This is a genomic window from Candidatus Eisenbacteria bacterium, from assembly GCA_018831195.1.
Lineage (GTDB): Bacteria > Eisenbacteria > RBG-16-71-46 > CAIMUX01 > JAHJDP01 > JAHJDP01.
This window is the reverse complement of record JAHJDP010000109.1, coordinates 1-57,671: the sequence shown is the minus strand read 5'-3', so window position 1 is coordinate 57,671 and position 57,671 is coordinate 1. Positions and strand designations below refer to the sequence as shown.

The 57,671-nt window shown below is 55.6% G+C and carries 46 protein-coding genes and 2 tRNA genes; 20 read left to right on the top strand and 28 right to left on the bottom strand.

Going from position 1 to position 57,671, the window contains the following annotated elements:
• Nucleotides 1-2: 2 nt before the first annotated feature.
• From KJ970_19250 to KJ970_19235, 4 genes are all read right to left on the bottom strand, one after another.
• Nucleotides 3-551 carry a hypothetical protein gene (locus KJ970_19250; protein MBU2693058.1) on the bottom strand — a complete coding sequence of 183 codons (549 nt, stop codon included), beginning with the start codon at nucleotides 549-551 and terminating at the stop codon, nucleotides 3-5.
• A 110-nt stretch (nucleotides 552-661) separates the two neighbouring features.
• Nucleotides 662-1,198, bottom strand: coding sequence for a hypothetical protein (locus tag KJ970_19245; protein ID MBU2693057.1), 537 nt, complete (start codon nucleotides 1,196-1,198; stop codon nucleotides 662-664).
• A 373-nt stretch (nucleotides 1,199-1,571) separates the two neighbouring features.
• Nucleotides 1,572-1,859, bottom strand: a complete 288-nt coding sequence (locus tag KJ970_19240; GenBank protein MBU2693056.1) for a hypothetical protein — start codon at nucleotides 1,857-1,859, stop codon at nucleotides 1,572-1,574.
• A 209-nt stretch (nucleotides 1,860-2,068) separates the two neighbouring features.
• A complete protein-coding gene (locus KJ970_19235; GenBank protein ID MBU2693055.1) occupies nucleotides 2,069-2,251 on the bottom strand; it encodes a hypothetical protein in 183 nt (60 codons plus the stop codon).
• Here KJ970_19235 and KJ970_19230 point away from each other — a divergent pair.
• Complete coding sequence (locus tag KJ970_19230; GenBank protein ID MBU2693054.1) at nucleotides 2,238-4,289, top strand: TonB-dependent receptor; 2,052 nt, start codon at nucleotides 2,238-2,240, stop codon at nucleotides 4,287-4,289. The two genes, KJ970_19235 and KJ970_19230, sit on opposite strands and share 14 nt — an antisense overlap.
• 176 nt (nucleotides 4,290-4,465) lie before the next feature.
• Nucleotides 4,466-4,972: a hypothetical protein gene (locus KJ970_19225; GenBank protein MBU2693053.1), complete on the top strand. Its 507-nt coding sequence runs from the start codon at nucleotides 4,466-4,468 to the stop codon at nucleotides 4,970-4,972.
• A gap of 88 nt (nucleotides 4,973-5,060) precedes the next feature.
• Here the strand turns inward: KJ970_19225 and KJ970_19220 are convergent, their stop codons facing one another.
• Nucleotides 5,061-6,683: a PDZ domain-containing protein gene (locus KJ970_19220; GenBank protein MBU2693052.1), complete on the bottom strand. Its 1,623-nt coding sequence runs from the start codon at nucleotides 6,681-6,683 to the stop codon at nucleotides 5,061-5,063.
• Nucleotides 6,684-6,935: 252 nt separating this feature from the next.
• Here KJ970_19220 and KJ970_19215 point away from each other — a divergent pair, with 252 nt between their 5' ends.
• The gene (locus KJ970_19215; GenBank protein MBU2693051.1) at nucleotides 6,936-8,000 is read left to right on the top strand and encodes a formylglycine-generating enzyme family protein; all 1,065 of its coding nucleotides are present in this window, start codon (nucleotides 6,936-6,938) and stop codon (nucleotides 7,998-8,000) included.
• A gap of 49 nt (nucleotides 8,001-8,049) precedes the next feature.
• Here the strand turns inward: KJ970_19215 and KJ970_19210 are convergent, their stop codons facing one another.
• Nucleotides 8,050-8,487: a hypothetical protein gene (locus KJ970_19210; protein ID MBU2693050.1), complete on the bottom strand. Its 438-nt coding sequence runs from the start codon at nucleotides 8,485-8,487 to the stop codon at nucleotides 8,050-8,052.
• Between the two features lie 273 nt (nucleotides 8,488-8,760).
• On the opposite strand from KJ970_19210, the gene KJ970_19205 reads away from it, so the two are divergent.
• The 4 genes from KJ970_19205 (at nucleotide 8,761) to KJ970_19190 (ending at nucleotide 14,211) form a co-directional block, all read left to right on the top strand.
• A complete protein-coding gene (locus KJ970_19205) occupies nucleotides 8,761-9,237 on the top strand; it encodes a VCBS repeat-containing protein (protein ID MBU2693049.1) in 477 nt (158 codons plus the stop codon).
• Nucleotides 9,238-9,250: 13 nt separating this feature from the next.
• Nucleotides 9,251-12,271 (top strand): protein kinase, encoded by a 3,021-nt coding sequence (locus KJ970_19200; protein MBU2693048.1) that lies wholly within the window; start codon nucleotides 9,251-9,253, stop codon nucleotides 12,269-12,271.
• A gap of 73 nt (nucleotides 12,272-12,344) precedes the next feature.
• Entirely contained in the window at nucleotides 12,345-13,352 is a 1,008-nt protein-coding gene (locus tag KJ970_19195) for a hypothetical protein (GenBank protein ID MBU2693047.1), read from the top strand.
• 109 nt (nucleotides 13,353-13,461) lie between these two features.
• Nucleotides 13,462-14,211, top strand: a complete 750-nt coding sequence (locus tag KJ970_19190; GenBank protein MBU2693046.1) for an SH3 domain-containing protein — start codon at nucleotides 13,462-13,464, stop codon at nucleotides 14,209-14,211.
• Between the two features lie 104 nt (nucleotides 14,212-14,315).
• Here the strand turns inward: KJ970_19190 and KJ970_19185 are convergent, their stop codons facing one another.
• The 8 genes from KJ970_19185 to KJ970_19150 all read right to left on the bottom strand — a co-directional run bounded on the left by KJ970_19185 (nucleotide 14,316) and on the right by KJ970_19150 (nucleotide 23,140).
• On the bottom strand, nucleotides 14,316-16,565 hold the full coding sequence (locus KJ970_19185; GenBank protein MBU2693045.1) for a PAS domain S-box protein: 2,250 nt from the start codon (nucleotides 16,563-16,565) through the stop codon (nucleotides 14,316-14,318).
• Complete coding sequence (locus tag KJ970_19180; GenBank protein ID MBU2693044.1) at nucleotides 16,481-16,864, bottom strand: PAS domain-containing protein; 384 nt, start codon at nucleotides 16,862-16,864, stop codon at nucleotides 16,481-16,483. The genes KJ970_19185 and KJ970_19180 overlap by 85 nt, the downstream gene beginning before the upstream one ends.
• A 208-nt stretch (nucleotides 16,865-17,072) precedes the next feature.
• Nucleotides 17,073-17,399 carry a T9SS type A sorting domain-containing protein gene (locus KJ970_19175; GenBank protein ID MBU2693043.1) on the bottom strand — a complete coding sequence of 109 codons (327 nt, stop codon included), beginning with the start codon at nucleotides 17,397-17,399 and terminating at the stop codon, nucleotides 17,073-17,075.
• A 75-nt stretch (nucleotides 17,400-17,474) separates the two neighbouring features.
• A complete protein-coding gene (locus tag KJ970_19170) occupies nucleotides 17,475-18,437 on the bottom strand; it encodes a C39 family peptidase (GenBank protein MBU2693042.1) in 963 nt (320 codons plus the stop codon).
• The gene (locus tag KJ970_19165; GenBank protein MBU2693041.1) at nucleotides 18,434-19,147 is read right to left on the bottom strand and encodes a hypothetical protein; all 714 of its coding nucleotides are present in this window, start codon (nucleotides 19,145-19,147) and stop codon (nucleotides 18,434-18,436) included. The genes KJ970_19170 and KJ970_19165 overlap by 4 nt, the downstream gene beginning before the upstream one ends.
• A 118-nt stretch (nucleotides 19,148-19,265) precedes the next feature.
• On the bottom strand, nucleotides 19,266-19,913 hold the full coding sequence (locus tag KJ970_19160; protein MBU2693040.1) for a hypothetical protein: 648 nt from the start codon (nucleotides 19,911-19,913) through the stop codon (nucleotides 19,266-19,268).
• 10 nt (nucleotides 19,914-19,923) lie between these two features.
• The gene (locus tag KJ970_19155) at nucleotides 19,924-22,149 is read right to left on the bottom strand and encodes a carbohydrate binding family 9 domain-containing protein (GenBank protein ID MBU2693039.1); all 2,226 of its coding nucleotides are present in this window, start codon (nucleotides 22,147-22,149) and stop codon (nucleotides 19,924-19,926) included.
• A 235-nt stretch (nucleotides 22,150-22,384) separates the two neighbouring features.
• On the bottom strand, nucleotides 22,385-23,140 hold the full coding sequence (locus tag KJ970_19150; GenBank protein ID MBU2693038.1) for a phosphatase PAP2 family protein: 756 nt from the start codon (nucleotides 23,138-23,140) through the stop codon (nucleotides 22,385-22,387).
• Nucleotides 23,141-23,194: 54 nt separating this feature from the next.
• On the opposite strand from KJ970_19150, the gene KJ970_19145 reads away from it, so the two are divergent.
• On the top strand, nucleotides 23,195-24,067 hold the full coding sequence (locus tag KJ970_19145; protein MBU2693037.1) for a radical SAM protein: 873 nt from the start codon (nucleotides 23,195-23,197) through the stop codon (nucleotides 24,065-24,067).
• Nucleotides 24,068-24,073: 6 nt separating this feature from the next.
• Here KJ970_19145 and KJ970_19140 read toward each other — a convergent pair whose 3' ends face one another.
• Nucleotides 24,074-24,415: an STAS domain-containing protein gene (locus KJ970_19140; protein ID MBU2693036.1), complete on the bottom strand. Its 342-nt coding sequence runs from the start codon at nucleotides 24,413-24,415 to the stop codon at nucleotides 24,074-24,076.
• Nucleotides 24,416-24,621: 206 nt separating this feature from the next.
• Between KJ970_19140 and KJ970_19135 the strand changes: the two genes are divergently transcribed.
• Nucleotides 24,622-26,850 carry a T9SS type A sorting domain-containing protein gene (locus KJ970_19135; protein MBU2693035.1) on the top strand — a complete coding sequence of 743 codons (2,229 nt, stop codon included), beginning with the start codon at nucleotides 24,622-24,624 and terminating at the stop codon, nucleotides 26,848-26,850.
• On the opposite strand, the gene KJ970_19130 is transcribed toward KJ970_19135, so the two are convergent.
• Nucleotides 26,821-27,705: a lysophospholipase gene (locus KJ970_19130; protein ID MBU2693034.1), complete on the bottom strand. Its 885-nt coding sequence runs from the start codon at nucleotides 27,703-27,705 to the stop codon at nucleotides 26,821-26,823. The genes KJ970_19135 and KJ970_19130 overlap by 30 nt on opposite strands.
• Before the next feature lie 297 nt (nucleotides 27,706-28,002).
• Here KJ970_19130 and KJ970_19125 point away from each other — a divergent pair, with 297 nt between their 5' ends.
• Nucleotides 28,003-29,103 (top strand): HD domain-containing protein, encoded by a 1,101-nt coding sequence (locus KJ970_19125; GenBank protein MBU2693033.1) that lies wholly within the window; start codon nucleotides 28,003-28,005, stop codon nucleotides 29,101-29,103.
• Between the two features lie 68 nt (nucleotides 29,104-29,171).
• On the opposite strand, the gene KJ970_19120 is transcribed toward KJ970_19125, so the two are convergent.
• The gene (locus KJ970_19120; GenBank protein ID MBU2693032.1) at nucleotides 29,172-31,151 is read right to left on the bottom strand and encodes a HAMP domain-containing protein; all 1,980 of its coding nucleotides are present in this window, start codon (nucleotides 31,149-31,151) and stop codon (nucleotides 29,172-29,174) included.
• Nucleotides 31,148-32,935, bottom strand: a complete 1,788-nt coding sequence (locus KJ970_19115; GenBank protein ID MBU2693031.1) for an ABC transporter substrate-binding protein — start codon at nucleotides 32,933-32,935, stop codon at nucleotides 31,148-31,150. Before KJ970_19115 ends, KJ970_19120 begins: the two co-directional genes overlap by 4 nt.
• A gap of 192 nt (nucleotides 32,936-33,127) precedes the next feature.
• Here KJ970_19115 and KJ970_19110 point away from each other — a divergent pair, with 192 nt between their 5' ends.
• Genes KJ970_19110 through KJ970_19100 form a run of 3 tightly spaced genes read left to right on the top strand, consistent with a single transcriptional unit; the run spans nucleotide 33,128 to nucleotide 37,046 of the window.
• A complete protein-coding gene (locus KJ970_19110; GenBank protein ID MBU2693030.1) occupies nucleotides 33,128-34,906 on the top strand; it encodes an NAD+ synthase in 1,779 nt (592 codons plus the stop codon).
• 30 nt (nucleotides 34,907-34,936) lie between these two features.
• On the top strand, nucleotides 34,937-35,650 hold the full coding sequence (gene nfi, locus KJ970_19105) for a deoxyribonuclease V (GenBank protein ID MBU2693029.1): 714 nt from the start codon (nucleotides 34,937-34,939) through the stop codon (nucleotides 35,648-35,650).
• Nucleotides 35,643-37,046 (top strand): HD domain-containing protein, encoded by a 1,404-nt coding sequence (locus KJ970_19100; protein MBU2693028.1) that lies wholly within the window; start codon nucleotides 35,643-35,645, stop codon nucleotides 37,044-37,046. Before nfi ends, KJ970_19100 begins: the two co-directional genes overlap by 8 nt.
• Nucleotides 37,047-37,052: 6 nt before the next feature.
• On the opposite strand, the gene KJ970_19095 is transcribed toward KJ970_19100, so the two are convergent.
• Nucleotides 37,053-38,768, bottom strand: a complete 1,716-nt coding sequence (locus tag KJ970_19095) for a glycosyltransferase family 39 protein (GenBank protein ID MBU2693027.1) — start codon at nucleotides 38,766-38,768, stop codon at nucleotides 37,053-37,055.
• A gap of 86 nt (nucleotides 38,769-38,854) precedes the next feature.
• Nucleotides 38,855-39,565, bottom strand: coding sequence for a PIG-L family deacetylase (locus tag KJ970_19090; GenBank protein MBU2693026.1), 711 nt, complete (start codon nucleotides 39,563-39,565; stop codon nucleotides 38,855-38,857).
• 168 nt (nucleotides 39,566-39,733) lie between these two features.
• Here KJ970_19090 and KJ970_19085 point away from each other — a divergent pair, with 168 nt between their 5' ends.
• Nucleotides 39,734-40,180: a hypothetical protein gene (locus tag KJ970_19085; protein ID MBU2693025.1), complete on the top strand. Its 447-nt coding sequence runs from the start codon at nucleotides 39,734-39,736 to the stop codon at nucleotides 40,178-40,180.
• Here KJ970_19085 and KJ970_19080 read toward each other — a convergent pair.
• Both KJ970_19080 and KJ970_19075 read right to left on the bottom strand, forming a co-directional pair.
• Nucleotides 40,131-42,809 (bottom strand): DEAD/DEAH box helicase, encoded by a 2,679-nt coding sequence (locus KJ970_19080; protein ID MBU2693024.1) that lies wholly within the window; start codon nucleotides 42,807-42,809, stop codon nucleotides 40,131-40,133. The two genes, KJ970_19085 and KJ970_19080, sit on opposite strands and share 50 nt — an antisense overlap.
• A 139-nt stretch (nucleotides 42,810-42,948) precedes the next feature.
• Nucleotides 42,949-43,656: a ribonuclease H-like domain-containing protein gene (locus KJ970_19075; GenBank protein ID MBU2693023.1), complete on the bottom strand. Its 708-nt coding sequence runs from the start codon at nucleotides 43,654-43,656 to the stop codon at nucleotides 42,949-42,951.
• 113 nt (nucleotides 43,657-43,769) lie between these two features.
• Here KJ970_19075 and KJ970_19070 point away from each other — a divergent pair, with 113 nt between their 5' ends.
• The 5 genes from KJ970_19070 to KJ970_19050 all read left to right on the top strand — a co-directional run bounded on the left by KJ970_19070 (nucleotide 43,770) and on the right by KJ970_19050 (nucleotide 49,255).
• A complete protein-coding gene (locus tag KJ970_19070; protein ID MBU2693022.1) occupies nucleotides 43,770-44,042 on the top strand; it encodes an acylphosphatase in 273 nt (90 codons plus the stop codon).
• A gap of 11 nt (nucleotides 44,043-44,053) precedes the next feature.
• The gene (locus tag KJ970_19065) at nucleotides 44,054-44,965 is read left to right on the top strand and encodes an AEC family transporter (GenBank protein MBU2693021.1); all 912 of its coding nucleotides are present in this window, start codon (nucleotides 44,054-44,056) and stop codon (nucleotides 44,963-44,965) included.
• A gap of 87 nt (nucleotides 44,966-45,052) precedes the next feature.
• A complete protein-coding gene (locus KJ970_19060; protein ID MBU2693020.1) occupies nucleotides 45,053-45,931 on the top strand; it encodes an RNA methyltransferase in 879 nt (292 codons plus the stop codon).
• Nucleotides 45,928-47,922, top strand: a complete 1,995-nt coding sequence (locus KJ970_19055; protein MBU2693019.1) for a Na+/H+ antiporter NhaC family protein — start codon at nucleotides 45,928-45,930, stop codon at nucleotides 47,920-47,922. The genes KJ970_19060 and KJ970_19055 overlap by 4 nt, the downstream gene beginning before the upstream one ends.
• Before the next feature lie 28 nt (nucleotides 47,923-47,950).
• A complete protein-coding gene (locus KJ970_19050) occupies nucleotides 47,951-49,255 on the top strand; it encodes an MFS transporter (GenBank protein MBU2693018.1) in 1,305 nt (434 codons plus the stop codon).
• Nucleotides 49,256-49,301: 46 nt separating this feature from the next.
• Here the strand turns inward: KJ970_19050 and KJ970_19045 are convergent, their stop codons facing one another.
• The 6 genes from KJ970_19045 to KJ970_19020 form a co-directional block, all read right to left on the bottom strand.
• Entirely contained in the window at nucleotides 49,302-50,246 is a 945-nt protein-coding gene (locus tag KJ970_19045; GenBank protein ID MBU2693017.1) for a hypothetical protein, read from the bottom strand.
• Nucleotides 50,247-50,250: 4 nt separating this feature from the next.
• Nucleotides 50,251-50,925 carry a hypothetical protein gene (locus tag KJ970_19040; protein MBU2693016.1) on the bottom strand — a complete coding sequence of 225 codons (675 nt, stop codon included), beginning with the start codon at nucleotides 50,923-50,925 and terminating at the stop codon, nucleotides 50,251-50,253.
• A gap of 65 nt (nucleotides 50,926-50,990) precedes the next feature.
• Nucleotides 50,991-51,062 (bottom strand) — tRNA-Glu (locus KJ970_19035).
• A gap of 111 nt (nucleotides 51,063-51,173) precedes the next feature.
• Nucleotides 51,174-51,244 (bottom strand) — tRNA-Gln (locus KJ970_19030).
• A 90-nt stretch (nucleotides 51,245-51,334) separates the two neighbouring features.
• Nucleotides 51,335-55,168, bottom strand: a complete 3,834-nt coding sequence (locus KJ970_19025) for a hypothetical protein (GenBank protein ID MBU2693015.1) — start codon at nucleotides 55,166-55,168, stop codon at nucleotides 51,335-51,337.
• A gap of 243 nt (nucleotides 55,169-55,411) precedes the next feature.
• Complete coding sequence (locus KJ970_19020) at nucleotides 55,412-56,605, bottom strand: hypothetical protein (GenBank protein ID MBU2693014.1); 1,194 nt, start codon at nucleotides 56,603-56,605, stop codon at nucleotides 55,412-55,414.
• Between the two features lie 447 nt (nucleotides 56,606-57,052).
• Between KJ970_19020 and KJ970_19015 the strand changes: the two genes are divergently transcribed.
• Entirely contained in the window at nucleotides 57,053-57,340 is a 288-nt protein-coding gene (locus KJ970_19015; GenBank protein MBU2693013.1) for an HU family DNA-binding protein, read from the top strand.
• Nucleotides 57,341-57,671: the final 331 nt, after the last annotated feature.

Genomic DNA, 57,671 nt, shown 5'->3' with positions numbered 1-57,671 from the left:
CGCTATGGCAGATGGGTCGTTAACGTATAAGTCAATGAAATGCTATAGGACCCTGGTATATCATTTGTCCAATCGAGCAAAACCTTGGTTTGTATATCCACCTCGTTGCCCGTAACGGCGCTGTCATGCGACAGAATTTCGGTATCCGTCGCAGAAAGGGTGATATACGCGCCGGCCCCATTTTGGATCGTGCCCGTCGGTGTGTTGGTGATCTTTATTGTGAGATCGTCCTCGGGCTTGTCATAGGCCCCGGGACAGGACCACTCCCCGTTCAGCTTGGCATTAAGATCCCATGTATCATTCGTGCTGAGGGTCAGCATCGTCGCATCGGCGGCGGATTCAATAAAACCGGCGTCAAAGGCCGTTTCGCCGGTGGCATCCACGGAAAGCGTGAGAAGTCCCGACACATCCCCGCTGATGGTCAGCGCGCTAAGACGCGGAACAGCGACTGTCAGGGATGTTGTTTGGATCTCTTGGGCGGAGATTGGACATACGGAGAGAGCGAGAAAGATAGACAAAAATAGGCGGATTGATGGCTTGACGGACCACATCCGTGCCTCCTTGCACTCTACCGTGCCTTCCTTGGCGGGTCATTCCGCCGCGTTGGAGCGGCGGATCGTGCAGTGAGGGCTGGCCTCAAATCCGGTGATACCGGATCCCTCTAATATGTCTCCATTGTATAAACTAGAGTGATTGAATAGACGCCCGGAATATCCGTCGTCCAATCCAAATCCACTCTCGTTTGAATTTCGACGCTGTTGTCGGAAACGCCTGTCGCATGGCTCAGCATCTCTTCATTGGCCACCGGCGGTGATTGATAGCTGTCGTAGCTGTTCTGAATCGTCCCCGTGGGCGAATTTGTGATCTTAATCGTCAGGTCGGTTTCATCCTTGTCGTACGCTCCCGGGCACGTCCATTCAGCGTTATACTTAACGCTCAGCTTCCATTGCTTATTGGCATCCAGAGTAAGGGTCGTCGCATCCGCCGCTGATTCAATAAACCCGGCATCATAGGCTGATTCACCTGTCCCATCCTGGGTCAGAGTCAGAAGTCCCGTCAGATCACCGGCGATGAGAATCTGGCAGAGTTCAGGGATGGTGCCCCCTACAGTTGAGTTCTGAGTATCCACATCATCAGCCGCCCAAACGGGCGTCATGCTCAGAAGCGCTATCATCCCTATGAAGATAATCCTACGCATATGGAGAACCTCCAGGTCGAGTAGGTCCCTAGACCCGGTCATATCCAAGAACCCCAAAACCATTTCCCTGGCATGAGGGCTCCATTCTCTGAGCATCCTGCCCAAGCTGTCTAAAGTGTCAGAGCCCATCGAAAGCTCTGCGCTACCTTGTTCATCGGGAATTTCAAGAGGGATATTTAATTCCACGCGGGCAGAAGTAAAATCCTGAGCAGAAAATTGGCACATTTCAGGCCGTTTCCAGCAGCGCTCCCAAAAGATGCATTCGCTCAGAATCCAATCGGCGCCGAAAGAAAAGTATCTATACGTCTAGTCTGTATCATATTGAAATATAACGTATTAGCGCAATTTTCTCACGATTCGCTTTAAGTATATCTCACTTCCCCCCAAGCCGATCCAGAAGAAACTTGATCACGCCGTCCCCTGACGGATCCGCGATTTCCAGCGGCGGCATATAGGCCATGTACTCCAATTCGACCTCTTCGGCCCTCTCTGACAAAGCGACCGCGTGCAGAACGTGGTGGAACAACTCGCCGGTATCGACGGGGATCCCCGTGTTTTCCATGCTGTTTTTGACCCAGGCCTCAATCCCCAGCAGGTTAAAAGGCGGCTCCTCGAATGACAGATCGAGGGTGTCCACGGGCGCCCCTGTCCCGTCGTCCATTGATGTGGTCTTATCACTCGAGCAACCCAGAAAAATGATCAAAACCGCTAAGGCCAGCAGGCCGCTTCGTCATACCGCGCTTGTTATAGCCATCTAAGTCCCCTTTCACGTTAAAATTGGGCCAGGATATACTCTTTGGCCCGTAATGACTATGAAAAGATAACAACCGTGAGCCTGGAAATCGATCCGTGCGATCCGTGCGATCCACACTACCCTTTGTTGGACAGGCACTTCCCGCCTTGACCCTGCTGCAATAACGTTCCACCGTTTTGGAAAAGGTGATACGATACGGTAGGAATCCCACGCTCCGCCTCCACCTCCGCTTCATCGAGGGTTGTACAGGCTCGCTGGGATGATGAAAGGGGAGGATTTTCACCGATGTTGCGTCTCATTGTCTGCACGATTTGGATTTCCCTCATAGCCTGCGGCGCTGCTTGGGCACAGGAGCCGGAGTCGCCGGAGAGCCTGAAGGTCTACGCTGTAAGTGAAATCGCTGTTCATGCGTTACGACCCATAGCGACCGCTGGTGGATCGAGTGCCGTCGAGGCTCAAGTGGATTCCCTCCCCGTGCCGGCCGCCGCGACGGTCGAAGAAGTTCTGCGCGAGCTGCCGTTTCTGCATGTGCGCACCAACTCCCGGGGAGAGGCCGAGATCTCAGCGCGGGGATCGGAATCGCGCCAGGTCGCCGTCTTGGTGGACGGCGTGCCGATCACACTCGCTTGGGACGCCCGTGCGGATGTGTCGGTGATCCCCGCGACGGCGCTGCAGGATGTGATCTTCACCCGCGGGCTCTCCTCGATGCTTTTCGGCCCCAACGTGCTCGGCGGCATCGTCGAGGTCCGTGTCGGGCAGTTCCCAAATCAAATGACCGAGCGGAGATTGCAGATCACGATGGGGGCTGATGATGTCGGGAGCGTGGGGACGACGGTAACGACATCCGCCCCTGTGAAAATGGGATCAGGCACGGCGTCGGCAAGAGCCGGCGTCGGGTTTCGCAGGACGCCGGGTGATCCGCTGGCCGGGGGCGTCAACGAACCCTTGGATACAGATGACCATCTCCGGCTCAACACGGACGCCGAGAACATCAACGGATTCGTCGCGCTGCGCTACGGGGCGAAGGGCGGGACCTGGCTCTCCTTCTCAGGTTCATCCTTTCAGGAAGAGCGCGGCATCGCGGCCGAACTCGGCATTCCCGATGAGGATGCCCGGCTGTGGCGATACCCTCACACCTCCCGCACATTGGCCGTGCTCTCGGGCGGCACCGGTTTCCGGAAATCGCCCTTCGGAGGTCTTGGCGACGTCGAGGCGAGCATTGGGTACGATCGCGGAAGAACTGACATCGACGCTTACACATCCCGCGACTATAAAGAGATCGACACATTTGAGGATGGAAAAGACCGCACGGCGACCCTGCGCCTCCTCGCGGACCAATCGCTCGGACCGCGTGGCACGCTCCGCGGGGCTTTCACTTGGTCGGATATCCACCACGACGAATTGATTCCGGATGGGAAATTTGAATACCAGCAGAAGTTGATGAGCATCGGCATGGAAAGCGTTTGGCAGCTGCTGAAGTTCCGTGGGACGATCCGTTCCCTTTCCCTGAGCCTGGGCGGCGCTTACGACAGAGCCGAAACGCCGAAGGCCGGTGGGCGGCCGACGCAGGATCCACTCTCGGAGTTCGGAGGCCGTCTGGGTCTGTCGGCCATGGTGGGCGAGAACGGGCGCACCGTCCTCCACGCCGGCGTGAGTCGCCGGGGACGATTCCCCGCCCTGCGGGAACTCTATTCCGGGGCTCTGAATCGCTTCGTCCCGAACCCGGACCTCGAGTCCGAGAAGCTCCTGACCATGGAGGCCGGCGCGACAACCCGGCTTGGAAGCAGCGAGTTTCAAGCGATCCTCTTTCACAATTATTTGAAGGACGCCGTCGTCCGCATCACGCTGGACGATGGAACCCGCCGCTTTATGCGCGTCAATCGCGATGAGCTGAAGAGCACGGGTCTTGAATTCATGGGGAACTACGGCATCGGTCCGGTGAACGTTGCGGCCGACGTCACGATCCAAACGGTCGATCTCACCGATACGGAAGCGGACAAGACGAACCGCCCGGAGGATCTTCCGGAGCTCTTCGGAGGCCTTAACATTTCTTTCCTCATCTTCAAAGGATTATTGGGCAAGGCGGATGTGAGGTACACCGGAGAGCAGTATGCCATCGACGTTATCACGGGCGAGGACGCGCAACTGGCCGCGCAGGCGGTCATCGGCCTCTCGCTCTCCCGGCTCTGGCCGATGCGGATGTCGTGGGGCGCCGGGGCTTTCACAGACATTGAACTGCGCCTCGCCCTGGACAATGTGGGAGACGTCGCCCTCTACGATGCCTGGGGACTGCCTGATCCGGGACGACGTGTGCGTCTGGAGCTTCGCCTGCGGTGATCCGCCGGGGTTTCATCCCCACTAAGATGGAGGATAAGAGGAGTTGATTAGGTGTGGACAGAATCTCCCAGCGGGGATATACTTCTTCCGGTCGTGGGTGAGGTCGATTGTGGGTCGCGGAAAATCAATAACGTGCGTCACTTTCCGAGTGATGACTGAATCAGGAGGTGATTCCGATGCGCACTCTCTTACTGATTCTGGCTCTCTGTGTTGTGTCGTCTGTTGCGGCCGGGGCTCATGATGAGTTCTGGTGCTGGGACGCGGATGAAATTTTGGCGGAAATTGATGGCGGCCGGGTCACTATTCAGCATCTGTCCGATTTGATCAATTGCTGCCCGGATCCGATTACCTACGATGTTTCCGTGGGTGATGCCACCATCATGGTCGAAGAACACAGCCTGTCGATGTGTTATTGCCTTTGCTGTTTCAATCTGAGCGTGACACTGGAAGAGGTTCCCCCCGGTCCGTGGAATCTGCTCTACCGCTGGTTTGACATTGAAGCCGACGACTGGACAGAGCGTGTTCTACAAATCGATGTTCCCGATGTGGGACAGGGATACGAGCCGGTCGTCGCGCTGCAGAATACCGAAGGATGCCTTGAATCGGCGTCGGCGCCGGGAGAGGGACAGGAACCCGAGCCCATGAGCACACGCTGGGGAACAATAAAGGCGATGTATCGTTAGCGCTCCGTCGGGATCTTGGGCCCGCTAATGGAGAATTCCACCGCTTGAGGTTGCATCGCATTCTGCCCTTAGGCAAAAGAACCGATGCCTACAAGCGATTGACCAGTTTCAACCGCCCCCTAATGCGCGCCTCTCCCCGAAGCGCCTCCACCTCCACCCATCCGTCATTTTGGTAGGCTGCCAGGATGCTGCGATGGGCCTGTCCCTTGGCATTCTCCATTTCGAATCCGTTAAGGCTCACGATCCGATCGCCTGCCCGAAGACCAAGGGTATCCGCCGGACTCCCCACCGTCACCGAGTCGATGACGAAGGTATGGGAGTCGAACATCTCCTCCAACCGCGGATGAAAGCCAAGCGGTTCGATCCGCCGATTAAGCGATGACTCCAGCGAGGTGGGAACGGCCGCGGCGACCAAGCGCATCATCTCCGGGTCGCCTGTCGCTTCACCCAGCGTTCGCATGAAGCCCTCGATTTCAATGAGCCGCCGCACGCCATGCGCTGTCTCACGGTTCACCGTCGCGCTGATCACTTCCCGCCCGAACTCGCGATCGATGCGGCGCATCAGGCTGGCGTAGGTATCATCCGCCCCCTGATAAAGGTTCGCGAACCGCTCAGCGCCCCAAAGCGCATGGTAGTCGTTGGGAACGGGCCATCCCTCATCCCCCAGCCGGCGATAGACCTCGGGGACCAGGACCGTGTACTGGAAATAGTGGCTCCAATCATCGTTATAGTAACGATTCGGTCCCCTCTTTTCGGGATCGCTGTTGACCGGTTGAAAAACGATGCGAGCGACTTCATGCGCGAAGGCGACGGGCACCATCGGCTTTGCGAGAAACTCCTCCTTCGGCGTGCGCATCTTGACCCAGAATGTGTTCCACGCGTCGGTGAAGATGCTGATGCGCGTCTCCGGCGTCGGGGCATAGTAAATGTACAGGTCAAGCCGCGGCGGCATCGGAATCCCGTACTCCTCATCGGCGATGGTGCGCAGCGTGTTCACATAACGCGCGAGACTCCTCGCTTCAGCGGGACTGAGCGAATCGTAGTGAATGGCGACATGCCCCTCCGTGATGCGGCGCAGGGCACGCGGCGGCTTGCTCCAATAGTGTGTCTCCCCCAACTCGAGCCCCTTTGGCGTGCGGATGAAACTCCCCAGCGCCAGCCGGTCCTCTTGATAGTAGACGCCGTCCGATTTGCGGTAGGCCAGGAAATCGCCTTCGCCATGGCTCGCGCCGACACCGAAGAAGATCCCCGGGATGAGCGACTCATCCTGAGCTGTGTAGATGATGCACTCCCGTTCCGGATTCAGTGGATTAGGAAGCGCCGCGACGAGTCGGATATCGCTCCCGGCATACACGCTGTCTCCAATTGTGACAGCCTGGTCCGTCAGGCGGATGGGTAATCTCTCCAAACATTGTGCAATAAAGGTGTTCGTTTCCGGTGTCCCGAAGGCGAGGATGTCGTGGCCGGCGCGCTGTTCTTGGGATGCTTCGATGGCGGGGATGGTTGGGATATCGATTTGCTCCTCGAGTCTGTAACTGGCTTGGACGGCTTGGGCTTCTTGCCCGGTTTCCGCCGCACCGTAAAGGATCAGGGGCCGGCCGGCGATGATCTGCTCTTCACGCTCGGCGATGGTGGCGGCGGCTGTGCCATGCGCGATCAGGGTCAAGGCTAAGGCTATCAGTATCAGGATCTGAAGGATAAGGCGTGGCATGGAATCCTCCCATTGTACAAGGCGGATCAGGATGGACGGCCTCGATCACCCGCGGCCGCCGCGAGGAGACATCCGTCATTCATAACGCGGGATGCGCCGGGATCGTTCAAGGGTCATCGCGATTTCCGCCCCGGGACCGGATTTCGGGGATCGAACCAACCGCTTGCCCACACCGCGGGCGGATGCTATAATGCCAACGACGACAGTAGGATACACTCCTGATGGCAGCGAATCACAATAGGAGAGACAACAATGAAACGGCGTATCTGCGTGATACTGGGTTTGGGTTTGGCTCTGAGTGCGGCAGCCGGCCATGGTGAGTGGAAGATGCAGATCCACAGTGGCGCGACCGTTGATGAATACAATGTGGCGGATATCGACAGTATGACATTCACCGATTCGGATATTCCGATCCCCGGCATGGTCCTTGTACCGGCGGGGGTCTTTATCATGGGCGATGGTGTCTCCTACTGCGGTATAGATCAGCTGCAAGTGACACTGACACACGACTTCTTAATGGATCAAACCGAGGTGACCAACCAAGAATATATGGAAGCGCTGCAGTGGGCCTATAACAATGGGTATGTGACGACGACGGCCTCCGCGGTGCTGGACAATCTCGATGGAAGCAGCGTGGAGCTGTTGGATCTTGATCAGGCGGCCTGCGAAATACAGTTCAGTGCAGGAACCTTCTACTTGCGGGAATCCCCATCAAGCGAGGCTCAGAACGCCTACCCGGGCGGATATGACCCCTCAGTTCATCCGGTCATCATGGTGACCTGGTATGGCGCCGCGCGTTATTGCGATTGGTTGAGCTTGCAGGCGGGTTACCCGCGAGCCTACGAGCACAGCGGCAACTGGACCTGCAATGGTGGTTATCCGTACGGCGCCCAGGGATTTCGGCTGCCGACGAATGCCGAACAGGAATATGCGGAGCAATATGACGATGAGCGGATCTATCCGTGGGGAAATGAGGCGCCGGATTGCACCCGGGCCAACTACCGCACCGGCAGTCAATCTTTCTGCGTCGGATGGACCGCCCCCGTCGGCAATTATCCCGCCGCCCCGGCATCGCTGGAAATTTTTGACTTGGCGGGAAATGTCCTCGAGTGGTGCAACGATTGGTTCGTATGCGATCTCGGCACGACGCCGTTGATCAACCCGCCGGGACCGACCAGCGGCGACGGCCGGGTGCTGCGCGGCGGCTCGTGGAATACCATGAGTGGCTCCTTGGCATGTGCCCTCCGGCAGTATGGTCTGCCGACCTACCAGATTTTCCAAGCCGGATTTCGTACCGTAAAAACGGTGACTCCATAAAGACCGGATCCGGTCCGGCCTGTCCATAGTTGATGGTGACCCGGGTGGATTATACCCTTCCGGATAGGCTTCTCAGGTATTTCATGCTTGATAGAATAAGCGCCATTCCCATCCCGGAATAGAAGATAGCAAGATAGGGTTTTGGGATGGCGGAATGCCGCAGTGTTATCCCCATCCCGACCATGATCAAGATGATTGTATAGCTCTTCCAGGTCATGAAGGCGAAGAGACATCTTCTATCCTCCATCGGGAGGATCCGCTTTAGATTCTTCTCCGCGATCCGTGAAAGACCGAATCGTGCAACCGGGATGGCGATGAGGAGACCGATACCAAGAAATATGAGGGCGGTCTGCCGGCTGATCGCGGACAGCCATGTCAGGGCAAAAGCCATGAGCAAGAGCCCGACACCCATCCACGCCGTTCCAGCGAGAAAAATGAGGACGCCTTTTGATACCGCCGGTTTAAACCGTTCAATGCCATTCATAATTCTCATTTTCCGCCCGCCCCCGGCTCAAATCCAGCGAATTGTCGGTCAGAGAGATGAGAAGTTCAGGAAGAAGATGACAAGGGCAAGAATTTTGGGGCCGGATGAGGAGGATATTGGGGGCATATTAGGAGTACATAAGGGGCACACGAGGGATGCCTGAGGGGGCATGAGGGCCGAACATCATGTACTAGAGGCGATTCAAAGTTTATCCATTGGTGTTCAAATTGATCTTGAAAAGATGTGATTTGATTCTCTACACCAAGGAGGTTGGGCATGCCGCCGCTCAGGCCGCATCATTTGGTCGTCGCTGTAAGTCTCCTTCTTCTGACCCTGGCTGTTCCATCGCAGGCATCCATCACCTTCACCGACATCGGCGCAGGGCTTGAGGGTGTCTACCTCAGCTCGGTGGCGTGGGGTGATTACGATAACGACGGCGATCTGGACATTGCGCTGACCGGCCGGTCGAATCCGGTGGGTTTCACAAATGTTTATCGTAATGACGGAAGCACGGCAAATACCCCCAGCGGAAGCGAGATATGCTCCGCCATGGCGGATCTTGCCTGCGGCTACCGCCGTATTGTGCGACTGGGTAATACAAACCACAACACCTCATGGACGATCACCCTTCCCGACCCGCCGGCCGCCGCGGCCCCCGGCTTTTTTGGCAAGGTGGAGATATCCAAAGCGATCTCCCTACCCCCGCCCCCAATCACCTGTTATAGTGCCCTCGGTTCTACGCCAGCCATTTAAGGGAGACCTCGACGTGCCGGAAATGATATCTCACTACAAAGTGCTGAAAACTCTGGGCCAGGGGGGCATGGGTGTCGTCTATCTCTGCCGTGATGAACGCTTGAAGCGCGACGTGGCTGTCAAGGTCTTATCCGACAAGTACAGCCAGGATCCGATCTACCGGCAGCGTTTTCTCACCGAGGCCCAATCGGCATCCGCCCTGAATCATCCGAATATTATTACGATTTACGAGATCGGCACCGATCAGGGCCGCGACTTCATCGCCATGGAATATGTCGTAGGGCAGAGCTTGGATTCAATCCTGTCAGCGCGCGGCGCCTTGCCGGTGAGAGAGCTCCTGGATATCGGGATTCAGCTGGCGAAGGGATTGGCGGCGGCTCATCCCGCGGGAATTGTACATCGGGATCTCAAGCCGGGTAATGTCATCATCACCCCTGACGGACGGGTCAAGATCCTCGATTTCGGCCTCGCACGGCAGCAGGAATCCAGAGGCGCCGCACCGGCCGATACCGCGGATGAGGCCGCCACGATAGCGGCTTCATACACCCAACCCGGGATGATCCTCGGCACTCCCGGTTTTATGTCCCCCGAGCAGGCCCGCGGCGGCCTCGCCGATCATCGATCCGACCAATTCAGCCTCGGCTGCATTCTCCATGCGATGGCCTCCGGCAAAGCCCCTTTCTTGGGCGAGAGCATCGTGGATGTCCTGCATGGCGTCCTGCACAAGGAGCCCGAACCACTGGACGGCGCGCGCAGCGACCTCCCCTTCGGCTTCATAGAGGTTCTGCAGCGCTGCCTCCAAAAGCGGCCGGAAGATCGCTACCCCGGCGCCGCGGCAGTGGAATTCGCCCTCAGTAATGTGAAAGAGGCCCTCTCCTCACCGTCACAGGTGCAGACCGTGCCCGGTGTCCCATCATCACGATGGCATCCCCGCAGGAAATGGGCCTTGCCGCTCGGCATCGCCGGCGCCCTGGCGGCGGTCCTGATTATACTTTTTGCCTTCGGCCTTCTCTCGCGGGCGAAAACAATGACCGTCAGCGTTCAAGACGAAGAAGGTCATCAGATCCGGCGCGAAGTGCCGACCGCTGAAAATCGAAAACGTATCGGCATCTTTCCCTTTGAAGTCGACCATAGTGATTCGACTGATGTTTGGCTTTCCTTCGCCGTCTCGGATTTGCTCTGCTGGGATCTCATGCAGGATTATTATCTTCACATCGATCCCCTGATCGACCTTTTGGGATCATCCAAATACGCGGAGGAGGCCAAGAAGGCCGGATATCCGAAGGTGCTTGGGACGCCCCTTCACCTCAAGCGGCAGGTAGCGAAGGCCTCCAGCTGCTCCCACTTTGTGGCGGGGCGTGTCGGCGCGGCCGCGGATAGTTTTTGGATGGACGTTGAATTGTATAATATTAAAAGCGGGCGGCTTCAGACGGATTTTCATCTTGCCGGTACCGACTTTTTCGCTCTGATGGATCAGATGAGTCTGCGCCTGCGCAGAGATCTTGGGGTTCCGGAATCGCACCTTCAGGAATGGCCTGATTTGCCGCTTGTCGCTATCGCTACGAATTCCATGACCGCCCTTGAATGGATCAGCCGCGCCACAATGACCCGCGATATCGATGGGGATCTTGATAGAGCCGCTGAATACCTCGAAAAAGCCGTTGAAGCCGATCCGGCCTGTGCTTTGGCTTACTGGAGCCTCTTTTACATTTATCAATATTCCAATCAGGGAACTCCCGCGCGCACGGCCGGTGTTATCAATTCTCTTATGACTCATATCAGCCGCATTCCCGAAGGACTTCAATTCGCCGTAAAAGCCGTCTACTTCCAGAATCAAAACGAAATCGACAAGATGATGGCGGTCATTCAGATGTGGCGGGATCTCTATCCGTACGACATCCGGCCTCTTGAAATTCTCATCAATCTGCATCGGGCGCGCGGTGAGACGGATCAGGTTATTGCGACGATGCAGAAACTCCTCGAATTGGAGCCTGACAGTCCGCAGTATCTTCTCCAGACCGGCGAGGAATTGCAGCGCACGGGCAAATATGAATCCGCCCGTGGATATTTTGAAAAATACGTTGAACGGCATCCCGATGATTCCAAGGCCCTGTTGGCCCTTGGAGAGCTTCTGCAGGCGCTCGGCGAACATGCAGAGGCGAAGCGCACTATCGAACGCGCCCAGATCATGACACCCCAGGATCCCGATATCCGGGCCGCCCTGGCCAAATGCGAGTATGATCTCGGCAACCTGACGGCGTGGCCCACTATTGTACAGTCGATTCTCACCGAGCCGTTGAGCCCGGACGAACGATTGAGCGCAACGATGGAATTGGCCGACTATTACGAACTAAGAGGGCAAAACAACAAAGCCGCCGGTATCTGCATAGAGGGTCTCGACGCAGTGGGGACATCCGCCTCGACACTCTGGATTCTTCTGACTCAAATCGACCTTGCCCGGCAGTTGGCCAAGGCGGGCCGGCGGGAACAGTCCATCGAATGGCTGGATAAAATGAAAGCCAACGCGCCCCTACCCTACAGAACTCTCGTTCTTTTAGGTCCGCTGGAGGTCTATCCGGAGCTCGGCGATCTGACATCCGCTGAAGCAGCCGCGGACGAGCTGGAAACGATTATCAAAGCGATGAATTTAGAACTCCTCCGTTTCAAATGGATGGAAGCTATGGGGAGGATCCGGGAGAAACAGGGTAACTTCGATGAGGCCAGCGATTTCTTCCGGCGCCGCATTGAGATCTCGCCCGCGGGTGTGGCGCCCTATCGCGATTTGGGACGCTGCTATCGCAAAATGGGCAAATTCAAGGAGGCGGGCGCCGCGTTGGAGGTCGCTCTGAAAAGAGCTCCTTACCATCCCCTCACCCTCCTCGAGATGGCATTGACGAACGAGGCCATGGGCCGCCGGGTCCCAGCCCTTGAGAACCTGAACCGCGTTCTTGAAATCTGGGCTGATGCGGATTCATCATTTGCGCCGGCGCAGGAGGCCCGGGAACTGAAACGGGGTTGGAGTGAAACAAGCTAGATCTTAAACACGCGAGTTGCCGTGCCGGCTCCCTTTCCTGAATGCGCCGGCCTGTCCATCATAGAGGTGACCCATGCCCAATACGGTGAAGACAACCCTATTGACGGATTACTACAAAAAGCGCGGCTTCTCGGAGGAGCAGGCCGGCATGGCTGTTCAGGCGATGATGCATTATATGTCTTACCTCGATGGAATCGATTGCACATATGATGTTTCATCGGTCGCGGAAATGAAAACCTATTTATCCAAGCTGGTGGAGCAATCGCTGAATTCCGAAGAAACGCTCCTTGCCCTCGCCCGTTATAGCTATCTTACCGATAAAACCGATGTCTATATATACTTCACGGGAATCCTTGGAATCGCAGGCATTGTACATAATTTGGCGGAACATGCAGAAAGGGTCGCGGGACCGGAAATACGAAAGCGGGTTTTTGAAAATGCCGCGATCCCACCCGCTGGTTCTCCCCCGGAGGCGATTCTCGATGTCACGCGGCGAATCGTAAAACGCTTGCGCGAGGAACTTCCGGAAGATCAATGCAAAAGGGCACTCACGGCGAATGTCCACGATATTCCCGTTGAATCCTTCACAGAGGCGAGGAAACGGTTCATGGAAGCGCCTTCAATAGATGCCTATCTCGCCGACCATCATGCGCGTCTGGTGGCAACGCTGCAGGACCATGCCGATTCAGGACAAGTCTGGTATGAACAAATAATTACGCCGCAGGTCGTCGCCTTCGTCCGGGATAACCCCGAAATCCAAGCCGGTGTGCGCAAGGGGAACAAGATCACTCTCTCCAAAATCCCTTATAATCCCGATGCTTGGCTCGATGAGAAGGATCCGGATAAGAAACGGTATCTTGCCTGCCACTGTCCCATGGCGCGTTCATCCCTGCTTGAGCCGGGAAAAGAGATCCCGTCGGTCTGGTGCCATTGCTCCGCCGGATATGAAAAGCTTCGATTCGATGTCATTTTTGAGCAGGATGTCGAGGTGGAATTGTTGGAGTGCGTTCTCAGCGGCGCTGAACGTTGCCGGTTTGCGATTACAATCCCGCCGGAATTCATGGAGGAATACCGGCCTTGATTCCCCTACCCTTTATACCGATAATATTGTAGAGTATGCTGTGTCAGCGGCGGCTGGCTGCCGGCACCGCACCCATCCGCAAAATCAGGACAAGGGGGCTTGAAATATCATGCGTAGGAAGATATCCGTCATTTGTGTGCTACTCCTCCTAACAGAAGGCCTGTCTCCGCTCGCGGTCTTTGCTCAAGATGATACCGATCTCCTCGGCACCGCTGAGGTTACAGCCCGCAGCCTCAACATCCGCAGCGGTCCCAGCACCAGCGATGCGGTGATTCATTCGGCTCCCCAGGGAACGGTCGTCATCGTGCTTGCGGTGCGGGACGGATGGGCGCAAGTCCGTCTTGTGGATGGCGCCACCGGCTGGTGCGCTTCAAAGTATCTAAAGAGTCTCGCACCACCGCAACCTACGGAACCTCCTCCCCCGATCACGACCCCGCCGGTAACCCCGCCGATGATCGAAGTCGGCGTTGATAACTCATCCGGCGCATCCGGCGGATCGGCTTTGGGAAAGATCTTTAAGTGGGGATGTCTCCTCGGTGGCGTCGCATTGGGCGGTTTGGCCTATACCGAATGGTCGAAGGGTAACGATGCCTACGATGAGTATAAGGTTCTCTTTAACGATGGCGATCTTACGGCCGCCGATGAGAAATTTGCCGAGGCGGAGGATTTCGATAGCACCGCGCAGATGTATGCCATTGCCGGCGGAGCTTGTCTGGGCTTGTTCATCCTGCAGCAGTTCGTGCTGGGCCGCGGAGAAAAGAACGACGCCTCCGCCCGCCGAACCTTTGACAATCCGTCGTTGACGTACAATGCCACTCAGCGCTCTGTCCGGCTTGAGCTGATTCATGTGAATTTATGATACAGCGATCCCTCCGGGGGCCCGATGCTTTCCTGTCACGGAATTTGTCGCCAGAGGCGGATGGGAGTGTCTGTTGCGATCTGAAGCAAAATGCTGGGGTTGACTCAATCCTTCATTAAACCACGACTGTCATCGAGTTCGTTCCTGACAACGGCGGCCAATTTTCGCTTTGTCAGCGGTTTGCCGGCAAAAGCGCCGGCGCCCAGGCGCTGGGCTCTGCGGACTTTTTCCGATTCTGAAAATCCCGAAATAATAATCGTCCGCTGTTTCGGATTGATCTCTCGCAGCCGCTGAAATGTTTGGGCGCCATCCAACCCTCCGGGCATAATCATGTCTAGAATGACCAGGTCCTGCGGGTTATTTTTGAGAAATTCAACAGCTTCCTCACCGCTCGCAACAGCGCTGACCTGGTAGCCCAAATTCTGTAACAGTTTGCCGCACACTTTTCGTTGGATCTCGTCGTCATCGACGATCAGCATCGATTCCGTGCCTCCGATCAATTCCTCGTGAGAATCATCTTTTATATTCTCCCTCGTAATCGGCAAATAAATGGTGAAGGATGTTCCCTCATTGATCATGCTCTCGATATCAATATATCCGTCATGATCCTTAACCACGGCATCGACCACGCTGAGTCCCAATCCTGAACCCCGCCTTCTATCAGCCGATTTGGTTGTGAAGAAAGGGTCAAATATCTTCTGAAGAATCTCATTTGGAATCCCACATCCGCTGTCTCTGACTGTTAATTTGACGTACTCACCTTTCGGCAGACGTGAATATCCAACTCTTGCTACATCAGCATAGTAATTTTCCGTCTTGAGGTATATCTTGCCAGCACCCTCCATGGCATCGCAGGCATTATTTAGAAGATTGCCGAGCATGCGATTGATTTGTGCACTGCCACCCTTAATATACATCAATCCATCATAAAGTTCGGTTTCCACGGTTACTTTGTCGTAAGATGCTTCCATTTCAGCAGCCGCCTGCTTAACCAACAGATTTAGATCCAGCACTTCCTGGCTATAATGCCCCCGCCGGCTCATCGTCAGAAGATCTTGATTGATATTGGCGATTTTATGCGCGGCGGATTCAATGATCTCAAGATATGCGTGGGCGGGGTGATCCTTCGGCAATTCCTCATGGATGAGTTCCGGGTAACCCATTATTGGACCCAAGAGATTGTTGAAATCATGCGCGATCTGACCGGCGATCGTTCCCGCCAATTCGAGTTTCTCGGCCCGGGCTTCCAGATTCTGCAGCCGTTTCATTTCCGTGATGTCACTTATAAAACTAAGAAAACTATCATCGCTCAGCCTGACGGCGCTGATAATCGCCATACCCAGGCCGCCGTTCTTCCGGCGAAAAGTCACCTCGCCGTTCATTTTCCCCGTCACAAGCAGTTCATGGAAGAGGTTTTGGAATTCTTTCCTTTCGTCTTCCGCGTGAAAATCCATGATATTCATCTTCAGTAGATCGGATCGTGTATAGCCGGTGATCGTCACGGCAGCATCATTAATTTCGACAATATTGCCGATCCTATTCATTACCACAATCCCATCGGGAGCATGATTGACATAGTTCCTGAATTTTAGTTCGCTTGCCTGTAAGGCCTTTTCTGCAATCTTGCGTTCGGTAATTATAATCCCCGTCCCGATAAGCCGGTAAACATTTCCCTCGTCATTGATGAGCGGGGTCACCCTATTGAGCCACCAGTCGCCCTTGCCTTCTATGATGCCGAAAAACTCAGATTCGATGGCAATTTTGTTCCTTACACATTTATTATAAACGTTTTTGATATAGTCTGGGATTTCTTCTCCAAGGTGAAATTTTAGATCATCCGGTGACTTTCCGGCGACATCCTCATTTTTGAGCTGCATTAGCTTTTCATGGACAGGACTAATGCCGATATATCTGTACTCACCATCGCCGACAACATCGACAACAAAAACTCCGATATCCGATCCTTCATAGATGCTCTTGAGATAAGCATTCGAATCGCGAAGTTCCTTTTCGAATTTCAGGCGATCCGTGATATTTTCGGCCATAATTATGAGTCGGCTAATTTTCCCTTCCTGATCCCGCAACGGCGTGACATGGACAGAGAGGTACACATCATGCCCATGTTTGTGAATATTCTTTGTTTGGAACTGATACGACTCGCGTTTGCCTTCCATCAACTCCTGATGGAGCTTCATTTGCTGCCCGAGATAGTCAGGGTGGGTGAGATCCTTGAGGGTGCGCCGGCGAAACTCCGCCGCCGTGTATCCCATCATCGAAGAAAATGCCGGATTATGGTAAAGGATTCGTTCCCGTGCATCCGCAATCCCGATTCCCAGGGGTGACGCCTCAAACAATGCTTTGAATTCCTCATGGCATCGTCAATCGTTATCGGTTCCCCTGTCACTATCACCCGGTTGTAGGCTTCAATCCGTCCTTCTGGGGCGGCATTCGGCGCGATCTGTTGAAGCGATGTGCCGGTCAAGTCGGATAGACGGATTACCTTCAGATTCTCAAGAATCGTGGTATTGGCGTAGAGGATACGAAGCTCGGCATCGCAAAGCATGAAGCCGACAGGGGACGCATCGGCAAACGGTTGCCAAAGCAATTCCCCATCCTCCAGGCGCGGCCGGGATTCGGAAGCACTCCCATGCATATCAGGGTCTCCATCGGAACGGTGGTCTTCATGAGATATCGACAGTTAGTGACCCCAGCTTGGGGTAATAAAGGGGAGAGATCGAAGCCTCAACCGATGGCAGAAGATGCTATGCGACCATAACATGATCCGCTAACCGCTACCAATGCGGTCGGTTCGCGTGATAGCTTCACAAGACACACGAGAAGACTCTCAACACTAAATTCACCTACCGGACATAGACAAGCTTCCGGAATTGACTCGCGCCGGCTATTTTGACGCGGCAATAATAGTGGCCGGGGGCAACGCGATGCCCTGAGTCCTCCCGGCCATCCCAGATGAGCCTGTGAAGACCCACCGGCATTCTCCGATCTATTAGAACGGCCAGAACCCGTCCCTGGATATTGTAGATTTCAGCCTTAACAAGGGATTCCACCGGCACCTCGAAATGGATCTCGATGGTATCGGTGAAGGGTAGTGGATACCCCTCGCCCAGATAGAACGCCTCCCCCGGCGTGGGATCAGAGACCGCCGACGCCAGACTCGTATCGGGCACATGAACTCGGTAACCATATCCATCCGTCTCTCCTGCATGATCGTCTGACCAGTCCGCCAGACCCGGGTCAAACAGTCAGCCACCGGAGGTGCCGGTCACCCACATCCCCCAGCGGGCTCCATACGGATTGTCAAACTGGAGCCTGGTTGTTGTCGTGATCGGATGGGCGCATCCCGGATTCGACATGCAGATCCAATACTTTCCATCATAGTTGAAAATATAGTGGAACCAGCCATTGGGCAGCACCCAATTGGTATAATTATTCGAGTTGGGATCAAACGTCTCGAGATGCACATCGCAACGGCCGCCCGTCGTGGGTGTCACATCGTACCAGTAGGTCGTCGGATGGTTCGGGTTGGAGCCCCCCTGGGGTTCGCAGACGACGACATCCGGGCCCGGGCAATAATGGCCCGAGACCATCCTGAGGCTGAACTCCCAGGAATGATCGGAGCTATCGACAACCCAATTATAGCTCGCGATATGGTACCCACCCGATCCCACGGGCAAAGGGTTCATATAATAGATCATATTGTCGCTGGTCACGCCGCGCCCGACGATGTAATGCCCGCCCCCCGCCGTCCAGTACCAATTAATGATAATGGGACGGCAATTAACATTAATGTCATTTCTAATGGTCGACAGTGAAAGCACCCCGGCATATCCGGCGGATCCCAAACCCCAGGTTGCCAAGAGATCAGCCAGGCAGCCCGGAGCCCCATACATACAATTGCTCTTGTTACAGCAGGTCGCATGACCGGGGTTGTTGCAGCAATAGTCGGGATCAGAGACACAGGAGGAGCACCATGACGGGCTGTGATCACTGCAGGCCGCATTGGCGATGTCGCATTGCTCCGCTGAAATAGCATAGTAATCAAGAACCGCTTCCGTACAGGCGGCCCAGCACCAATTGGTTTGTTCTTGTCCCACAACAGGAACGGAAAGAAACTTCGCCGCTCCACGACCCGGGGCAAGAATTATAAAGACGAAGACCATCAGTGCAAGGGTCAGAAGCAGGGCTACCCTTTTGGAATCCTTCATTTTAGTCCCTCCTCTCCCTCATTCTGCCGCCGCACCAGCGCGAGCCGGACATAAGGGGCCAGAATGGCAACAGCCTCGGAAAGGGGCATCGGCCGATACTCGAACCGGCTGCCCTCATCGAGTAGTCCCAACGAACGGGCTGTCGCTTCCAAGGGGACCAGCTGAGATTCACCCTTCCCGGTGACCCACACGAACTGGCTCCCGGTCTGATAAATGAAGAGGTATCTCAATTGGTAGCCGTCTGAGGCGGGCCACCGGGCCACCAACACCTCCATCTCAGGCGCCGGGGACAAACCTCCCAGATCGACCGCTTCCCACCCATCCGGCATTTGATCCACGGTCAAGAGGGTCCGCGGGCTTCCGGCAGCGACGACGGGGAACTGCCAAACGCCGGTGGGATGGATGCCGGCCATCCGAGAAAGATCCTCCGCGTCCGCGAGAATCTCGTCGGCGGTCAGGGGATAGATCATGAAGGGCTCGCCCAAAGCGGCCAGGCTCAATTCTCCCCGGTCTTGAAACCCGAAGTGGCCCAGCTCGCCGGGTGGTATGAGATCCAGAAACCTCTGTAGCCCCTGCTGAGCGGCGTGAATCGCCGCTTTCGGAATGACTCCGGCGGCTTCGGGATCCGGTTGTGCGCCGGCGCCGGGGATGACCAGTGGGCTCAAGATGAGGAGGGAACAACATAGGAGAAATACGATACGATTGAACATTTCTCTGCCTCCTTTCGGGTGAAGGATGAGAGAAAACATCCATATTTATAAATATAGAGGAAGGTCTATTTCTTAGCGGAATGGTACCACAAAATTCGGGCGGGAGGGACAAGCAAATTTAAGCTTCCGGCAATATTATCGCGAAACGGCAGGTTTCGCCGCCGGCCATAACCGACTCAACCACTTCGGTCTTGACCTCGCCTTCAACAATCTCCTCCCAGATAAATTTATTGAAGGCCGCGCCACAGCTGCAGTAGACGGGGGCGATTTTCTCTTTTGTAGCCCTCACGAAGGGGCAGTAGCAATAGTTCAACTGCCTCTCGTATCGGCTGGCGGCGGCTTCATATTCCTTCGCTCGGCACGGTCTCTTTGTATTGAAGAGCGTGCTTCCTATTCTCTCATAGCGCGGAAACATCGAACCGCTATTGAATGAAGTATCCTTATTCATCAAATCGATAATCTCATCGATGTCTCTATTCTCTCTATAAACCGCTCGCAACTTTGCAAGCGCGCCGGCCGTATCGCCAAGAAATGTCTCCTCAATAAAGCGGCAGGCATTCTGGGTCATGATCTTCTTAGCGGTTTCTTCGTCGACCAGGGATGTCAGTCGATCCATGGCATCCTTCATCCAAACCGCGAGATCATCGATATCAGCCCGGCCCTCCAAATCCTCACTGCCCTTCATTACAAGATCCCGGACATAACCGCCCGCGTACTGCTCCAGGTTCTTAGAGAAAAGGGCCAGTTTATCACCTATCCATCCCATGACAGCCTCCCTACATCACCCAGGCATACCCGATCTTCGCAAATACCGTCCGCTCGGCCTGCGTCAACTTGACATCATGATCCCCATAATGCCCGTCGGAATAACCGAGGAAAAAGACAGTCTGTGGATTGATTTTGTACGATACCAGGAATTGTGTGGCAAGTGAACTCGATTCGGAGTTTTCGCCTGAATAGAGTCTGGTCTCATCGGAATTTTCATACTGCAAGATCGCCCTCACAAAAGCGCGGCGGCTAAGTTGGTAGATGGTCCTTAAATATGAAATATTCGCCGTGTAGAGCCGGCCCTCATCGATATCAAAGCGCTCAAATGTGTGCGCCAGAACGACAGAGAGTCCACGCCCCATTTTGAACTCGATCCGGGGCTCGAGGCTTAGGCGCCGGCCCGTTCGAGCATTCCGGTAGTCCATCGCCTCGCCATAGCCCGCATCTCCCCTGAGGTAAACCGATCCACTGGGCCAGGCGCCGGCATCGGCCGACAGGTTCCAGGTGTCGAATTCCGTCCCGAGGTAGGTCTGCCTCCCATACCATCCATTGAGGTCACCATATGATTGTTTCGGGCCAGCATAATTAAACCAGAAGTTGCCGCCACGACGCCGGGGGGATTTATCCTCATTTTCCTGATATACATAGCTGCTCCCGAAATTGAGCATGTTCCACCAGCCGCCCGCCCCCCGCCGCCAGGTATGTCCCCATCCGGCCTCTGTATGTGAGTAACCCACTCCCGGCATATAATCCAAATCAGAACGAAAATCCTCTCCGGATATTGAGTAGTTGGCATAGACATCCAACCCACTTGTGTAATTGCCGATGCTCGTGGCAAACATCGCATCGGAGAATTCGCCATCCGGCTGATCATAATCGGCGGCCAATTCATCCGGATACCGAGTATCGGATCTCTTTCCTTCAATTTCAATCTTGGTGTTCTCACTCAGCCAAATATCCGCTTCGACGCCCGCCACACGATTGTGATAGTGGTCGGCCTCGCGCCCATTATAAAAAGCATTCACCGTCGACTGCTCTCCGATATCCCGCTGGTAGCTGGCCACCATGGCAGTGCTTTCCAGATTGAGAGATGTGGACCTCGAAAATTGACTTCCCGCAAAGATGAGATTCGTGATCTCATCCCGTGCGACGAGAGCTCCAAAGGCATTCGCTCCAGCTTTGCCTGTCAGCTTAGCGCCCCAATGCGGAGAGGCGATCGATCGTGAATAAAAATTGTCAAAGACCCCCGCGCTCTCGAGGAAGAAGGGGCGTTTCTCTTCATAGTAAAGGGCGTACTGCTGATTCACATCGAGCTGAAAGGCATCCGCCTCAACCTGCGAGAAATCGGGATTTATAGCGGCGCCGGCGGTGATGTTCGGCGTTAGACCCCATCGTCCGGTTACACCGATATTGACGTCATCCTGCGCATCCCCAAAATCGCCGGTCGGGAAGTTTTCGCGCTCCTGCGTAGCGATACCGGAAATCGTCGGATCGATCTCGATATTCCTGCCCGGGGTCGCCCCCTCAAAGCCGATGATCTTCTCCATCTGGCAGTAATAACAATTATTGTCGCGATCCCGTGGATAAAGGCTGAGGTGATAGCGAACATCCCGTGGATACGACCGAACAGCGTCCACACCCCATATTTGCGTCGATTTCTCTGTCTGAAAACGAATGGCACAGAACGGGATCGCCATCTCGACACTGTAGCCCCAATCAAAGATCTGGCCGGCGGAGTCCCAGATGGCATCCCAGGAGTTGCCGTCACCGTGCACTCCGCTGGCCGTGTCCCCCTGAATCCCAAGGGGATTACAGGCGAACTCATAACCGCCCCGCTGGTCATTGTAGGTATCGATTCCAATGACGACCCACTCGTCATCCCACATATTGTCGTGGTCGCAGAGATGGGCGTAGATCTGGGAGGGGTCGGGATCAAAGGCCCTGAAGGCCACGTAGAAGTGGGTATCGCTGAAGGCGAGCAGCATATCGGTTCGAACCGGCGCCTCCGTATTGTCTCCGGGGCGCACCTGAGTATTCACCCCCATGACCAGGGCCTCAGCCCAGGCCGGCTCATCGAGGGCGCCGTCGATTGAGATCGTATTTTCGATCCGGGGTATGAGATGCGGCGTTTTCTCGACGCCATCGGTCGCGAGGACCGGCCCGGTTTGCAAGAGAATGGTTAGAACCAAAAAAGATAGCAGCAAGGACCCCAGAACCGCGGCCAATGACTTCACATCGACTCCTCCTCTACCCCGCAGCCACCTTTAGATAGACGGTAAAAAAGCCCGAATCGTTCAAACCTTTCTTATCGACTGCAGCTTTTTACGGGGTTCGGCGCCAAAGGGTTGCGGGGCTTCGCAGGGCGGATTATTTGTCCCTCCCAACCCACCCCCCGCGGGGACAAGCGTGACGCTGAAGCGAATACTCCATATTTGCACCCATTCGAAGCTCACATGGAATGAAGGGAATCTAGAAATGGAGGTTTATTCCAAATGAAGTCTCATCCTTAGCCTTGGTTGCGACAAAATTCACATTTTCCATCCCCGAGAATCCAAGCAAAACATCCGTCATTAAAACCCCGATAAAATGCCCCAGGGCAAAGCCGGTGAGAACATCCGAGGGATAATGATGGCGACCCTCAACCCTGGCCCATCCACAGGCGGCCGCCGTGCTGATACATCCGATCTGCAATCCCGCTTGCCATCGGTTCGATAGGCTCAGACTTTCGATATTTCGGGAGGCGAGAGTTGCATGCAGCGAAGAACTGGCGGCGTGCCCGGAGGGGAAGCTCAGGTCATCTGTGTCATCGGGGCGCGTCCTCCCCGTTCCTTCCTTTAACAATCCTACAGCGCCGGATGTCAGAATCTGCGCACCCACTCCCACGGCGCCCACCCTAAGCTTGCGCATAAGCCATTGATCGACCTTCGTTCCGCTGGGCGTCGCGAGCAAAGTGGAAACGTATAGGCCGACAGTGGCAAGGCGAAGATTGTCGCTTGCCCGGGACGCCGCGTGACGGGAACCAAAGATGGGTGTCGCATCAGCGCCCCACTCACTGATGCGCGTGTCCGTGCCGTCGATCTGGATGAGAAGAGCCGCGGTGGCTGGGATCCAGGTCTGGGGATCAAGCGCCGCATCCATAACCGCAGCATGGAACGGCTTTCTTCCGGGGGCTTTTGGAAGCGTGGCGCATCCTGATCCCACAAAAAGAAGGACTGCCGGCAGCACCACCCGTCTCCACATGGTTTGCTTCGAACACATATGAGTCAGTATACTGCCCCCATGGAGTACACGGGTAGCGTTTACAGGCCCCCCAGCGAGGCCCGCAGTTTAATTATCCAGGTCACACTGGGTTGCAGCTGGAACAAGTGCACCTTCTGCCGGATGTATCGAGAGAAGAATTTTCGCGTTACACCCGAAGCCGAGGTTTTTGCCTTTATTGACGAGGCCAGGTGCCAATTGGGACCGGGTGTCCGCCGGGTCTTTTTGGCCGACGGCGATGCTCTCTGCCTGAAGACTGAAAAGCTCTTGCGCATTCTCAAGAAGCTGCAGGTAACTTTCCCGGATCTCCACCGGGTCGGCATCTACACCTATGAACACAACTTTCGCGGCAAATCTGATGAAGAGCTGCGCCAACTCGTCGAGAACAAACTCACTCTTGGGTATCTCGGTCTTGAAAGCGGCGATGAAGAAGTCCTGGAGCGGATCAACAAAGGGTGCACAGCGGTGCAGATGGTGGAGGCTGTGCGGCGCATGCAGGCGGCCGGTATGAAAACAAGCGTAATGACGCTTCTCGGGCTCGGGGGCGCCAGGCTAAGCTACCGTCATGCGAAGAGGTCGGCGGAAATTCTCAATCAGATGAACCCCCGCTTCACCTCCTTCCTTACCGTGACTTTAATCGATAAAACCGAATTATACGACCAGGCCGGCGCCGGGGAGTTTGACCAACTGACCCCGATGGAATCGCTTCAGGAACTCCGTTGGATTGTAGAAGATCTGGAATTGGATGGCTCCATCCTCCGCGCCAATCACGCGTCGAACTACCTGCCGCTCGGCGGCACCCTGCCGAGAAACAAAGCAGAGATCCTCGCCGCGATCGACGCCGCGCTGCGCGGCGATGTGTCCCTCAGGCCGGAGTTTCTCCGGGGGTTATAGCACACATCAACCCGTCCCCAGCGCCTCTTCCACGGTATCGTACATTGAGAAGACAGCATTCATCCTTGTCACTTCGAAAACCCGCAACGCCTGTTTATTGACCCGCGCCAGCATAAGAGCAATATTACGCTGGTTGCACTCTCGTAGAGCAAATGCCAGCACGCCAAGATCAATGCTCGAGAACCAGGTCGTTTCCACCAAATCAATGACAATTCGTTTGCATTTCCCCTCACGCGCCAAAGCCATCAACACATCACTGAAACCACGCCGCCCCGCTTCATTGGGTCTTCCACTGGGAAAGGGAAGAATCACCGCATCGCCGGCGCGCTTTATCTTATTCAAATCCATTTAATCTCCCCCTCAAATCACCCGGTCACCCCCCTGCATCCTAGATTCACCGCGTCACAGGATCAAGTCTCTCCGGCATCGGCTTGTCGATTGCACCGCCCCGTCCGTGCAAGGATCCCTTGCCTAAGAGCATGATATGTAGTAGGATATTGTCGAAGTAATGTATGGAATCACCTCATCACCCGCGATAGAGACGGAGGTTTGGGATGGCGCAACGACAGAATCACAAAAGAAGCTTGAGGTGGGGTTTAGCGATCTTTTTCGCCATCCCCCTCCTTGTCACATCAGCCAATAGCGCCGATTTTTCGACAGGCCGGTTGGACCGGGATGCCCCGATCCTTACCTCAGACGACTTCTTTCAGGAAATCGGCGACTATTATCGCGTTCATTCCAACACCTCCAATGCTTCAGTTTCGGGGTTGTTGGGAACAATCGGCGGACCTCAGACGTGGGATTTCACCACCGGGCCCACCGGCGAGATCAAGCGCTTCGATTATGTCGCGACCGATGACGGCGATGACCCCGGCGCCGGATTTTTTGCGGGTGACCATTATGCTCTTGCCGACTTCTCCCAGAGGATGACCGAAGAGATCGGCGGCGGCCAGGCTTGGATGTACCTCGATCAGATCGCGGCGCAGGGTCGCACGAATTACGGGTACTTCTGGCCGGACGGCAATGCTTCGACAGATGACTGGTCCGTCTTCACGCCTCCCATTCTCGATTTTCCAGATCCCTTGGCCTATGGCGACAACTGGCTTCTATCGACGACCTACCAATTCCAGATGTGGGACACGATGGTCCTGGACATCAGAATCGACCTCACTATCAATGCCGAGGCTGATGCCTGGGGAACTGTCATTCTCCCCAATCTCGGTCCGATCGATGCCATCCGGATCAATACAGAGCAGACAAGCGCCGTTTATGTCTGGATTGATCAATGGTATCCGGTGAGCACGCAATACAACCGCATCTATGATTGGATCGGCGTCGATTCCGACCTCATTGTTGAAATCGTCTCGACGGTCTCAGAAACCGGAATGCCGCCGGACAACTTCACAATCGCCTCTTCTTTTGTCCGCCAATTTGAAAACAGCAATCCTACCGCGGCCCCGGTCATTGCACCTATTCCGGATCATGCCATCTTCGAAACATATACCGCATATACTTATGATGTTGAATCATCAGGTATCCCTGATCCCTCTTTTGCGCTTCTGGCGGCCCCAGAGGGCATGACGATTGATGAAGTCACCGGGATGATTAATTGGACGCCGACCAGCGTTCAGGTCGGAGAAAATACCGTGACGGTCGAGGCCGATAACGGCAATGGTACCGACACGGAAACCTTTGTGATTACACTCTACAACCTGAATGAGCCTCCACAGAATCTTTTCACCGATTTATTTGATAATGGGACGACGACGCTCTCTTGGGATCCGCCCGCAAGTACCTATTGGTTGAACGCCTACAATATTTATCATTCCACATCTATCGGCGGCCCCTATTCTCTGCAGGCCCAAGCCATGCCGGAAGATCTTTCAATCGAGTTCGCTTCGCCGGGATTCAGCCAGTCCAACTACTATGTCGTGACGGCCGAGTTGCAAAACGGATTTAATGTTTATCAATCAATCGACTCCAATGAAGTCCTCGCTTATTCTCTCGGGCCCGGGGAATCGGGTTGCTCCAATGACGACGGAACCGCGGAATCGGGCATCCAGGCCGGCGGCCTGAATGGAGAATTGTCGGCAAGCTTGGATTTGCCCAGTGCGGAGGAATTGACCTTAACAAAGGTGGCTGTCTACTTTTCCGGTTTCAGCGATGCCCCTGTCACCATGAAGGTCGCGGCCGATGACGCCGGTGGGTTCCCCGGGTCGACGCTTGCTCAGGCGCAATACCCGGCGAGCATGCTTCGAGCGGGCTGGAACATTCTTGAGATCCCCGAGTTCATGCAGCCCTCATTTACCGGCGGATCTTTCTTTATCGGTCTCGTTGAGGGTGTCGAAAATAATACGGTCGGCCATGATGAGAGTCAGTACGGCCACAGTTTCACCAAGGCCCCGGGCGGCGCATGGTCCTTTATGTTCTCGGGTGAGTTGATGTTCGGCGGGATTGTGGAAGGTGAAGTCTCCGGCATTGAAGAGCCTGCTTCGTCGATTCCCTCGGAACTCGCTCTCAGCAGCTACCCTGCCCCCTTCAAGGATCGAAGTCAGATCCGTTATGAACTGCCGGAGGCCGGCCCCCTTTCTCTGCGAATATATAGCGTATCGGGCAGGCTTGTGCGGGAACTCGTTCAATCCGAAAGACACAACGCGGGATCTTTCATGACGCAGTGGAACGGCCGTGATAATGCCGGCCGACATGTTGTCTCGGGTACATATTTTTACCAGCTGAAGACCAGGGATCTCTCCTTAACCGAGAGAGTTGTTCTGGCAAGATGAGGATTGGAGGCGCTTATTGATCCATCCGGATATCTCATCGAGGATTCGCTCTTTCCCGGGCTCATGTAGAAGTTCATGATATAGACCGTCATAGACTTTCAGGGATTTGTCCGGGGAACCGGCACAGGAAAATAATTCCCGGCTTCCCCGGATATCCGTTATTGAATCCTCATCACCGTGCAGGATCATCAGCGGACACTCGATTTTTTTCATTTCCAATCGAATCACCCGAATCGCCCGCGTCATTTCCGCCGCCGTTCGAGCCGGTGTCCGGCCATGGTAGACCATCGCATCGTTCCTGTATTGCTCCACCACACCGGGGTCATGGGACAGGGAGGCTGTTTTCAACCGTGCAGTTGGAAACTTTGGAAGGAATTTCCCCAAGGCGAAAATGATACGGTCGGGAACGCTGGGATAGTCACGCCCCAGCTGGATGAGGGGGGCGCTAAGGATGAGGCCGTCAAGTTTCGGGTCTTCACGGAGGAGATACAAGGGGGCTATAAGACCACCCATGCTATGCCCCAGCAAAAAGAGTGGCGCCCTCCCCCATCGCTTTCGTACCCGGCAAAAGACTATTTTCAAATCGTCAAGATATTCATCAAATGAATGGATGCAAGACCGGGCTCCTTGTGACCGGCCATGCCCCCGCAGGTCGAATGAGTAGACGGAGAGCCCACTATTGTTGAAGTGGGCGGCGGCGGCATGATAGCGGGAGCTGTGTTCTGCATACCCATGGACGATCAATACAAGACCTCTCTGATTCTCCGCCCGCCAAATCTGCTCAAAAAGCCGAAACCCGCCATGTGCCATGAAATAGCCTTCATCGTGATAGCATCGTTCCAGCACTTGAGTCATTTGAATATTCCCCATTGGTCAATCAATAGAGGTCCAGAACTATGATACGGGAAGATATTCAGTTCCTCATAGAGAAGAATTGAGCGGCTTTGGAATTCCGGTTCCTATCAAATCCAGGGTATAGTATTATTTTTAAGATTTACAATAGGCCACTAACCATACAGTAGTAAACATAATTCCTTCTAAATTATCCGCGTTATACTCAACATTTCAGGCACAAAATCCGATGAGTCTTCTGATATCGATTAGTATGTTTGTTACCAATGCGACCAGGAATTTAAAGAGCGAGATGGTGAGATGGGGCAAATCCGTTCAGAAAAGCCGACTCAAATGGGCCGCCAGCTCGGTCCTGACATCGTACCATCCCTCCCCAAAAACCATCAAAATACTGAAAGTAGTTACTTTGATATCCCCGTTCGTAATCTTCAGATTGATCAGACGCTTGAATTCGACCTTTACAACAAACACGCACTCGGCAGATACGTACAGGTACATTCAGCCGGAGAAAATTTCACGGAGGCGTCAAAAGCTTCATTCAAAAAAGCCAAAATCCCCACCGTTTTTATTCCGACAAGTCAGCGCCACCGCTATAATAGTTACATAGAAACCTATCTTGGACACATTCTTGATGATCCCAAAATACCGGAAATTAAAAAGTCAACAATTCTATACAAATCAGCGACAAAATTGGTGCAAGATATGTTCGAAGATCCCACTTCCTCAGAGAATGTGTTGCGAACAAAGAAAATGGTAAAGAATACTGTTACCCATATTTTAAGGGGGCGCGCTTGCCTGGCCAGCATTATAAGGATTATGGCCTACGATTATGCGACTTATACGCATTCAATGAATGTTTGTGTTTTTGGCATTGCTTTGGGGAAAAGATTCGGCTTCAGCACTCTGGAACTCAATTCCCTGGGCGCAAGTCTTCTGCTGCATGACATCGGGAAATCGGAAATCAACCCCGCCATACTTAAAAAACAGGGGCCGCTAACGGAGAGCGAGTGGAATATTATCAAAACGCACCCAGCCAAGGGGATGGAAATATTAAAGAGTACCGGGCAGTTTGATCGCACCGTCTTGACAACTGTCTTGCAACATCATGAGAAATGCTCAGGTCGTGGTTATCCCGGTGGCTTGAGAGAGCCGGAAATTCACTTGTATGCCAAAATCGCATCACTCGCTGACGTCTTCGATGCCCTGACAACCGTGAGACCTTACAAGAATGCGATCGAATCATTTCCAGCCTTCAGGATTATGCAAGAGGAGATGAGGGGAAGCTTTAATTGCCAGTTATTACGCGAATTGATTCTTTTAATGACGAGCAAAAACTCAATGGCACAAGAAGACTCCCAGGATGATTTTGGGGGTGATCAACTGAATGAATCAGCGGCCTGAGAGAGCAGAAACAGGTATAACAGGTATATCTTGATCCACTAGACATTGAAGGGCTCTGACGTGGGAGCTTAAGCGGCGTTTGATGAATCTGCGGCGGGTGGCTCGTTTGTCCGTCCGACCAGATTCTGATGCAGACGCGCGGCGGGAAGGGTAATCACGACAAGGGTGCCCTGATTGGGTTCGCTCTGCAATTCGAGGCGGCCTCGGTGACGCTGGACGACACCCATCGCCGCGGGCAAGCCAAGACCTCTCAAACGGGAGCCTTTGGTCGTAAAGAAGGGATCGAAGGCCCGCCGGAGGACCTCCGGCGGCATACCGGAACCGTTATCCTGTATCCTGATAATGACCTGATCGTTCACCGCACCGCTGTGGATTCGAATCTGCCCGCCTTCCGGCATCGCTTCGGCGGAGTTCAATAGAATACGTTTGAATGCGTCTTGAAGCAGCGGCTCGGCGCCCCAAACAAAAGGAGTCGGCTGCAGATCCAATTCAACCTGGATGGAATGCCAGCTCTCACCCCTCGAAACCTGCCAGTAATTTTCAACAAAAACGACAACATCACGCAGCGTCGTGTTGACACTAATTTCCGTGAATTTAAGATCGACCTCCTCGCCATAGAATTCCTGAATCCGGCGAACAATTTCGGCGCCTTTCTGTGCGGCTTGTTCAATGGCGATCAGGCTCTTCTGAAGCGATTCTTCCTTGATCCGCATCCGGAGAAACTGTGAGCGGGCAAGCATGATGGCGAGCACATTGTTAAAGTTGTGCGCGACCATGGTCGTCACCTCTCCCATCGCCCGCAATCTTTCCGACTGAACCAGTTGCCGCAACAACCGTCTTCGATTCGTGATGTCGACTAAGATAAATTCCAAAGCCGTTTCATTCTGATAAGAGACCTTCCTTCCACGAATCTCCAACTCGAGCGGCGCACCCGATGCGCTGACGCCCTGCGTCTCGCTCAGAAACGCCTCATCGCTTTGCAGGGCCTTTTTGAGAACGCCACTCATCTCACCCCGGCGGCTGGGATGGAAGACATCTGCTATGGGTTTTGCATGCACGGGCGTATCCCGCTCCCATGGCCCGAAGAGTTCTTCAAAAGCCTTGTTGGCAAAGATGATCTTTTCGTCCTGAACCAAGACAAACGAATCCGGCGCGTTCTCGACCAGGAGCTGGTAGAGCTTGCGGGAAGCCATCAACTCTTCGGTCCTCAGGCTGACCGTTTCCTCCAATCCGGCGTTGAGTTTTTGGAGTTCATCCTGCGCATCCAGAAGTTCTTTCTCTTTCTGCGTCAGTTTGCCGGCCGCCTCAGAGAAAGCAGTGGCCAGAATCCCGATCTCATCCCCGGTTTCGATTTTCAGCGTTGAATCCCAGCGTCCCTCGGCAAGATTCCGGCTCGCCTCAACAAGTTTCTTAATCGGTCTTGTGATACGCCTCGATAGAATGTGGCCGGCGAAAACACCGAGCAGGAGACCCAGAAGGGCTTGAGCGATCAACAACCGTCGGACAAAGGCGATCTCGCGGTGGAACGACTCCAAGCTGAGACCGACGCGGACCGTACCCCATCGCACCCCGGCCGGGCCGTCGGGACGAACGGGCAGATCAACCTCAAGAATGCTGGCGGAGCTCTCCTTGATCTCACCTTTCCCCTCCTGGATCAGGGGTTCGGTGGTGGCCCGCGCCCGGATCGATCGGGAATCCTGTAACAAACGGCCGACCGATTCCGGATGGGTGCTATGACCGGCGACCCGGCCTTCTTTGTCATGAATAATGACATAGAGAATGAGTGGATCCTGACGATGCGCGCCGTCGGCGATTTGTTGAAGAGCGATATAGTCGTACGCCACCAATGATGTCGCCGCCGATCCCGCAATCGATCGCGCGATGGCCATTGTTCGGGCCCGTGATTCACTTCGAATCGTGCTGCGGTGTTGGAATTCGATCAGCAGAGCCATCAAACCGACGAGGCCGAGAATGACCATGGCGAAAGCCATGGTGAAGCGCCGGTTCAACGGGACAAAAGACCGTGATGTTCCATTCAGCGCGCTCATGGCCGGTCCTTTTTACAAATAGCTTCCAAAGCCTGCTCCTTGGGGATCAGATGGATCCGTTCGAGCGGCATCATTTGAGGACCCATCGGACTGGGGCGCACACCCATGACATAAGGTTGCCAGGCGGTGAGCTGTGAGGTGTTTCGCAAAGGAATGATCGGCGCCTTGGCGAGGATAATCCCCTCCAAACGCCGGTAAATCTCCCAACGCTCGGCCCCCCGGCTCGTCCGGGCCTCCTCGATCAGCTCATCGACAACCGGGTCGGAGAAGGAGAAAAGATTGTTATCGCCCTGGGTGTGAAAGAGGAAATAGAAGAAAGAATCGGGATCAGGCAAATCCGCAACCCAGCCGAAGCTGAATAATCCCAGCTTCCCATCGACCGCCCCTTCATCCAGTTCCGTCCATTCTACATATTCGATCACCAGGGGAATACCGACGGCCGCCAAATCTTCTTGTATTGAAAGGTCAAACGGCTGTTCCGGGTCTGATGAAGGTGTTGTAAAGAGGGTGCAAGCGGGAACGGGATTCGCCGGGCTATATCCTAATTGTGCAAGGTTCGACCGCGCCGCTTCCGGATTAAAGGGGAGCCTTTGGATCTCCGGGCTATATCCGGGCATGCCCGGCGGAAGGATACCGCTGGCGGCCTGAGCAAATTCCGGATCGAGGGCGGCCAGTTTCTCGACATTGATGGCATGCGCCATCGCCCTTCTGAAAAGAACCTGGTCAAAAGGCGGCCGATCCATTCGGAATCCAATAAAAGAGAAACTCAACTCATGTCCCACATCAATCCGAGCCCCGTAATCTCTTCTCATCTCTTCCTCTTTGCCCCGCGGGACAAAGGTCATCTCGACTTCTCTATTCCGGAAAAGACGCAGAATCTCTTCCGCGCTCCAACTCTGCCGAATGATAAAGAGGAGGCTGTCAACGCCCGGTTCCCCTCCCCAATAATCCGGGTTCCGGATCAGCGTAACATGATCCAATGGGATCCATTCGACGGGGATGAAAGGACCGGTACCCGGCAAGAACATCCGTTCAGGATCCTTCCCCAGCTTATTTGTATAAGCGCTGTCCAATATCTCCTGGGAGACATAACCGGTCAACGACTTCAGTCCGTTCGGTATCAGATCGATCCGCTCTTTCCAGCGAACAATGCGGACTTGATCCATCGTCAGGGCGAGAAGAAATGTCGCCAGGGGTTCTTCAAGCCTGATATTGACCGTCAAGGAATCGGGGGCCAGAAGCCCGGAGGGCCACGGCGCCTCCCCGCGGCGGAACGCTTTGCTTCCCTCAATCATCTCTATATAAGTTTCCGCAAAGGGCTGGCAGCTCTTCAGGGGTGAAAGAATGGATGCGAGGGTCACCACAACATCGAGGGCACAGAACGGCGTTCCATCGGAGAAGCGCACATCCGGCCGCAATTCGAATTGATACTCCCTGCCGTTCGGCGAAACAATCCACGTCCCCGCCAGATGCGGCTGAAGCTGGCAGGACTCATTGAGCCTGACCAATCCATCGTAGATATTGTTTGTGATTCCCGACTCGTAGACATCATCCACTTCCATGGGATCGAGACTCCCCGGCTCATTGTGGATAATGCGAAGGGTCCCGCCGTGAAGAAAGTTCACAACCGACGCCGTCTCTTCCGTCTTTGTCTGTTCCGGGGAATCACACCCCAGCAGGCCAATGATGAGGAGGGCTGCAAAGAGATGCAGGCGCCCGGCTCGGACGGGATTACGGATGGCCGAAAATATAAGTTTGTGTGTTGCTTGCATTCTTTCCCGCATTGTCTATGCCGCCCGGAGCCAAACCGGGCCACCGCTGATTAGGAACTTTTTCGGTCCCGACGTCCTGCACCCGCTTGGCGGGTGAAACCCTACCCTATGGTCATCGGCGCATAGAAGACCGAGCTTGAAGTTTGCCTTCGACTTGTGGACTCTCAAGTGGGCAGGGAATAACGATTTCCAGTAGAGGGAGGGATGGGGATGCGGCTGGCGCTCGCACAGTTGAATCCGATCGTGGGCGACTTGGAGGGCAATGCCCGCAACATAATACATTATATGACGTTAGCCAATGACAATCAGGCCGATTTGATTATCTTCCCGGAACTGGTGCTCACCGGATACCCCCCGGAGGACCTGCTGCTCAGACCCTCCTTTCTCCGGGATGCGATGATAGAGTTTGAGTCGATCCGCCGGTCGGCGCCCCCTCTATTCACCTGCCTGGGGCTCCCCCGAACCACCCCTCAGGGGATCCACAATTCAGCCGCTCTCTTCTACGGCGCGGAGTTTCTCGACTTTTATGACAAATGCACGCTGCCCAATTACAGCGTTTTCGACGAGAAGAGATATTTTTCCACGTCGGTTCGCTGTCCGGTTTATCAATGGGAACGCTGGCGGATAGGAATCAACATCTGTGAAGATCTTTGGGTGCGGGGGGGCGTCCCCATGGTTCAAGCTGAGACCGGCGAGGCCCAGATGCTGATCAATATTTCCGCGTCCCCCTACCACATGGGAAAGAGCGAATTCCGGGAGCAGCTTCTTCGCCACCGCGCCAGTCAATACGGCGTCTACCTCATCTGCGCCAACCAGGTCGGCGGCCAGGACGAGTTGGTCTTTGACGGCAGCTCCCTCGTGATCTCACCACGGGGTGAAGTTCTCGCACGGGCGCGGATATTTGATGAGGATCTTCTCTATATTGATCTCCCCGCAGCGCCCATGGACCGGGAACGGCTCTCCCCACCGGATGATCATTTTGTTGAACCGGGTGGGAAAGGCCTGGAGTATCTTGAGGAACATCTTTACCTTGATCGCGTCGAACTACCGGCCGCCCTCATCACTTCCCTTCAACAAAAAGCTCAGAAGGCCGCTTTAAAACCCAGGATCGAGCCCTTCCCTGCGATCAACGCTTCCATCTATAAAGCCCTCCTGCTCGGTCTCAGAGATTACGTTCGGAAAAACGGCTTTGAGCGCGTCGTGATCGGTCTCAGCGGCGGCATCGATTCCGCGCTGACGGCGACATTGGCCGTCGACGCCCTGGGCGCCGGCGCCGTGACCGGTTTGGCCATGCCTTCACCCTACTCCTCGGCTGCCAGTCTCGAGGATGCGCGTGAACTCTGCCGCCGTCTGAAGATCCGCTTGGATGTCTTGTCGATCCACTCCCTATTTCAATCCTATCGTGAAACCCTGGAGATCCCCTTCAAAGGTCTTCCTGAAGATGTCACCGAGGAAAACATCCAGGCCCGCATCCGGGGTAATCTCCTGATGGCCTATTCGAACAAGTTTTCAGCGCTTGTCCTTGCCACCGGAAACAAAAGTGAATTCGCTGTCGGCTATTGTACATTGTATGGAGACATGGCCGGAGGTTTTGCGGTTCTTAAAGATGTTTTCAAAACGAGGGTTTTTGAGCTTTCAAGATGGCGCAACTCATTGGGCCCGGACGATGGGCCCATCCCCGAAAATACGATGGTCCGGCCGCCCAGCGCGGAACTCCGGAAGGATCAGATCGATCAGGATACCCTGCCGGCCTATAGTCAGCTTGATGCCATCCTGCAGTTGATGGTTGAAGAGGATCTCAGCCCCAAAGAGATCTCCGCCAAGGGATTTGATCCTGTGACGGTCTCCAAAGTCTTCAGATGGGTGGATGGCAATGAATACAAGCGCCGCCAGGCGCCGCCGGGCGTCAAACTGACACCCCGGGCCTTCGGGAAGGACCGCCGGTACCCGCTGACCAACCGGTACCGGCCGCAATTCAGGTAGTTGGAACACGATCGTCACGGGGATGGCCTCATGAAACCGCGATTCGCCCATCCATGGAATCTCAGCACGCCTGAAGCGGTGAAAATCCAGGAGCGATTAAGACAAGAGGTTTCATTAGAAGGATCTCTGAAGGGTGATTCGTTTCTTGTCGCCGGTTTGGATGTCGCCACGAACGGCCACCGGTTTCATAGCGCGGCGGGTGAAATCTTGTACGCCGCTGTTGTTCTGCTGGATTGGCCGTCGGGTGAGATGCTGGAAGAGGTGTATGCGTCACTGGGCGCTCGCTTCCCCTATATTCCGGGGCTGCTTTCGTTCCGCGAAATACCCGTTCTTCAGCAGGCCCTTGAACAACTCTCTAGGATACCCGACCTGATCGTTTGTGACGGCCAGGGCATCGCCCACCCGCGGCGATTCGGTCTGGCCTGCCATTTGGGAGTCCTCTATGACATTCCCTCCTTGGGAATCGCCAAAAGCCTCCTCTGCGGCGCCGTTAGAGAACCGGACCGCCGGAGAGGCGGCCACAGCCCGATACGACTGGGGACTGAGACCGTCGGTTATGCGGTGAGAACACGGGATAATGTCCGCCCCGTTTATGTATCACCGGGGCATCGTCTCAGCCTCCAGGAATCGCTTCGTTTGACCCTTGCCCTTCATGGCGGTTTTCGCATACCGCGACCAACCCGTCTTGCGGATCAGAAGGTCAAGCAGTTTAAAAATTCTCAGCCGAGGTCCGGAGATGGATGAGATCAGTAAAAAAATAGAAACCGGAAATCTCGGCCAGACCCTCCCCACCGGCGTGCATAAGATCGGCCGCTGGATCCAACATGCCGGCGGGCGGATGGTTATCGTCGGCGGTTGCCTCCGGGACCTCTTGCTGGACCGGGCGATTCATGACTGGGATCTCGCCACCGATCTGCCCCCTGATCAACTCCGGCGCGCGGTTCCCAAATCTTTTGATGTGGGCGCCCGCTTCGGAACCCTTCTCATCCCAGCTGATGGAGAGATCTTTGAGGTGACGACTTTCCGCCGTGAGAGCGATTACTCCGATTTCAGACACCCCGATTCTGTCGAGTTCACCATGGAGCTCTCTGAAGATCTCAATCGCCGCGATTTTACAATGAACGCCATGGCATGGGATCCCACCGCGCCTCAAAACCTGATCGATCCTCACGACGGCCGAACCGATCTGAGCCACCGGGTCATTCGCGCGGTCGGCGAGCCGAAAGATCGTATCCGCGAGGACGCCCTGCGCATCCTGCGCGCCGTCCGCTTCGCCGTGCAGTTGGATTTCTCTATTGAACCTTGTACATTAAACGCCATGTCGGAATCAGCGGCCCTCGTCGATCACCTCTCCTCAGAAAGAATCCGGGACGAGCTCAACAAGATTCTGCTGTCGCCCAAACCATCGACCGGTTTTCTTCTGCTGAAACAGATCGACGTTCTGAGGCGGATTCTCCCCGAGATCGCCGAGTGTGACGGCATCACGCAGAACCGCTTCCATGCCTACGATGTTTTTGAACACACCCTGGCGGCAACCGACGCCGCAGCCCAGGATCATCTTATCGTTCGCCTTGCGACCCTCTTTCATGATATCGGGAAACCGGCGACCCGCACTGTTGAAGAGGATGTCCATTTTTACGGGCATCAATTTGTCAGCGCCCAAAAGGCGGGCGCCATCATGAATCGCCTGCGTTACAGCAATGAAGAACGCCGGAAGGTCAAACACTTGATCCGGCACCATATGTTCTTCTTCCAAACGGAGTGGACCGACTCGGCGGTGCGAAGATTTGTGCGGGATGTGGGGATGGAGAACATTCCCGATCTTTTTGAACTGCGAAAGGCCGATACGGCCGGAAGCGGCAAGCGAAGGGCCAATGCGTCCCGAAAACTGCAAGAGCTCTGGGATCGCATTCAGGAAGTTCTCGAAAAGGACAATGCCTTCAGCGTGCGGGATCTCGCCATTGACGGAAATGATATCATGCGGGAACTCGGCGTCACTCCGGGCCGGGTCATAGGAGACGCTCTTCACCACCTCTTGGAACTTGTACTTGAGGATCCCGAATTAAATACTCCGGAATCACTGATCCGTGAGTTGAAGGAATGGTACGCGAGGAATAAACACCCGGAGGCTACCGGCTGAAACAACCTACCCTCCCCGGACGGCGAGGGTCATCTTTCTGCCGGGACCTTCGTCCCAAACACCGGCGACCACGAAATTCTTCTCGCGCCAGGCCCGGAAGGCCGGAAAGCTGTCCAGGAACACTCCCTCCATAAAGACAATCGCCTGCAGGGACTCTCTATCGATTCTCGATATGAACCTATCCATCGATTCCGCGCCCGAGCGGAAACGCTTCGTATTCGTATCCGCTTCATCATCGATAATCCGACGGCCGGCCGCCAAGGCGACAAGCGGCGCCAACATCGAATCGCCGATGAGGCATGCATCCTCGGGTATCCTGCGCCGGAGTTCGGTGGAAATCTCATCGAGATATTCCAACCCGCGGGCTTCATGCCATAAATAGAGCCGGGCGACCGAGGCTTTTTGTCCGACGATTCTCTGATCCGCCCATATATATTTATGAACGGCGTTGTCTAGAAAAGAGGGCAGCACCGAAGCACGCCACTTGTATTCAATCGTCCTCCCGTCGGCATGGTTTCCTTCCGCCGTCGGGCGGATGATTTTTATCAGCGTCAGGCCTCCAACCGTCACCAGGATTCCCATAAGAACCATCGGAAGCCGGTCCGCCGGGAGGTGGAATCTTATCTTCTTCCCCGGTTTGGAACCGTCCTTCCATGAGATGAGACCCTTCATCACCTCCCACCAGGCGGCGATCCCCAGTCCGAGGGCCGCGGCCAGGATCGCATAGGGTATGAGAAGGTAGTAAGCATAGACTTCCGGTAATCGCAGAAAGAAAAGCAGCTGCGCCAATGCTACGAGAAAGACGGCGGCCAGCGATTTTGAAACCCGGTGGCCGTTCAATCCTTCGGGATTCAGGATTCCATGATGCTTCGGTTTCTGTTGAGCACTCGAATGTTTGAGCTTCTTCTTTTCATTCCTGGATCGGCCGCGCCAACCGATTCCGCCGAGGGCGATAAACCCGCCCACCGCGATCGGGAGGGCCGATGCCGGTATCTCATGATTCGCGGCGGCGCGGTAGATTGTCTCTTCCGTCCTCCGGATATTCTTTTTTTTCATCTGGTGATAAAGATAAACTTGGTCGAGATAGTTGCCGGGCGCCGGAAGGGCGACAAGCAATTGAAGACCGAGAAAGAGGACGCCAAAGGCGATCCAACTGCGCCTCCAGCCCGGCTTCCGGAGATAGGCTGTGAGAAGCAGGAGTATACCGATAACAGGAATTGTATAAAGCGCGACAAGGGAAGCCAGACCGAGGAGAATGCCGGCCGTGATCCAGCGGGTGTTACGCAATGCCAAGGTCCCGCCCAGCAGAAAGACCAGGGAGAGGTTCGCCCCTGTCACATGACTGCTCGACCGGAGAACATCATAGGCGAACAAAAAGGACGCCATGCCGATCCACCCGGCCACTCGTCCGCCGTCCCGGCGGATCAATGCCCACAGGAAAAACCCCGAGGCCAGGCTCGCGAGCGCGGGAATGACCCTGACCGCCGTGATGCTAAAACCGAAGATTTTCATGATGGGGACGATGACGAGCAAATGAACGGGAGGATGCGCAAAGAAATAATCGCGGTACGGCCAGGCCCCCTCCCCCATCCGCCGCGCCAGATAAGCATAGATCCAATCGTCGGTCACGGTCGGATGAAGGGAGTAGCATTTAAGAATCAGATAGGCGAGGACTAAGCCGAGAAGGGGAATGGCCTCAAGCAGACCGATAGACCGTCTCATTCGTGAATCTCTCCTTCGTCTCGGCCGGTTCGCTTCTAATCTTCATTCCCCCGGCAAGAGGTTGAACAGAGGCTTCTCAGCGTTTCTTAAATGTGAAAGAAATCGTCAACCTCAAGTTTCAAAGCCTCTTCACTGAGGAAGGCCTCCGCCAGCGGACGGTCGATACGAAGCCCGTGAAAAGCGCGTATCGCATCCAGCATATCCAAAATCTTGATTTGCTCGCGGTGGATGCTCATTTGTGTCGCATAGGCCTTGATGGCGGCGTGAATCTCTTCCTTCAAGTCGCTGACATCGACGACAAATGTGGGGCGGTGATCCTTGGGGATCATGTAATAGAAGATCCTTTGCACGTTGTGGGGCGTCAACTCGGGAAGCAGCCGCCGGAAGCGGGCGAGTTTGAGCCCGTCGCGCACGAGCTCACCGGCGGGGGAATGATCCACATTGGCCGATCCGTCGAGATGCGTATAGGGATTGGTGTGGTACGGCGCAAAGACGACACGGGGTCTCTGTTTCCGGACGAAGGATGCGATCTTCAATCTCCCTTCCCTGTCGTTGACCACGCCCGTATCGGGGAAATCGAGCAGGACCCCTTCTGTCCCCATGAGGGCATTCGCCTTGAGGAACTCCTCCCGGCGGGTTTCCACATCCCCGTAGGTTCCCATCTCCCCGCGCGTGAGGCTCACATTGAGAACCCTGTAGCCGCACCGGACCATTCGGATCATCGTCCCGGCCATCACCATCTCGGCATCATCAGGATGCGGCCCGAAAACCACGACATCACAAGGCGTTTCTTTCATACCCTCACTCCCAATAGGTGACGACAGAATCGAATCCCACCCACCTGAAGCATAAGGATCTTCAGACCGGGGCTCAAGAAGACCGCTATCGGAAAGAGCCGCTTTCTGCGGAGGGTGAGGGAGCCGCCCCTTGCGATGATGCCGAAGTCATGGCAGGCTATGGAAGTGATGAAAACTATACTGAGCTACGAAAAGGGCCATCTGATCATGGCCGCGGTTCGCATCCTGAGCCACAAGAACCAGAAGGCCCCCACGGCGGGGGATCTGGTTGAGCTCACCGATATCCCGGTTGAGCTTGTGACGATGCTTCTCCATGAATTGTCGGAGAGGGAGATTCTCCAGCCGATTGAAAGCCCCTTCGATGTCCGGTATGAGATCGGCGATTATCTCAAATTGGAGGAGCTCCAGAAAGAAGACGAGAGCCCCAAGCTGAGGGAAGAAGTCGACAAATTTCAGGAAAAGTTCCGGGAGCGCCAAGAAGCCATGGAACAGCTGTTCGGCGACCCTGAGCGCGAGAAGACGCGGCAGAAGAAGTTATCCAAGCTCGAGGAAGAGCTCCGGAATTTCAAGAAAGAGGGTCGGGCTCCACACCCTTTTGCCGAGGATGACTATTAGACGCCGCTTCGAGCAACTCCCGCAGCCGCCGTTCCACCTCGCGCGGTAGCCGTTTCATCGGCTCCTGCGGGGCTTCACTGTCCGGGAGATCCCCTTTCCGAAGATTCCTCTCAAGATTCTCCTTTTCGACCCCAGGTAGACGCTCCCCAGGTTGACTCTCAATCGGCAATCTCTCAATCGGCAGACTCTCCACCGGCACCGGGTGAATCGTCCCTCCCTTCGGCTTGTAGGCCTTTAGACCCAGCAGGGCATGAATCAGGATGAGGGCGGCCTCTTTGTCGGGGATCTTTCCCTTCCCCTGCGTATCGGGGTCCTGCTGCGCAAAGGGTGGAATCGGCGATCCAACACAGGAGGGACACCCCCCCTCGCACTCGCATTCACTCACCAAGAGCCGGCAGGCCTCGAGGATCTCCGGGAGAAGCTTGTAGGCTTTGGACGCAAAACCCAATCCACCGGGATATTTATCGTAGATAAAGATCGCCTGCGCCCCGGTCGTCTTCGCGTCGACGGTTGTCCCCACATCCTGCCGGTCACACATGACAAAAAGCCCGACGACTTCTGAGAGAACATTGGAGAGGCCGAGCATTCCCTCGGACGGCGCCCGGCCCCATTTCAGGACTTCGTGTATCGCTTCTATTGAAGGCGTGAACCAACAGGATGATGTGTGCAGGACTTGCGCCGGCAAATCGACATCCCCGTATCCGATCGACTCGCGTGTCCCGAATTTGATCTTCTTGAACATCACCACCGTGTCGGTCACCGAAACATTGCCGAAGGAGACCGGCGTCTTGTTCCAGGTCTTCTCGCGTTCAATTTCGTTGATCATAATTTGGGTATCGCTGACGGCCTGTGTGTAATAGTCGGTATCCGCCCGATGAACATAGGCGACACGCTCTTCGAGGTTCAACTCGTCGACAAGAAATGTCTCGGCATCATGCAGGTAAACGGCTTGTGGATGCAGCTGTGGAAAAGCGCTCGCCTCATCCATCGTGCCGATGACACGATTGCCGCCCGCCGTTCCCTCAACAATTGTATAAGACTGGATAGAAGTTGTCCGGAGGCTGATGGCGCCGGCCGGATAATCGGTACTGCTGAAATAGGAACGTTTCTTTATCGTCCGCACCTGATGATATTCCTCGAGCAACTTCCGCAAGGCCGGCGCATATTCGCCGAAAAGTCTATTATCCTTCGCTTCGAGGGGAAGCTCATAAGCCGCACATTTGAGGTGTCCCAGCAGAATATGCGGATTCGTCGAATCGACGACGGCATACTCCGGGCTTTGCGCAAAGAAATAATCGGGGTGCCGCATCAGATATTGATCAATGGGCAGGTTGTGTCCGATGAGAACCGAAACCGATTCGGCTTCCCGCCGTCCGGCCCGTCCCGCCTGCTGCCAGGCGCTGGCGATCGTACCCGGATAACCGACGAGTATCGACGCGTCCAGACTCCCGACATCGATCCCCAATTCCAGGGCATTAGTGGAGATCACCCCCATCAGTTCACCCGAGAAGAGGGCCGCCTCGATCTCCCGCCTCTCCTTCGGTAAATATCCTCCGCGGTAGGCGCGGACCTTTTCGGCCAATCCCCCGCCCTTTTGTGAAAGATCCTCCTGGCAGTAGCGCAAAAGAACTTCGGTGAGCTGGCGCGCCCGGACGAAGGTAATGACCTGATATCCTTCTTCAATCAAACGCACCATCAGGTCCCGGGCCTCCATATTCGAACTCCGGCGTTCCATCCCTCCCGGCATCACCTGCGGTGGATTCCAAATCGCAAAATGGCGCTTGCCCCTGGGGGATCCGTCCTCATCGACCAATTCGAAGGGGCATCCGGTCAACTCCTCCGCCAGAGCTTTCGGATTGGCGATGGTCGCGGAGGCAACGACAATCCGGGGCCGCGCCCTGTAGTGATCCAGGATCCGCAGCAGCCGCCGGAAAACATTGCCGACGTTCGAACCAAAGACACCCCGATAGACATGGATCTCATCGAGAACGATCGTATCCAACCGGCTGAAGAAATCGGCCCAGCGCGCGTGATTCGGCAGGATTCCGGCATGCAGCATATCGGGATTTGTTAAAACGATGCGGGCTTCATCTCTGATTTTGCTTCGCAAATTCCCCGGTGTATCGCCGTCATAGGTCGCCGCGCGGAAGAGGGGTTCCTCCTCCCCCTTAACCTGTTTCAGCGCCCCAACACCCAATTGCCGCAGGACTTTCAGCTGATCCTGGGCCAGCGCCTTTGTTGGAAAGAGATAGAGGGCCCGGCGGCGGGGATCCTCCAATAGGGATTCCAGGACGGGAAGGTTATAACAGAGGGTCTTGCCGCTGGCCGTCCCCGTCACGACCACCACATTCCGGCGGTTTCGCAGAATATCGAGGGACCGCGCCTGATGAAGATAGAGGGTTTCGATTCCCGATCCGGCCAGCTGCCGGCGGAGGGGTTCGGGAAGGGGCCGTCCCGGTTCCGCCATCCTCGCTTCCCGCGCTGGAATGGTCTCAAGTCGCACAAGGCTCCCCGTTCCCTGAGCGAACCCCTCAAGAATATCGAGAAGTGAGAGGCCGGGACGTTTTTCTTTGACCTGGCGGCCTTGAGCCAGCAGCTGTTCGCGGATTTCCTGGGCGCGGTTCCCCATGGTGCAAACCTCCTCAATGCCAAGCCGGGGGCGGAATCATTCAAACCGGCCGGTCGGGCCTCCCCGAATAAATGGTGTCATGGGAATTTTAGAGAGCATCCGCCGGAAGTCAATCACGGGCCGGTCAACCATCGGCCGTTCACTCGCAGGCCGGTTTCAATATGCGGTACAGCTTTCCCAACGTCAGAAGATCATGCCGGTTGTGCTGCAGAACACGCACCACATCCGTGGGATCCCCCGTGCGCACAAAATCATGGTAAGCCTCGGGCACCTTGCCCCCGTCGAGATCCTCTCCCCTCCAGGTGCCGCAGACATGACTTTCTAATGTCTTCAACCGGCAATCGGGGAGAACATCCCGCCACTCCCGCCTGGCGGCGTGTAAAAGATCCAAATGATATCCGGGTGCGAGAGGATGAAGCCGATGATACTTGAACCTTTCCATAAGAAAGGGGGCGTCAAACGCCTTGCCGTTAAAGGTAATCCAGATCTTATGGGATTTGTGATGGTGCCTGAAGGCGCGCAGGATGGATTCTTCCTCGGCATAATCCCGGGCCAGATATTGAATAAGGCACGCCTTTTTCGAGCTCAGGGGACGAAGAACACCAATAAGAAAAAGGGGCCGGCCAATGAATCCCAGGGTCTCCAAATCAATAAAGAGGGTGCCGCCCCCGGCCTCATCCGGCCAGGGACCCGAGGATCCAGGTTCCGATCTGAGAATCATGTCATGGGTCAACAGACCATAGGCCCGGCCGGGCTCACTCCACTTCGCCCGGGGAAAGGCGCCCTTTATAGCTTTTCGCAGCCGCCCGGCCGCCGATGGGGACTCTTTGCGTCGTGCCTCAGTCATTCCTTTCAAAACCATCCTTTTATGATGCAGGTTCCGCTCCCTTCCTACCATGGTTTGGGGGAAGATGCCAAGGGGTGGTAGAGTTGGGCCCAGGTTTCTCAGAGGAGTTTTCTATGCGCCAGTTTCACGCCATTGTAACGGGAAGGGTCCAGGGTGTCTGTTTCCGGATGGAAACCCGCGACCGGGGTTTGGAACTCAACCTTGCCGGTTATGCGAAAAATCTTCCTGACGGATCGGTGGAGGTCGTCGCACGCGGGGAACAAAGCAGACTCCAGGAATTTATAACTTACCTGCAGGAAGGGCCCCGATTGGCGAACGTGGAAGCGGTCAAAGTAACTTGGGATACCTGCGATGAGGCGCCCAATCCCTTCACCATTCTCTATTGAGGTCTTGAAGGATGTGGGAATCGGTTCAGACCGTATGCTTATCCGTCGGACAGACATTCGGTGTCGTGGCCCTCGGTTTCATTTACGGGAAGTTTAAAGGATCACAGACAACGATTCTCACCGATGTCACGATGTCGGTCTTCTTGCCCGCGCTCGCCCTGACGGTCATCCTCGATGCCAAGCTCGAATTGGCGACGGCGTGGCAAATACCGGCCGGTGTCCTGACCATCATGGCCGTTTCCTTTCTGGGAGGAGCGGTCTGTTTACGATTTCTGAAAATCGGCTCTCAGAGGGGCCTCTTATTGGCGCTCGTCATTGTCAATTCCGCCAATATCCCCTTCCCCCTGCTGGAACCCAACTTCGGCCCGGCCGGCATGAGCCTGGGTATCCTCTGCTACATCACGACGAACATTATTGTCTTCACACTGGCAATCGCCTGGGTTTCCGGCCGTTTTCGACCCGATCTGCTCCTGCGCGAACCAGCCTTTGTCGCCACCCTCACCGCGCTTTGCATGAAGGCCCTCCACTTGACATTGCCGCCGGTTCTCAATGAAACCGCCCATATCACCGCGAAGGGCGCGATCCCCGTCCTGTTGATCATTCTAGGGCAGACCTTGTCGGGTGTGCGTCTCCAACACATCCGGCTCGCACTGATGGGTGTCTTCCTCCGTTTTATATTGGGATTGGCGGGCGGCGTTATTGCGGTGACTCTTTTTTCGCTGCAGGGCCTCTCAAGGGATATCATTCTCTTTTACGGCATGCTGCCTTCAGCCGCACTGACCGTTGTCCTTGCCCGCCGTTACAATCGCGACGCCGATTTGGTGGCGACCATGGTCTTCCTGACCACTCTCTTCGCCATTGTCATTCTTCCCCTCACACTCATCCTCATAAAGAGCGGTCTGCCAAGCCGGATTTGGAATTGACGGCGGCGCAAGGAAGAGCTCACGCTCCTGGACAGATCCTCCAACGTCCCTTATCTTTCCTCCATGCCAAGCTCAGGAAAGGACCCCATGACAAAAGATCTTCGACCGGATTTAAAGAGCGCCGATGCCGAGAAGCTCTCCTCCCTTCGGAACCCCAGAATCTTGAAGCTGCGGAAGTGGTTTTCCCGCCCCGATCGAGCGCGCAAAGAGGGTGTGATCCTCGTCGAGGGGCGCCACCCGACCGAAGAGGCCCGGGCCGCCGGATTGGAGCTGCGTCTCGTCGTCAGCAGCTCCCATATCGAGCATGTCAGTGGGGCGCCACAGCTCCTGGCCGCCCTGCGTCACGGGACGAAATCCCATCTACATGTCGCGGACAATGTTATGGAAACACTCTCAAGTGATCCTTCACCTCAAGGTTTGATCACCGTTTGGGATCGTCCCGCGCTTGCCCCCTTCCCACCCAAACCCTCCAGTGCCAGCAGTCTGATTCCCGCTCTGGCTCAAATTCAGGATCCGGCTAATGTCGGCAGCCTCATTCGCTCCGCCGCCGCTTTTGGTGCGGAGGGTGTCCTCATTCTGGAAGGTACGGCCGATCCCTTCCATCCGAAGGTGATTCGCGCCTCGGCCGGGACGGTGCTTCGGTTCCCTGTCTGGGAACTCCCCCCCGAAGAACCGCTGCACCGCGCCCTCAAGATTCTGTCGACCTCCGGCTGGCGGCTGACCGCCCTATCCCCGAGTGGCGACAAGGATCTGATTCCCTCCCGCATGGGGCCCTCTCATGCCCGCATTCTATTTCTCGGGAGTGAGGGACACGGCCTTCCGGAGATCCTTCTAGAGGCCTCCCGCGAGTCTTTCAAAATCCCCATCGCTCCGACGGTCGAATCGCTCGGTGTCGCGGCCGCGGGCGCCGTCGCGATCTATGCCTTCAAGAATGGTTCGTCTATAAAAAAAGGAGGAGGGCGTTGAGAGGGACTCCGCTTCCTTCCTGGAGATGGCTTTCCGCAGGTGGGATTCTTATTGTCCTCTTCCTTCTTCCGCAGCTGAGCCGTCTTCCGGCGGCGCAGGCCGAATTCCATAACGGATGGGATCGAATCGCACCCCGTCTCGTTCTGGGCCGCGTTCCCACTCAATTTGTCTTTTCTCCGCCACCCGACAAACAGAGAGCCGGCGCCGGCGGAGAATACCGTCTTCTGATTCAGAGAGGCGGTGAAACCGTAAAAGAGCTTCCCCTGGAAGCAAGCGATGAAGGTTATACAACACCGGAGTTTCAAATCGGAGGCTGGGGACACTGCGAAGCGGTGATCGTTGATGCCGCGGGATCGCCCCTTGCCGCCATCGGTTTTACATTGTGGCCCGGTCTCATCACCCTTCTACCCCCTTTCATCGCCATTGCAATGGCCCTCATCACGCGGCAGGTTCTGGTCAGCCTGCTTCTCGGCATCTGGGTCGGAGCCGTCTTTATCAATGGACCGGACATTTTTGCCGGCAGCCTGCGCGCCATCGATACCACCATCGTGGGGGCCATCGCGAACTCGGATCATGTGAAGGTCCTTCTCTTCACCCTTTTTCTCGGCGGTATGGTGGGAGTGATGAGCCGGAGCGGCGGCACCTTGGGAATTGTGCAACGTCTCGCCCGCCGGGCGACCACACCGCGGCGCGGCGCCCTCGCCGCTTGGTTTCTCGGTCTCCTGATCTTCTTCGACGATTATGCCAACACGATCATCATCGGGCCGACCCTCCGCCCCATCACCGACCGCCTGAAATTGAGCCGGGAAAAGTTGGCCTATCTCGTCGATGCGACCGCGGCGCCGGTCGCGAGCATTGCCCTGATCTCGACCTGGATCGGAACGGAAGTCGGACTCATCGGCGACGCCCTTCACGATGTGGGTTCGGAGATGGATGCCTATAAGGTCTTTCTTGAAACCCTGCCATATCGCTTCTATCCCATCCTGGCCCTTGTTTTGGGTTTTCTTGTCGCGGCCACGGGACGGGATTGGGGCCCCATGCTGAAGGCCGAGATCAGAGCCCGAACCGGTCAGGTGCTGCGGCCCGGCGCGCAACCCCTCGCCGACTTCGAGAGCGACGCCCTCCGTCCCAAAAAGGAGGTCGCCCCCCGGCCTATCAACGCCTTGCTTCCAATTCTCGCCGTCGTCGCCGCCACATTAATCGGTCTTTGGTACACAGGATCCCCCGCGGCTGGATCCCCAAGCCTCGCCGACTTCTTCCACCATCCCCAACCGCACCGTCTCGTGGGGGATATCTTTGGCGCGGCCGATTCCTATTCGGCCCTCCTTTGGGCCTCGGCGCTGGGCGGCATCTTGGCTTTGGTTCTCGCTTGGGGTCAGAGGATTCTCGATCTGGGTGAAGGAATTTCAGCTTGGGTCGGAGGCCTCCGTGGGATGCTGCTGGCGGCGATTATCCTGGTCCTGGCCTGGTCCCTCGGGGATATCTGCCGCGAGATTGGAACCTCTCCCTATCTTGTGGGCTTGCTTTCCGAACACTTGAATCCCCATTTCCTGCCCCTTCTCATCTTTATCGTGGCCAGCCTCGTGAGCTTCGCCACAGGCACCTCCTGGGGAACAATGGCGATTCTCATCCCGGTCACCATTCCTCTAGCTATCGAAACCTGTCGTTATCATGGGTTCGATCCGGGACCGGCCCACCGGATCCTTCTGGGATCTCTCTCTAGTATCCTTGCGGGAGCCGTTTTCGGCGATCATTGCTCACCCATATCCGACACCACCGTTCTTTCGTCACTAGCCACATCCTGCGACCATGTCGATCATGTCCGAACCCAACTCCCCTATGCCCTGCTGGCCGGGTTCACCGGAATCGTTCTGGGCGATCTCCCATCCGCCTTTGGGATGAGCCCCTGGTGGTCCCTCCTGCTGGGGGCCCTTGCGTTGACCGGATTCGTTTTTATCCTGGGGCGCCGGGTCCCCGCCGATTCCCCTTGATCCATCCACAGAGGGGAGAGCGGATGAGATGAACGCCGGGATGAGGGAAGTCAGGGCCTCATGGTGTCTCTATGATTTTGCGAACTCAGCCTTCGCGACGACCATTCTCGCTGTTCTTTTCAATGAATATTTCGCCCGCAGCCTGGCCGGAGGGATGGCAGGGACGGTCATTCTGGGAAACCGGATACCGGGCCCCACGCTTTATACCTTTCTGCTCTCCTTCACACTGTTCCTTGTCGCCCTCTTGGCGCCCACCATCGGCCTGCGATCTGATCGTTCTCACCGGCCCATCCTATGGCTTGCCGGCCTCGCCGGCGCCGGGATCGCGGCCACCGCCTTGCTGGGACTGATCAAGCCGGGAGATCTGCCCCTGGCCTTCGTCATATTTCCCGTGGCGGTCCTGGGATTCGCCCTCAGCAGCGTGGTCTACAACGCCCTGCTACCGCGTATCAGCTCACCCGGCGCGATGGGGCGGCTCTCGGGCTGGGGATGGGGTCTGGGTTACCTTGGAGGCGGTCTAGTCCTCGCCATCGATCTTTTGCTCTTGAAGGGTGTCACCCTGCCCAATGGTAAAATCCTTCAGATCACGGTAACGCAGGCTTTTCCACTAACCGCCGTCTGGTGGGCTTTCTTTAGCCTCCCCCTCCTTTTGACGGCCCATAAAATCCCTCTGCGGCCCGTGGAGGGGAAGTCTATCCGGGTGAGAGAATTGTTGGCAGGGGCCTGGCGTTCACCTCAACTCCGCCGCTTTCTCCTGGCCAACCTCTTGTATGGGGACGGCATTCAAACGGTGGTGGCCATGGCCTCCATTTTTGCCGCGACAATTTTAAAGTGGCCCCCTGAAAGATTGGTGCTCTACTTTCTGGTCATTCAGGGAGCGGCCCTCTTCGGCTCTCCCCTTTTAGGCGCCTGGGCGGATCGTTACAGTGACCGACGGATATTGCAGTTCTGCCTGTTGGTTTGGATCGCCATTGTTGTGTCAACCTGGCGGCTGGGATGGACAGGACAACCGGGCGCTGAATATTGGATCCTGGGTATTCTCGGCGGATTTGTTCTCGGTCCGACACAAAACCTTGGGCGCTCTCTCCTCGGGCGCGCCACGCCACCGCCGGTCGCGGGATCCGTCTTTTCACTCTTCGCGATCAGCAATCGCTTTGCCGCGATTTTCGGCCCCCTCACCTATGGGCTTGTTGTCTGGCTGACCGGCGACTTGCGTTTGGCCGTACTGAGTATGGTCTTCTTTTTTATGGCCGGCCTGTGGGGACTCACCGGTCTCAAAGAAGCGCGGCTCGAGGAAGAACTCCAGATCCTGGTAAAAGAAAACCGGCCCTGAGACCGGTTCCTTTAAACTCTGTGGCGGATGGCTCAGCGGCGGCGGCCTAGCGGCGGCCGAATCCCAGGCCCAGGCGGATCGCTGTGTTCGATCCCGTGTAATAAGGTCCGCCGAGCAGGAAGAATCGCTCACTGCGGATGGGCGCCAGTCGGAAGTTGGCCGAGGCGTAGGGATCGACATTGGTGTCCCCCGCCCCCTCTGTTGTTCCCTGGATTCCAGCTCCGAATTCAAGGGAGGCCCGCCTGAAGATCAGTGGAACATTGAGGTAGAGCCCACCCTCCTTCAAAGACCGGTTTTCCGATGAAGAAAGCCCGAGGACTCCCTGTATCCCCAGTTTGAGATTCTGAATATCCATCAGATCCTGGGAGAGTCCTGCGATAAAACGCTGATCCTTGTCGCCATACTCATAAGCCGCCAAAAATCCGGTTTGGATAGGGAAGATCGACCAGGGGTCATGCCGGCGGACGGCCCGGGCTTCGGCAATCTCATTTTCTAATGCGCTGACACGTTGCTGGCGGACAAGGGACTCAACCTTGAGAGAATCAAGTTCGCTGGTGCGTCTGCGGACACGGCCGTCTTCTTCCGCGACACCCGCGAGATTTCCTTTCAGCTCATCTCGAGCGATCCGGATATCGTCCCGAAGCTCCAGGAGTTCATCGGTATAGCGCCTGTCCTTTTCACGCCCCTCGGAGATCTGTGTCGTCTCCATCTCGATACGTTCTTGTAGAAATTGTACATACTGTGTCTTGGCCAGCTGCTCGTTGCGAATATTAACCAGTTCATCTTCCCGTTCGGCGATCATCTGGTTGATCGTCTTAATTTCATCGGTCTGCTGCCGCCGGGTCATATCGAGTTGTTCCTGGGCTTCGATGATTTGTTCCTGACCGCGGGTGTTGTACCAGATGTATCCGGCCCCGATCAACAAAGTAAGCCCCACGATCACATCAATGATCGGGAGTAGCAGAGATGGATTGTAACTCGATCTAGCCATGACCTCACCGTTTCGGAAGTTTGTCTCTATCGGGATAATCCGCTTCCCCGGGGAAGAGAGATGTTTCTTTTCTGAACTCACCCGGATGTAGTACCCGATAAACTAGATGTTCCTTGGCATCAATTGTATCGGCCAGCGCAACGAGAGAATCCGCAAATATCAAGACCTGCTGCCGCAGGCTGTCGCGGGTGACCTTTCGGCGAGCCCATACTCCCGCATTGTACTGGCTCTCCGCGACAAGATTTTGATTCACTCCTCTGAGTGAATCAATGAGGGCTTCGGTCACGGGCAGGGATTCATCAAAGGTGCGCCGGATTGTCACAAGACTATCCAGAATCATCTCGTAGAAAGCAGCTTGGGGAATCACCGTCGTGTCCATCTCGAATTGAACATTCGTGATTTCTGTTTCGAGATTCCCTTGATTCAGTTTCAATGCATCCCTGTTATCAAGGAACAATTTTCGTTCGCGATTGGTGACATCTTCGAAATGAACGAGATGAGGCCTCACATAGGATTCCTGCGAACACATGAGGCCGATGAAGGGAATCAGGAGATACCAGAACCTGGACAGGATTTTTTTGGGTGTTTCGCCGCGATTGATCTTCTTTCCCGGCCATACCCATTTCCCATCCCAGCGTCTCCAGGACTGGCGATCGTTTTTCCCATCGGAATTCGTCATAGATTACCTGCAAGCAGTGAGCCGGGTGTCGATTCGCTCAGACTGCCCGGCTCCCTCGCAATCTGTAGCGCTACGGGGAATCGAACCCCGGTTTCATGGCTGAGAACCATGTGTCCTAACCCCTAGACGATAGCGCCACATGCAGAAGATTTTCCCCTCAACCCCAAATCCACACTATCAAGAGTCCCATGCCTTTGGCAAGAGCCTTCAATATCCTGGCAGGCAACTCATTGATGGAAGCGCTACTGCTGGGGAGCAGGGAATCGAACCCCAATCCCATGATCCAGAGTCATGTGTCTTACCGTTAGACCACTCCCCAGTACCGCTCTCTATTATTCGGACGCTGAACTTCCTTTCAACCCCCTTTTTCTTCGGGCGCAGAATAAGTTCTTTCGGCGCGTCTCCCGACTTATTTGAGCAGCAACATCTTGCCCTGCTTCTCCTCCCCCATGGCCCGCAGGCGGACCAGGTAGAGTCCGGCCGCTACAGGCTGGTCATTATCGTTCCGCCCGTTCCATTGAACCTGATGCGTTCCGGGAGGCAGGTTTCCGGAAATGAGACGCCGGATGACCCGGCCCGTCGAATCATAGATCCAAAGTTCAACAGGGGTCGACTCCGTTCCCGGGATTTGGAAGCTCAGCATCGTTCCCGGACGGAAGGGATTCGGTCGATTCGGCTCAAGGGTCAGGGCCCGGATGGAGCCGGTCGCCTCAACTTGGAAGCGGGCGGCCTCAAAAGTAGTTCCTGAGTCGTCAACGATCTCAATCTTGTACTCAAAGGTGCCCGATGCTTCCGTCTCATCCAAAATATCGTAATGCCCCAGCTCGCCGTCGATGGCGGTCAGGCGGTGTCGAAGGGTCCACTCCCCCTGCGCCGCTTCCTGCCGCCAGATGAGAATCTCCGCGCCGGTCACCGCCGTCGTAAAGGTGATCCGGATCTTCCCCGGTGATTCTTCAATGGCGGAAAGCTGGCTGAGGAAGACCGGCGTCATGATATCCGCCTGATAAAAGCCGGAGTTCCGGGCATCGTGGTACTTCATTGGCCACGGGTTCTGCCGGATTCTCTCATCGGGATCCGAGGGGAAGAGCGACTGCGTCAGATCCAGAACGAGGAGATCCCGATTGTCCGAAGCTTGGATGACCAGATTGTTGTAACCATTCCCATCAACATCCCAAACGGCCAACCCCCCGTAACGGAGATCAGCGCCGGGAATGTTATAGGGGAATCCCAGAACGCCGTTTCCATCTTTGTCATAAACATGAACGCGGCCTTCGGTGTCGCCGATGAGGATCTCCGGAAAGATGTCATCATTGATATTGGCAATGATCGGCGAACCCGGCTCAAAATCATTGTTCTCGTCAATGATAAGCGGGAAGCCCGGCAATTCGTTCTCAGCCGACACCTCTGTCGCCGTTCCCTTCAGCGCATGAAGGACCATCCCATAAATCGTCCTGAGGGCAAAGACGACTTCGGGATGACCATCGAGATCGACATCACCGATCGCCGGCGTCTGAAGCCCGGCGCCGTCATTGCCAAAGGCCAGGGCGCCGTCGCTCGAGCTGACGAGCCGCAAGGATCCGTCATGCTCAAAGATCCAGAACCTCTTGGCTGTCATGAAGGCGATTTCCAAATCGAGATCGCCCGGCTCCGAGTTCTGATCAAGATCGGCCACGACGACAGAGCCGGTGTTGCCTATGAGATTGCTGTAACCAAGCGTCCCCAAATCGACCGGAAATCCAGCGACATCAGTGCCATCACCGTTGAGCGCAAAGAGCTTTTGCGCCTGGAGCCGGTCATTACCATTCCAAGCGAGGAGGAGGACCTCATCAGTGCCGTCATTATCGATGTCGGCCAGTGTCGGTGTCTGGAAGAGGTTTCTCGCATCGACGATATCCTTGAGGACACCGTTGTTGGTCCCACTCATGGCGGTTCCGTCATGATTATAGGCAAAGATCCTGGATGAGGTTGCCGTGACCACCTCATATTCATCATCGGAATCGATAAGCCCGATGGCTGGAGAGGCGACGCCGTACCGCCCGAGGCAGTGGTGCCAGATCATCTCTCCTTTATGATTGAACGACATGAGAACGGAGAGTCCGGTGTCGCTGCCGTCAGGGCATCCGCTGAAGGAGAGCGCCACGATTTCCGGGTCATTGTCTGCAGCCATATCCATATCCCATGCCGCAACCTTTCCCCAGATCGGGGCGTCTTCACTCCCCGGTCGCTGTGTTAGGATGCCGCTGGTCGATGCAATGCCATCACCATCGTAAAACTCGGACCCGTCTCCATGGAAACAATAGACCACCTCACCACCGGCCAGAATCTCCCGAAGCGCCCACCCGTCCAACTCGGTAATGGTCGGCGACGACCGCGTCGCTGTCCCAAGAAGTTGAGGCCAGTTGGCCAACGGACCGGGTGAGGTGTTCGTTTCGAGCATCTCGCTCAAGGCCCCTTCATTCCCCGATGAATCGATGACGGCGATTTTGTAATAGTAAGCGGTGAGGGCATTGAGGCCATCATCCCGAAAATAGGTCGTGTTCATCGCCATCCCCGGGAAGACCTCCTCAAAAGGTCCTGCTTCCTGTTCGGAGCGGTAGACGCGTGCCCCAATAATCGGATCGCGAGGCGCCAGCGGATTCTGCCAGATCAAGACGATGCTGGACCGCTGTCCGATGCTTTTCAGTGAGTCGGGCGCCGGCGGCCGAATCAGATGGAACCGGCGGTTCAGAACCTGAGGATGATCCGCCGGCGTCATATCCTTGATGAAAAGGCCGAGGGTCAGCTGGGTCACATTGTTCAGCGTCAGCTGGAAAGGCCCGATCGCACCGGCCTCTCCGGGCAACAACTCCTCCAAATCTGCGGAGTTATCGATCATCGTCGCCGCTGATGTGGGATACGCCACTAGACTGCCCGCCAGGGCGCTTGCGGTCCCCATTCCCTGATTCCATAAACCGACATAAAGATTAATCGTTTCACCATTGTCGGCGATCCCATCATCATTGCCGGCGGCATCATCAACGAGGTTGATGTATTTTTTTAAGATCGGGCGCGATGCTTCGAGGACCCATTTGTGAGACCGTGTCACCTCCAGCGAGGTCAGCTCGATCTCAAAGGCCATCTGCATCAGATCATCACCGACGAGGTTTGCCGCATCCGCGCTGTCGAGAACGCGTGGGATCCTGATGCGGAAAGCGGCCGGCTCGTTGGCCTCGGATCCGGCTGCGATGCCACCGAGCGAGGCGGAGGCCAGTTCGAGATCGACCAAAGATTCCCAGGTTGTCTCATCCCAACTGAGGTCGGCCTGCACAGAGGAAGCCGCCAATCCGCCGTTGTTGATCACGCTCAGATCGATAACCACCGTCTCGCCCAATTCGGCAAGACCATTTCCATTGCCCCTGCTGTTCGCGGTTCCGTCATCGATGATCACAATATCCCCGAGGGAGAGAACCGTCTCGGTGGTGGTGACGACCTGTCCGGACCCGGAAGCGGCCACGGATTGATAGGCCGTGGCGGAAACATCAAAAGTCCCCGTCGTGTTGGCCATAAGGGGAAGAGAGATCTCGCCATCCACATTGGTTATTCCGTAGGCGTACGATTCCCCGTCCTTGGAGAGGGTCACCAGCGCCCCAATGGCGGGATTGCCGTTTTTGGTCACGGCAATATCGATCGTATCATCACCGATTTCAACCGTTCCCGGGAAATCAAGCGCAAGCGTACCGGGATTGCCCAACCAGATCTGCATCTGGGGATCGCCAAGATAGGTTAAACAATAGAGAAGGAACCGGCGCGTTGTATCATCAGTGTCGCGCATTCCGGCACCGCGGGTTTCCATTGTCTCGTAGAAGGCGTCGCCGGCATATTGCGTTTCGTAACGGAGGAGATCTTCGTAGAATGGATTTTGAAAGGTCCGGGCGACATTGGGGAAGTCGAGGTTTGTTGATCCGATATAGACAATCGTCCCGCCGTTCGGATTGACAACCATCGCCTCCGCGAGGCAGTTAAAATCGATCGCCGCCGAATTGCAGTTGATGGCGTATGTCAATCCGGTGAAGTGATCATTGTTTCCGTTGCTCAAACCCTGGGCATCCGCAACGATAATCCGTTGCTCGATTTTGCTGGCAGGATCGCTTCCTATAGCCCAACGATCAATATCACCGTGACCAACATGATGAACGATGTTCGCACCCGCGTTGAGTTCGGCCATAATCTGCCAATGCCGCGTCGCGATGACATTGTCATACAACGGCCCCCAGAGCTCATACCTCTCATAGAAACGAAGGAAATCAGGTTGCCAGCTGGAATAGGTTGTTAGGTTGACAAGATCTTCACAATCCTCTGCACCATCCCTTGTGGCGCAGGGGATTCCGTCTTGTGGACAAGCCTCGTCATCATCATAGGTGCGATGATCGCCGTATCTCCATCCGGAATCGAATAGAACTTCACCGAAGAGGATGACACGATCGAGATACCCATCGGTGGCGGGCGCTCAGGAATATGTCAAATACTTATGGATATAACCTTGCGCCTCGGCACTTGTCACCGTGGTGACGCGGCCAACGAAGATATCGGGACCGAAATCCATATACCCGTTCAGATCATTACCGTCACCGATCGTATTATTCTGCTCGGGGTTCGGATCTGTGGGATCGGGGTGAATCGGCTCGCCAAAGAAACGGTCACCATCCGCATTCCAACTTCCGTCCAGGCAGGCGAAATAAAGATCGGTCAGGATATCCATTCCGCCGCCGTCCTGGTTGAAGGACCAGGTGCGGAAGTAGCGAATCGGAATACGGCCGGGCTCACCGGCGAGAAGAAGATATTTGAGTCCCCAATAGGTATAAGCATCCTTGAGGAAGAACCTGAGGCGCTCGGCATCGTCGGCGCCGGTATGATAATTTTCGAGAATATTTTCAATCGTGCGCACGGCCGCGGGAGTCCCGGTAGCGGTTTTCCAATCGGCGAGTTCCTGCCACGCAGCCGACTGATCCGCGGTGGTGATGATAAGATATTCAACCGGACTCCCCTCGAGCGTCGGCATGAATGCCGGAGCATATCCGTCCGACGCATAGACGAGGCCGCCTACCTTTTTGAGGAGTTTATCGCTCTCGATTGAAGGACGCAGACGTTTGACGGCACCCGCCGGCTCATCGGCCGGGACGACCTCAAGGATAACCCGGCCGCTCTCCAGCCAGAGCAACTGCCGGCTGAGAGGCTCATAACGGATCGCCGAAACCCTGACACCTATTAATGTCTGTTGATCGGCCAAGGTCGTCGCCATGAGTTCCACCGGTTCCCGAGGATAAAGACCGGGCGATTGATAAATATCGGGATTGGCTTCGACGGATAACGGGGCTTCCACTCCGCCCCGCTTTTCACCGGCAAAGGGTTGGACCGGCAACGGAAGGTCAAGTTCCCCCCACCGGCCTCCCTCGAGACGGACTGAAACGGGCCGGTAACCCCTGGGTAGCGAAAAAACAAGGTCGGATGAAGGCAGGGCCGGAGCGCCGAGAGGAACTTCAACCAAACCGTCCGCCGTCTCGACACAAACCCATTGGCCATCCTCCGTCGGATGAATCATCGGAGCGGCGAGTTCCAAGTCCTTGGACAGAAGACGCGCCCCTTCCTCATCAGCTATCGCCTCACCGCCCCATCCAATGCTAAAAGCAGCCCAACAGGTCATGATGAGGAGGGTTAATGGTAAAGATGACATCATGGTGGAACGACTCAAACCTTGCCGCCGAGACATGTGTTCTCTCCTTCCCAATCATTCAGTTCTCAAAATCGAAGGGTCCACGGTGAGAGTTCAAACCCCTCTCTCAAACTCTTCGGCCTAGATGAAGGCTATCATCGCTGGATTGCAAGTGTCAACGTGAGTGCCGGATTTTAAAGTCCGGAGTCCCCTTTCCCCAATCGGAGTTCCGGGCGATAACCTTGTACTCACATACACTCTTCGGGGCCATCCCTGTTGTCCTCTCAGCCTGCAATGATGATGGGTTTGATGAACACACTTCTCTTTAATAGTGAATTCTAGCGAGATTTTTATTGTCTTCTTTTTCCAGTTTCAGTTAGTATGTCCGGTGGAACCAAAATTGGATTCGCCATCAGCGGCAATAGGAGGAATTGAGAGATGACGAAGACGGAGCTCGTCGTAATGTTGGTTAAAGAGTCCGGACTCGAGAAGAAAGATGTCAAGTCGGCGTTGGAGGGTTTGACCAATGTCGTACAGAAAACCCTGAAGAAGGGCGGAGAGGTTCCCCTAACGGGGCTCGGCAAATTTAAAGTCCGCCGCACAAAGGCCCGCATGGGAATCAACCCGATGACCCGTGAGCCCATCAAGATCCCGGCCCGCAAGAAGGTTGCTTTCACCGTAGCCAAAGCACTCAAGGAACAAATCGCACCCGCGAAGAAGAAATAATAGCCGGTGAATCCGGCTGGATCCTCTGGTTCCATAAGCATCCCGGTCCATGATCGGGATGCTTTACTTTTAGGTTGTGCTTCTGAAATTGCATCTGTGGGGGTCAAGCGCCCGGCGGTCCATGCGGCCGCCGGGCGCTTTTCATGCTCGCCGCGGCTCTAATAGGCGTATTTCAGCTCATGAAGGCGGTTCTTCGGGATGCAGCGGGTCTCAATCGTGCGGTTGTAATATTGTTTGAGCCTGCGCGGTAAGCGCGTCCGTGTGGCAAAGAGCCTCTTGGCCAGGATCTCATCAACCCGCAGCTTTCGATCGAATAGTCCCAGCCTCTGCG

Bases quoted from the DNA above. Each gene is read 5' to 3' on its own strand.
- KJ970_19250 (MBU2693058.1), bottom strand. From the start codon at position 551: ATGTGGTCCGTCAAGCCATCAATCCGCCTATTTTTGTCTATCTTTCTC.
- KJ970_19245 (MBU2693057.1), bottom strand. From the start codon at position 1,198: ATGCGTAGGATTATCTTCATAGGGATGATAGCGCTTCTGAGCATGACG.
- KJ970_19240 (MBU2693056.1), bottom strand. From the start codon at position 1,859: ATGGACGACGGGACAGGGGCGCCCGTGGACACCCTCGATCTGTCATTC.
- KJ970_19230 (MBU2693054.1), top strand. From the start codon at position 2,238: ATGTTGCGTCTCATTGTCTGCACGATTTGGATTTCCCTCATAGCCTGC.
- KJ970_19235 (MBU2693055.1), bottom strand. From the start codon at position 2,251: ATGAGACGCAACATCGGTGAAAATCCTCCCCTTTCATCATCCCAGCGA.
- KJ970_19225 (MBU2693053.1), top strand. From the start codon at position 4,466: ATGCGCACTCTCTTACTGATTCTGGCTCTCTGTGTTGTGTCGTCTGTT.
- KJ970_19220 (MBU2693052.1), bottom strand. From the start codon at position 6,683: ATGCCACGCCTTATCCTTCAGATCCTGATACTGATAGCCTTAGCCTTG.
- KJ970_19215 (MBU2693051.1), top strand. From the start codon at position 6,936: ATGAAACGGCGTATCTGCGTGATACTGGGTTTGGGTTTGGCTCTGAGT.
- KJ970_19205 (MBU2693049.1), top strand. From the start codon at position 8,761: ATGCCGCCGCTCAGGCCGCATCATTTGGTCGTCGCTGTAAGTCTCCTT.
- KJ970_19195 (MBU2693047.1), top strand. From the start codon at position 12,345: ATGCCCAATACGGTGAAGACAACCCTATTGACGGATTACTACAAAAAG.
- KJ970_19190 (MBU2693046.1), top strand. From the start codon at position 13,462: ATGCGTAGGAAGATATCCGTCATTTGTGTGCTACTCCTCCTAACAGAA.
- KJ970_19180 (MBU2693044.1), bottom strand. From the start codon at position 16,864: ATGCATGGGAGTGCTTCCGAATCCCGGCCGCGCCTGGAGGATGGGGAA.
- KJ970_19170 (MBU2693042.1), bottom strand. From the start codon at position 18,437: ATGAAGGATTCCAAAAGGGTAGCCCTGCTTCTGACCCTTGCACTGATG.
- KJ970_19165 (MBU2693041.1), bottom strand. From the start codon at position 19,147: ATGTTCAATCGTATCGTATTTCTCCTATGTTGTTCCCTCCTCATCTTG.
- KJ970_19160 (MBU2693040.1), bottom strand. From the start codon at position 19,913: ATGGGATGGATAGGTGATAAACTGGCCCTTTTCTCTAAGAACCTGGAG.
- KJ970_19145 (MBU2693037.1), top strand. From the start codon at position 23,195: ATGGAGTACACGGGTAGCGTTTACAGGCCCCCCAGCGAGGCCCGCAGT.
- KJ970_19140 (MBU2693036.1), bottom strand. From the start codon at position 24,415: ATGGATTTGAATAAGATAAAGCGCGCCGGCGATGCGGTGATTCTTCCC.
- KJ970_19135 (MBU2693035.1), top strand. From the start codon at position 24,622: ATGGCGCAACGACAGAATCACAAAAGAAGCTTGAGGTGGGGTTTAGCG.
- KJ970_19130 (MBU2693034.1), bottom strand. From the start codon at position 27,705: ATGACTCAAGTGCTGGAACGATGCTATCACGATGAAGGCTATTTCATG.
- KJ970_19125 (MBU2693033.1), top strand. From the start codon at position 28,003: ATGGGGCAAATCCGTTCAGAAAAGCCGACTCAAATGGGCCGCCAGCTC.
- KJ970_19120 (MBU2693032.1), bottom strand. From the start codon at position 31,151: ATGAGCGCGCTGAATGGAACATCACGGTCTTTTGTCCCGTTGAACCGG.
- KJ970_19115 (MBU2693031.1), bottom strand. From the start codon at position 32,935: ATGCGGGAAAGAATGCAAGCAACACACAAACTTATATTTTCGGCCATC.
- KJ970_19110 (MBU2693030.1), top strand. From the start codon at position 33,128: ATGGGGATGCGGCTGGCGCTCGCACAGTTGAATCCGATCGTGGGCGAC.
- nfi (MBU2693029.1), top strand. From the start codon at position 34,937: ATGAAACCGCGATTCGCCCATCCATGGAATCTCAGCACGCCTGAAGCG.
- KJ970_19100 (MBU2693028.1), top strand. From the start codon at position 35,643: ATGGATGAGATCAGTAAAAAAATAGAAACCGGAAATCTCGGCCAGACC.
- KJ970_19095 (MBU2693027.1), bottom strand. From the start codon at position 38,768: ATGAGACGGTCTATCGGTCTGCTTGAGGCCATTCCCCTTCTCGGCTTA.
- KJ970_19090 (MBU2693026.1), bottom strand. From the start codon at position 39,565: ATGAAAGAAACGCCTTGTGATGTCGTGGTTTTCGGGCCGCATCCTGAT.
- KJ970_19085 (MBU2693025.1), top strand. From the start codon at position 39,734: ATGAAAACTATACTGAGCTACGAAAAGGGCCATCTGATCATGGCCGCG.
- KJ970_19080 (MBU2693024.1), bottom strand. From the start codon at position 42,809: ATGGGGAACCGCGCCCAGGAAATCCGCGAACAGCTGCTGGCTCAAGGC.
- KJ970_19075 (MBU2693023.1), bottom strand. From the start codon at position 43,656: ATGACTGAGGCACGACGCAAAGAGTCCCCATCGGCGGCCGGGCGGCTG.
- KJ970_19070 (MBU2693022.1), top strand. From the start codon at position 43,770: ATGCGCCAGTTTCACGCCATTGTAACGGGAAGGGTCCAGGGTGTCTGT.
- KJ970_19065 (MBU2693021.1), top strand. From the start codon at position 44,054: ATGTGGGAATCGGTTCAGACCGTATGCTTATCCGTCGGACAGACATTC.
- KJ970_19060 (MBU2693020.1), top strand. From the start codon at position 45,053: ATGACAAAAGATCTTCGACCGGATTTAAAGAGCGCCGATGCCGAGAAG.
- KJ970_19050 (MBU2693018.1), top strand. From the start codon at position 47,951: ATGAACGCCGGGATGAGGGAAGTCAGGGCCTCATGGTGTCTCTATGAT.
- KJ970_19045 (MBU2693017.1), bottom strand. From the start codon at position 50,246: ATGGCTAGATCGAGTTACAATCCATCTCTGCTACTCCCGATCATTGAT.
- KJ970_19040 (MBU2693016.1), bottom strand. From the start codon at position 50,925: ATGACGAATTCCGATGGGAAAAACGATCGCCAGTCCTGGAGACGCTGG.
- KJ970_19020 (MBU2693014.1), bottom strand. From the start codon at position 56,605: ATGACCTGTTGGGCTGCTTTTAGCATTGGATGGGGCGGTGAGGCGATA.
- KJ970_19015 (MBU2693013.1), top strand. From the start codon at position 57,053: ATGACGAAGACGGAGCTCGTCGTAATGTTGGTTAAAGAGTCCGGACTC.